Source organism: Micromonospora lupini str. Lupac 08 (assembly GCF_000297395.2).
In the GTDB taxonomy this organism is placed as follows: domain Bacteria; phylum Actinomycetota; class Actinomycetes; order Mycobacteriales; family Micromonosporaceae; genus Micromonospora; species Micromonospora lupini.
On record NZ_HF570108.1, the window covers coordinates 2008484 to 2066154 of the forward strand.

Here is a 57671-nt window from a genome sequence, read left to right on the forward strand (position 1 = left end):
CCAGCGCGGCGCGTCCCGGGTGATCGCGATCGACGGGCACGCCGACCGGCTGGAACACGCCCGTCGGCGCGGGGCAGAGGTGATCAACTTCAACGAGGTCGACCCCGTCGTCGCGATCATGGAGTTGACGGACGGTATCGGGGCCGACTGCGCCATCGACGCCGTCGGAGTGGACGGTGAGAGCCCGAAGTCGGGGCCCGCCGCCGGTCGGGACGACGAGCGCAACGCCGAGGACCAGCGCACGATCTCCCCGAATCTCGACAGCCGGGGCCAGGATGGACACTGGAAGCCGGGTGACGCGCCGAGCCAGGCACAGACCTGGGCGGCCGAGAGCCTCGCGAAGGTGGGCACGCTCGGGATCGTCGGGGTCTATCCGCCCACCGACCGATTTTTCCCGATCGGCACCACCATGGCCCGCAACCTGACCGTCCGCGCCGGCAACGGCAACCACCCCAGGTACATCCCGAAGCTGCTGGACATGGTCGCGTCCGGTCAGGTCCGTCCGGAGGACGTCGTGACCGAGCACGAGCCGCTCACGGACGCGATCGGGGCGTACCGCGAATTCGATCTGCGCAGCCCCGGCTGGCTGAAGGTCGCTCTGCAGGCCACCTGAGCCCACGTGTGACGACGGCGGCGACACCGGGCCTGAACCGATCGCGGACCCGCTCCGTGTGAGTGGCGAACGGCTTCCGGACCTCCTGGAAGCCGGGTGATCGCTGGAGAAACCCGATGATGCGCAACCACGTGACTCCCCTCATCGCCGTGCTGGCCGTCGGCGCGGCGACCCTCACGGCGTGCGGCTCGAGCCAGGTGCCGCCAGGTCCGGCCCGGGCCGCCGACCTGGGCGGCAGCCCGGCCGCGTCCCCGACGGGCGGGGCCGGCGTCGCCCTCCTGCCCGGCACCGCGAAGTCCAACAACGCGGCGGCCGGCACCGGCGACTGGGCGACGCCCAACGGCGGGGTCGCCACCGGAGACGCTCGCGAATCCGCAGAGCGTTGGGTCCAGGTGACGGCGGGCAAGGCGGGCAAGCTCGACCCGGTCGTGGTCAACGGCGCCGGGCTGACCCTGTACCGCTTCGACAAGGACAGCAACAAGCCGCCGGTCTCGAACTGCGACGGCGACTGCGCCGCCACCTGGCCGCCGGTCACCGTCGCTCCCGCCGGCAAGGTCTTCGTCGCCGGGGTCAAGGCGGCGGACGTCGGCACGATCCCGCGCCCGGACGGCACCCGGCAGGTCGCCATCGGCGGCTGGCCGGTCTACCGGTTCGCCAAGGACACCAAGCCTGGTGACACCAACGGTCAGGGTGTCGGCACCACCTGGTTCGGCGTGACCCCGACCGGCGGGAAGGCAGGCGTGTCCGGTGGCGAGGGGTCCGCGCCGGCCGCCTCGCCGGCGCCGCCGGCCACGAGCGCGGTCCTCTTCGACGACCCCAACTTCGGCGACGGCGCCGGCTCGCAGGGCGTCGCCGGCACCGGCTGCCGGAACCTGAGCCGGCCGGGCGTCTCCTCCTCCGTGGCGGCCCCCGGCTCGCTCAAGCTCTGGGCCGGCCCGGACTGCACCGGCCGCTCGAAGGTGATCAACGGGGACGTCGCCGATCTGGAGACGGTCGGCTTCGACAACGCGGTCGTCTCGGTCCGCCTGGGCTGACCCGGGACGACAGGCCTCGCGCCGGCTCAGCCACTGGCTGGGCCGGCGCACTGCTGTCCGCTGGCCGCCGGGCCCGACGAAGACGCTGTCCGTGCCGCGTTCGTCGGCGTTCGGCTGGCCGCTCGCCGGCCGGGCCGGGGTCGCGGGTGGCCGTCGCTAGAGCTTCGCGCTGACGTACGCCATGCCGTCGGTGGTCTCCACCCGGACACTGTCGATCTCGGCCACGTCGATCAGGGCACTGCCGTCGAGGGTGACCCCCTCGGCGGCCCCGCGCTCCGACACCAGCCAGCCGCCCGCCAGCACCGTGCTGCCGTCTCTGGCCACGACCAGGAGGCGACAGCGCTGGCCCTGCGGGATGCCGGAGACCGTGGCCCGGACGCGTACCCAGCCGGTGGCCGGCTGCACGGCCACGGCCAGACGGGCGCCGGTGACCGGGTCGGAGGCGCTTGTGGAACGGGCCGGACGGTCGGCCGCGACGCTCGGGGTCGCCGGCTCCGGCTGCGCGGTGGCGTCCTTCGCCGGGTCGTTCGCGGGGCCGAGGACGACACCGCCGAGGACGGCGGAGGCGACGACCGCCGCCGCGACACCGGTCAGTGCGTGCCGGCGGCGTCGCTGGTCGCCGGCCTCGCCGCGGATCTGTCGCAGGGTGCGCTGCCACAGGAGATCGCCGTCCTCAGGCGGGCCGTCGAGCAGCATCACGTCGGGTACGTTCCCGAGCGCGTCCGCCCACGTCCGCAGCGACTCGACCTCGGCCCGGCACCGGGCACAACCCGCCAGATGCTCCTCGGCGCGGCGGGTCGCCTCCGGGTCGAGTGCCCCCAGCAGGTAGCCGCCGATGTCGAGCTGGTCGACGTGCGGCGATGAGCTGTCGGATGTCATGAGGCAGGCCGTTCCACCCCGGCGGGACGCTCGGCGAGATCGCGGAGTGCCCGGAGTGCGTAGTAGGAGCGTGACTTCACGGTGCCCGGTGGGATGCCGAGTGCCTGGGCGGCTTCCGCGACTGTACTCCCGCGCAGGTACACCTGCTCAAGCACCTGACGGTGGTCCGGGGACAGGCGACTGAGCGCGTCCGTCACCACGATCGAGGTCACCACCTGGTCGGCGTGGTCACGTTCGACAGCCGTCTCCGTCGGACCCTCCGGCACCTCGGGTGGCCGCGCGTTCCGGGCGCGTACGGTGTCGGTCACGATGTTGCGGACGACAGTCAGCAGCCAGCCGCGCACCGAGCCCTTGCCGTTGACGAGGCTGTCGGGATGCCGCCACGCGCGCACCAGCGCCTCCTGGACGACGTCCTCCGCGGCCGCGCGGTCCCGGGTCAACTGTGTCGCGTAGGCGAGCATCGCGCGTCCGTGCTCCTCGAATATGGACCGGACCAGTGCCTCGCCTGCCACCTCGCGCCGACGAACAGGTCCCGATCCCGCCATAACTACCACCCTTTGCTGACCCTTGCGTCGCCGGCGTTGTCGCCGAGTGCCCACGGGTTCTCAGGATGCACGCGCCGTTCTCCGCGCTTGTTGATCTACAGAGGATTTGTCTGTTGACCCACGTCGAGGCCGAATCGAGACGTTGACAGCCTTCATCACGTGCTCGACGGCCGGTCACCGCTGGGCTCGGACGACACGTCCGAGCCCAGCGCGGTGCGGCGCTACCGGGTCGACGGCGACGCGTCGCCGCCCTGCGGGTCGCCGGCGACGACGACCTCGCGCAGCGCGTCGCCGCCCTGCGGGTCGCCCTCGACGACGACGTCGCGCAGCGCGTCGGCGAACAGGCGCATGGCACGGTGCCCGCCCGGGTTCAGCAGCACGTCGACGCCGTCGGGGAGCAGCGTCAGCAACTCGTCCAGGTCGACCTGCCGCCAGCCGGCCGCGTCCACCCGGGCCTGGTCCGCGGTGCCGGTCGCGACGAGCACACAGGGGACGTCGTCCGGCGCCGACGCCACGATGACGTCACCCACGCTGTCCAGCGCGACGTCCACCAGGCTGTCCCGCAGCGCCAGGAGCACCGCGTCGACACCGGCGCGACCGGTGGCGACAAGCCTCGCCGCGGCGTCCACCGGACTCGTGGGCGCCTCCGGATCCTCCGGCTGATACAGGGGGTTGGGCGTGAACCGGCCGACGACGCCGTCCGGCTCCACCAGCCAGCCACCGACGATGGCCTCCACCGGGGGCACCTGCGCCGCGCCCTCGTCGGCGGGCTCGGTCCACCCCGCGTCCGTCAACAGCATCCAGTTCCGCTGGCGTACGCCCTGGTCCTGCTCGTTCATGAACTCGCCCCCTCGGTGCTCGGAATGATGCGCTTGAACTTGCCGCCGTTCTCCACCGCCAACGTCGCGATGGGTCGACCCGCGTCGGTCAACAGCCCGTCCACGTCCACGCCCTCGGTGGTCACGACCGTCTCGTTCGCCGCGAAGATCCGCCGCTGGCTGCCGAGGTCGCGCATGGCGTTGGCGAAGTCCTTCCCCCCGGTGCCCGCGGTGTTGCCGAAGTTGCAGGAGATCAAGGCGATCGACTTCCCCGGGTCCGAGGCCGAGTTGCTGGCCTTGAAGATCTCGTTGTGATGCAGGACCTTCGCGAACTGCCCGCCCGAAACATGCAGCACCGTGCCGTCTTTCAGCCGCACCGCGGCACCGTTCGGGTTGCCGTGCGCGATGACCAGGGTCGGCTCGCTCTTGAGCCGGGCCCAGGGCGCGACGTCGAACTCGTTGCCCGCGAAGTTGGTCTCCCTCCCGGGCAGGCGCCGGATCGCCTTGGTCCCGGGTTCGGCGATCGTCCCGCCGATGTTCCTGCCGAAGGCGAGGTTGGCGTCGGTCCGGGCCCAGCTCGTGAAGCTGTCGTTGTCGGTGGCCCTGCTCGGGAAGAGCACACCGATCTGCCTACCGTTGTTGTCCACAAGCGGGGTGGATTCGACGTCCGAGGCGTGGAACGTCTTCAGGTGTCCCTTGCTGTTCTGACCGAGGATGATTGTCGGATCGTTCGCCTGCTTCTTCCGGGCGTTCTGGAGATCCCGGGCGAACCGCAGGTCGAACAACTTGTCGTCGATCCGGTTGAACACACCCCTGATGGTCTTGCCGATGCCGACCTCGGTGACCTTCGCGTCGATGCCGCGACCCGGTGCGGCGGCGGCGCCTCCGGTGACCTCCCTGGTGCTGTCCTTGATGCCGTCGGCAATCCTGCCGGGGCGTACCTTGCCGAGCTTGCTGGCGAGCTTGATGACCCGGCTGACGATCCGTCCACCCGGAATCAGTCCGAGTGCCAGCCCACCGGCGGCGAGGGCGATCTCGGCCGGGTCGCCGCCGAGGGCGGCCGCGGCGAGTTCGATGCCGCCGGAGAGGAAGCCGATCGCCGAACCGAGGGGCGGGAAGATGAACGACGCGACCACCGAGAGCACGTCCAGGATCGTGGTGATCCATTCGATAACCGTGCTCTGGAGGAAGTCGACGAACGCGTGGAACGCCTCGACGATCTTGTCCCAGAGGGAGCGTTGCGGTGCGTCCTTCGCCAGCTGGTTCAGTGTCTCCGCGGCGGTCCGGGCCGCCTGGTCGCGCAGGGCGGTCGCCTGGCCGAGCAGTGCCTTCGCCCCGTCCAACGCCTGTTGGGCGTCGGCCGCCCGGCTCCGGGCGGCGCTCGCGTCGTCGGTGACCTGCTCCTTCGCGTCCGGGGCGGTTGCGGTGTCGGCGTTCATCGTGACAAGCGCCGCCACCGCCGAGGCGACCGACGCCTGCGCCGCGCTCCGGTCTCCGGCCGCCTGCCGCGCCTGGTCGAGAGCACGCAGCGACATCGTCTGCGCCTCCTCCAGCGACGGCAGATAGCGCAGGTAGGCGTCCGCCGCCGCGGCGTACGAGTTCGCCATCCCGTCCAGGCGCCCGGGCAGCTTGCCGATCAGATCCCGGAAGGCATCCATCGCCTTGCCCTGGCCGACGTCGACCTGGCTTCCGGACGCGAGCAGGTCGTGGGCCTCCTGGGTGGTTCTGGCGAGTTCCTGGTATGCCCGGGTGATCTCCGCAAAGGACTCGGAGTCACCCGGCACGGGATCTGAATCGAGCTGCAACACGGACCACTCGGCGTCGCCCGGACGCGTCATGACGAACCTCCCCATCGCATCGTCAGGCCGGCGCCCGAACCGTCCGCCGGGAGCCGAGTCGCACACGTAGCTCGACGGAGATCGGTTCACCCGCTGAACCGCACCGGCCGCCGATCCGTGTACGGCGCAGTTGCCGTGACGGTCTGGAGGGTGCGGAGATGAGCGAACGGGATGGCAGGCCGGCGGGGGAGTGGGCGCGATGAGCGTGATCCACGTACCCGGCGCGGAGCTGGAGCGGGTCCACGAACTGCTGCGGCGCACGAAGGAGCTGATGGACAGCGCGTCGATCAGGTCGATGGGCGCGGTCGTCGACACGCTCGGGCAGCGCAGTCTGGAGGATGCCGCCCACCACTTCGAGAAGCGGTGGGGCGACGGCCGGCACGTCGTGGCCAAGGACCTCGAAGGGGTACGCGACGCCGCCAAGGCCGTCGCCGACGCCTTCCGGGAGGCCGACACGCAGACGGTCAACGCGTTGACGGCTCCGGCTGAGGGGGCGGCGCCGTGAGCGCGACGGACACCCATGCTCCCGCTCCGACCCCTACCGGTTTCGAGCTGCGTACGCCGCAGGCGTGGGTCGACTTCTCGACGGCCGACGAGGCGAGCGAGAACCGGCTGCGCGAGGAGGCACGAGGGCACGCCCTGGCCGCCGAGTTCACCGCGGACCAGGCGGAACGGTTCGCCGAGCAGGTGCGCCGGTCGGTACGCCAGGCGCGACGCTCCGGCGCGGTCCACGCGGCCGGTGTCTTCCAGCTGTACGAGGACGGCCCGCTGACCGCGACGGTGCTGGTTACGGTGGCTACCCCGCCGGCCAGCGGTGACATCCTCGGCGCGCTGACCGCGGTGGGGCAGCCCGCCCGGGCCGACGGGACCTGGCGGCGGGTGACCACTGCGGTGATTCCCGGGATCGGCACCGTGGGCCGGGTGTACGGCATCCAGAACGTCACCCAGGACGGCGCGACTATGCGGTGCGCGGTGATGCACACGGTCGTGCCGATGCCCGGCTCGGCGGACGTCGTGGTGGTCACCGGTTCGAGCCCGAACCTCGCGGAGGCCGAGGAGATCTTCGAACTCTTCGGCACGATCACCGAGACGCTGACGTTCACCTGGGACGACGACCGTCCGGCGCTGACCGCCCGGACGGAATCCACGGGGGAGACCGCAGCGGACGCGTGATCCGGCCAGACAGATCAGGGGGACACCGCGATCCGGTGTCCCCCTGACCGTTTCCGCCACGGCCCGCCTACCTCACTCCTCCGCCGCCGTGGCCTGGGGCTCGGCCCTGTCGGGCGTCACCGACGCCCGCAGCGCCGCCGGATCGGTCCGGGGCACCTGCACCAGGCGGACGGTGCCGTCGCCCAGGTGCAGCAACGCCCGGCCCAGGCGTCCCACGCCGAGCTGGCCACGGGTCAGCTTGGCGCCGATGAGCTCTCCGTCGCCGAGGCCCTGGGGACTGAGCAGCGCACCCTGCCGGTTGCGCCGGGCGTCGACGTGCCAGCCGCCGAAGCCGCCGGACAGGCCGTCGATGGTGCCGGCCATGATCAGTCCGAGGCCCTTTTCCGTGCCGGCCCGCGCGATCTCCCCGAGGTCGCTTCCCGCATCGCACTTGAGCAGCAACTCGGCATCGTCAAGCACGACCACTGCCGGCCCGTTCCTGGCCTCGAGCGCCGCCGTCAGTCCGGCGGAGGTGAGGTTCTCGCTCGTGACGAGGTCGAGCACCCCCGGCAGACCTGCCAGTTCGCGCAGTGGCGATCTGCGGGGCGCCGCCACGACCACAGGCGTTCCCCTGCGCAGCAGGCCCGCCACCATCGTCAGCAGCGCGGTGCTCCGACCCGAGCGCGGCGGCCCGGCCAGCACCAGACTCGGAATGACCGTCAGGTCCGGCCCGAGCGCGGCGAGTTCGTCACCGCCGACCCCCAGCATCGTCCACAGTGGCTCGGCGGGCCGGGCGAGCGCCTCGGTGTCCGCCAGGGTCAGCTCGTCCGGCAGCACGTCGATCCGGAACGGGCGACTGGAGGCCCCGAGGTCCGCGTCCCGCTGGCGGGCCGCCTCGGCGATCTCGACGAGTACGCGCGCCTGGCCCTGACCGGACACGTCGTCGCCGAGCAGCGCGATCTGCGCCTCGGCGCCGTCGGACGCCCGGATCGCGCGGCCCGCCTCGATCTCGTCCGGCAGTTGCCGGTGGTTGATGCCGACCATGCTGTAGTCGCCGCGTTCGGTAAGCCGCAGCACCAGCTTGTCGTCAGTCGTGGACGAGATCCGGCTGGAGAACATCGCCCGGTCACCCGCGAGCACCACGTGGATGCCCGCCCCGGCGCCCTCGCGCAGCAGCGTCAGCAGGCCGGCCATGATCGTGCCGTTGTCGTAGTCGGCGAAGGTCTTGTCGAAGACCTCGAACCGGTCCAGCAGCAGCAGGAGGTGGGGCGGCCGCTCAGCCGCGGCCACACCGGCCCGGTACTCCACCATGCTCGCCGAGCCACTGGCGGCGAGCAGTTGCTGCCGCCGGCCCAGCTCCGCGACGAGGCGGGCGAACAGCCGGCCGAGCCGTTCGGCCTCGGTGCGCTGCACCACCGCCCCGCAGTGCGGCAGGCCACCGAGGGCGAGCAACGCCCCGTTGCCGCAGTCCACCCCGTAGAGGTGGACGTCCGCCGCCGAGTGGACGCGGGCGAGTGCCCCGCCGATGGTCCGCAGCGTCTGCGATCGGCCGCTGCGCGAGGAGCCGATGATGTGCAGGTGCCCGAGCGTCCCGAGGTCCAGCGCCAACGGCACCTGGTCCTGCTGGGCGGGAAGGTCCACCAGCCCGTACGCCACCGCCGGAAGGTGGTAGCCGCTGCCGCGGGCCGGCGGCAGCGCGTCCACGGACAGCTTCGCCGGCAGCGCGGGCAGCCAGGGGCTGTGCTGCGCCGGGATGGCGAGCCGCTCACTGGCGTCCCGGATCGCCCCCACGAGCACCGCGAGGTCGGTCAGTTCGGCGGACGGCTCCGCCTCGCCGCTGCGCCGGCGGGGCGCCGGGCGGCCGAGATCCGGCCAGGAGAGCGGCGCCAGCCACGGCGCCGGCCGGGCGGTGGTGCGCGCGCCGGGACGGAACCCGCCTACCCGTCCCGCCTGGAACGGCACCAGCGACGACTGGGCGAGACGGACGAAGGCGCGACCCGGCGTCGACTTCGAGATCGAGGCCGCGTCCGGGGCGTTCAACACGTCCTGGCTCTCGCTGCTGTCGGTGACCCGCAGGGCGATGCGCAGGTTGGTGTTGGCCCGGATCTCCGGCGAGACCACGCCGCCCGGGCGCTGGGTCGCGAGCACCAGGTGGATGCCGAGCGACCGGCCCCGCTGCGCGATGTTGACCAGACCGGTCACGAAGTCGGGCAGGTCACGCACCATCGACGCGAACTCGTCGATCACGATGAGCAGCCGCGGCATCGGGACGCGGGACGGCTCGCGGCGCAGCAGCTCGACGTAGTCGTCGATGTCCTTCGCCCCGGCCTCGGCGAGGATGTGCTCGCGTCGCCGCAGCTCCGCCGAGAGAGACGTCAGCGCCCGGCTCACCAGGTGGGTGTCCAGGTCGGTCACCATGCCGACCGTGTGCGGCAGGAGGACACAGTCCTTGAAGGCGCTGCCGCCCTTGTAGTCGACGAGCACGAACGTCATCGCGTCCGGCCGGTTGGCCACCGCGAGCGAGGCGACGAGGGTCTGCAGCAGCTCGGACTTGCCGGAGCCGGTGGTGCCGGCGACCAGGCCGTGCGGTCCGTCCCGCTTCAGATCCAGGGCGAACGGCCCGTCCAGCGACACCCCCAGCACGGCCTCGGTGGTCCGGCCCCCGGACGTCCACCGGGCGGTCACCGCGTCCGGCTCCGGCGGCTCCATACCGAGTACGTCGAGCAGCCGGCTCGCGCCCGGCAGGGCGCTCTCCTCGTCGGCGCCACCGATGTCCCGCAACGGAGCGAGCGCCCGCGCCACCCGGCTCAGCCACTCGGGCGAGACGACGTCCGGGTGGATGTCGTCGATCGGGGCCGCGAGGGTCTGGGTCACCAGCAGCGATCCGTCGGGCTGCTGGGCGATGACGGCCTGGCACTCCTCGGGCAGCAGCCGCTCCTCGGCGTCCACGCAGATGGCGTACACGCCGACCGACGGCCCCTCCCGCAGGATCTGCGTGACACCGGGCAGGGACCGCAGCTTCCGTGCACCGTCGAGCACCACGAGGATGTCGCGAAACGCCCCGTCGGCCCGCTCGCCGGACCGGGCCGAGATGATCGTCACCAGTTCGCCGACCCGGCGGGCAAGTGTCTGGGTGTCGGTGCCGACGGTGGCGAGGGTGTCCTGGCCGTCGCGGGGGCGCAGGTGGGGCAGCCACCCGGCCCAGGCCCAGCCCCGCTCGTCGTCGGCGCCGCAGAGCAGGTAGATCTGCAGGTCCTCCGGGCTGTGCAGGGCGCTGGCCTGGGTCATCATCCAACGGGCCGTCGTCCGTGCGATGGCGCCACCGGCCACCCCCACGACGCCGTGCTTGCGTACCGGCACGGTCGCCGGCACGTCGAGGGCGCTCCACCGGACCTCGCGCCGGCTCTCGTCCTGGCTCAGGTCCCGCAGCACCACCTCGGACGGCAGGTCCGCGCTGCCGACCCGCAGTTCGAGGAAGTCGGGGTCGGTGCGGCGTCGCTCCCAGAGCCGGCGCTGCGGCCCGACGGCGATCAGCGCCATCGCCGCCGGGTCGGGGAAGTTGTCCCGGCGGGCCAACCGTTCGGTGGTCAGCGCCTCCTGCGCCTCGCCGCTGATGCGCGCCTTCTTCTTCTCGTACTCGGCGAGCCGGGAGCGGTACGTGGCCCGCCCCTGGCGGCGGGCGCCGATCTGGCCGGCGATCAGCACCAGCGGCGACAGGATGGCGAAGAGCAGCGTGAGCGGGTTGCGGGTGACGACGAACGCGGCGCCGGAGAGCAGGACCGGCGCCAGCACGGTGATCAGCGTGAGCGGCCGCCGCTCGGGCGGGGCCGGCGGCCCGGGGAGGGTGAACTGGGTGGTCCGCGCCGCGGGCAGCAGCCGTGGCGGACGGTTGTAGTCGAGGCCGGTGCGGTCCTCCGAGATCTGGAGCGCGGCTTCCTCCCGGACCGGGCGACGTAGCTCCAGCAGGGACGAGCCCGCCGCGAGTTGCGCGCCGGGCGCCCAGACCCGCTCGTCGTCGATCTCCACACGGTCGAGCAGCAACCCGGGCCCGGTCGGGTGCAGCAGGCACTCGCCGTCCTCGTCGACCCGGACCCGCGCGAGCGCGGGAGCGAGCGGGTCGTCGTTGAGGCGTACGTGGTCGTCGTCCGCGACGCCGATGGCGTGCTCACCGACGTCGAGCGGGAACAGGCTGCCGGCGCCCAGGCCGCTGACGACCCGGATCTCCAGCGGACCCGGCGGCCGTGGGGGCGACACGGGTGCCGGGCGGTCCAGTTCGAGCACGCTGCCCTGCCACAGCGGCGCGTCGGCGAGGGTGAGCCCGGGATCCAGCGGAGCACCGGCGACGAAGAGCGTCGGCGGTCGGCCACCGGGTTCCGGACGGCGCTGGGCCAGCACCTCGGCGAGCTCCGCGACTGTGGAGTCGAGAGCCGCCTCGACCTGGTAGTCGGTGGCAGGGGTGGACTGGTCCGTCACGGTGAGCAACAGGCGCACGGGTATCTCCTGGTCGGATGATCCGTCGGGAACACGGCTGGGGCCGCGTGGTGAGTGCGCACCACGCGGCCCCGACCGTTCGTTCGTCAGCGGCTGAGGCTGGCGGCGGTCTGCGTGTCGGTCTCGGAGAAGGCGTCGCTGACCTGCGTGAGGTACTGGCTGATGCCCTCCATGCCGTGCAGGGTCTGGTCGACGCTGCCCTTGTACTCCTCGAAGTACGGCCCGAACTGCTGCTGCGCGCCCGGGGTGTTGTAACCACCCTGGATCAGAGTGTCGATCTTGCTCTTGGCCTGGGTCATCCCGTCCAGCAGCGTCTGCATGTTCTGCTGCAGCCAGCTCGCCGACTCCTGGATGTCCTCGCTGACGATGTGGTACGTGGCCATGTCGCCCTTCCTTGCCCTGGTCGGTGGCCCGGCGAGCCGTTCCCTCGTGGACCGTCTTGCGCCGATGCCGCCACCCACACGGATGCGCGCGCCATCCGGTTCAGGGCGCTGTGGATTCCGTCGCGGGCCCGGTCGGGTGGCCGCGCTGAACCGTTTCGTGGGGCCGTCCGTGTGGGTGCCGGACCTGTGCAGCAGCCCGGTCCGTACCGAGCACGAGGGGGAGCGAACATGGTGGAGAGAGCGCGGGTCGCGATCGCGGCGATCGGTCTGGCGGCCTTGGCGGCGTGCGGGGACACCACGGGCGCGGGCGCCACCGCGACAGCACCGCCCCCGGGGCCCGCGCCGGCGGCATCGGCCACCGCGAGCAGCGACCCCACCCCACAGGTCATCGAGGTCAGCCCCGTGCCGGCGCCGACCGTGGCGAAGACCCAACGGCGGGTCCAGATCTTCAGTGGGCCGTCCGACGTTCCCGTTCCGAGTGCTCCGGACCGCGGCCGGGGTGTCTCCGTGGTGCAGTTGCGGGCCACGAACCAGGCCGACATCGGCACCTACGTCGCGGACGGCCGGGGCATGACGCTCTACCGGTTCGACAAGGACTCGGCGAAACCGTCGAAGGCGACCTGCGCGGGCGACTGCGCCAAGACCTGGCCCCCACTGCTCATCTCGTCGCCCGGCCAGATCTACCCGGACGGCGTCGACCCGCAACTCGTCGGGTACGTCGAGCGGCCCGACGGCACCTGTCAGGTGACCATCGGCGGCTGGCCGGTCTACCGGTTCGCCAGGGACACCGCGCCCGGCGACATCCGGGGCCAGGGAGTCGGTGGCACCTGGTTCGCGGTCGCCCCGACCGGTGAGCGCACCAAGCCGCTACCCGAGGTGGTCACCGTGCCGACCCCCACCGCCCGCTGAGCCCGAGGAGTCGACGATGAACCCAGACGGCGCGTCCGACAGTTCCGCGGTAGTCGGCGCCAGCGGGACGGTCCTGCTGGTGCCCCGCTGGAAGCCGGCGCCCCCGCCGCAGTGGGGGCCGGCGACGGCCGGGCCGACGGCGAGCCGGTGGCGGCGTCCCTCCCGGAAACTCGTGGTCGCCATCGCGGTCCCGGTCGTTCTTCTGATCGCCGCGGGGACGGTCCTGGCCGTGACCCGGCCCGACCTCCCGCAACGGAAGGTTCTCGACACCGCAGTCCTGCAACGGCAGGTGCTCACCGTGCTTCGCGACGACTACCAGTTCGACGCGGACACCGTCGCCTGCCCCGTCGACCAGCCCGTCATCGACGGACACCGGTTCACCTGCACGGCCGAGGTCGACGGGACGACGATCACGACCTGGGTGACGGTCAGGGCGAGCGGCCAACTCGACATCGCACGCCCGAGGTAGTCCGCCGGGGACTTCGCGGACGCCCGGGGCCTGGCGCGTGCCGGTAAGAGTTCGTCACGAGGCTGGTAAGTGGCGGACCGTAGCGTCAGGGCTCGGGCCGATCGCCAGTGCCGAACCCGAACGGTGTCGGTGGCGGGGCCGCTCGCCCACCCCCTCTCGCGGAGGACCAGGCACCAGCAATGACAACCCACACCTGTGCGGCCACCGGTCGGCGTCCCGCACTGGACCAGTTGATGTCCGAGCACGCCGGACCGCTGCTCACCTTCGTTCGGACGCTGGTGGCGGATCACCACCTCGCCGAGGACATCGTGCAGGAGACCTTCATCCAGGCGTGGCAGCACGGCAACCGCCTCCCCTTCAGCGAGGTCCCGATTCGTGACTGGTTGATGGCGGTGGCGCGGGGCCTGGCCGTCACGTCGCTGCGGGAGGTCGCCGTCGGGCGGGAGACGACCGAACCGGAGGTCGACGTCGCCCAACCGGATCACGCGGACGCCGCCGTCGCCACGGCCGAGGCGATCATGCTGCTGCGGCGGCTGCCGAACGAGCATCGGGCGGTGCTCCTGCACACCTACCTGGCGGGACGGACGACGTACCAGACGGCTCGGGTGCTCGGGGTTCCGGTCCGCACGGTCCGGTCCCGGCACCACGACGCGCTGTCCACCCTGCGGACGAGCAGCGCGAGACCCTGACGCAGGGCGTCTCTCGTGGCTCAGGCGGAGGCGCGCAGGCGCGAGCCGGAGGCTTCGACGATCCGCCGCGTGCCGTGCACGGTGACGCCGGTCAGCCGGATGCTCCCCAACGCCTCGGGAATGCGCGGATCGGTGCCGAGACGGCCGTCGCTGACGTCGAGCCCGAGCATCGTCCGCAGGAGCAACAGCGGGGCGCCACTGGCCCAGGCCTGGGGATTGCAGGCGGTGGGGTACGGCACGGGCCGGCGTCCGAGCGAGCGGTCGTACCCGGAGAACGCCTCGGGCAGGCGGTAGTCGAAGTGGGCCGCCGCCTCGAGCATCGCCATGGCGATGCGGTTGGCCGCGTCCCGGTGGCCGTACCGGGCGAGCCCGGCGGCGATGATCGAATTGTCGTGCGGCCACACGGTGCCGAGGTGGTAGCCGATGGGGTTGTACCCCACGTCCTCGGTGGACAGTGTCCGGACACCCCAGCCGGAGAACATCGCGTCGGACATCAACTGCCGCGCCACCACCGCGGCACGCTCCGGCGGGACGATCCCGCTCCACAACAGGTGGCCCATGTTCGAGGTCATCGAGTCGATGGGCCGCTTGTGGGCGTCGAGGCCGATCGCGTAGTAACCGCCGCGCGTCGGCAGCCAGTAGTCACGGTTGAACCGGTCGCGCAGATCGGCGGCTTCGGCACGCAGGCGTCGCGCCAACGGGGCGTCGGCCCACGGGCCGTCGGCGAGTTCCGCGGCGCGGAGCTTGGCGTCGTAGGTGTAGCCCTGGATCTCGCAGGTGGCGACCGGCAGGTCGGGGAGCGTGCTGTCGGCGAACTGCACACCGTCCGGTGAGTCGCGCCAACACTGGCTGCGCATCCCGCCCGGCGAGCGCGTGGCGTACTCGACGTAACCGTCGCCGTCGCGGTCGCCGAATTCGTCGATCCACCGGAGAGCGGCGTCGACGTTGGGCCGCAACTGCCGCACCAACGCGTCGTCGCCCGTCCACCGCCAGTACTCCGAGAGCAGGATGAGCCACAGTTGGGTGGTGTCGGCCGAGCCGAAGCAGGGGCCGTACGGTACGACGCCGAGTTGCGTCAGCTCACCGGAGCGGAACTCGTGCAGGATCTTTCCGGGCTCCTCGTCGCTGAAGTCGTCCACGGCGTCGCCCTGGTGCGCCGCGAGCGTCACCAGCGCACCCCGCGCGACGTCCGGTCCACAGCTGATGCTCTGGTAGGCGGTGACGAGCGTGTCCCGCCCGAACACGGTCAGGAACCAGGGCATGCCGGCGGCCAGCAGGACGACCTTCTGGCCGTTGATCTCCTTGACGATGTGCATCGACATCAGGTCGGTGGCGGACTTGTGATAGACGTTGCGCAGCAGTTCCGAATCCGCGCTGAGGTCCGGCTTGTTCGCCGCCCACCGCGCCGTCACGTCGTCGCCGCCAGTGTCGTGCGCCTCGCCGAAGGTGCGGCTGGCCGGTTGGTAGTCCGCACCCTGACAGTTCAGCAGCACGCGCAGCTCGCAGTCCCAGGTGTCACCTCGCCCCAGGTGCACGTCCCAGATGAGCGCGTCGCCCTCGACCTGGTCGGCAGGCGGGTCGGCCTCGACTGTCGTGCCGGCCGACCAGTGCGAGTTCTGATAGGAGAAGCGCAGGGCCGAGCCGTCCGACAGGTGGGTTCGCCTGATGTCGGCGATCCTGCTCCGCCCCGCCTTCTTGATCTCGAAGAGGTCGGCGAAGTCCACGCCGACGTCCAACCGCAGGCGTACGCGGACGGGTTCGGTGCCGAAGTACTGCACGGCGATCCGCTCGTACATGCCGTCTCCGACGAACCGTTCCCGGCGTACGCCGATCCTGTTCGCCCGCAGGCCCGGCAGCTCCGAATTGGCGAGGAAGAACGCCGCCGAATAGGCATCGACAGTGCTGGCGCTGAGCACGAGCGGGGCAAGCCCGTCGAGGGTCATCTGCCAACGGCTGAGATAGCGGGTGTCGTCGTGCACCAGGCCGGCGATGGAGTCGCCCGGCACGTCACCGACCGAATTGGACAACATGAAGGTCCGGCCCTCGAATATGCCGATGGAGTCCGAACCCAGTTCCGGGGGCATGTCGCGGTTGGCGCCGCCGTGAGCCTGATTCTGCTGTTGCGTCGGCCGTGAATTCATGGCACCCGCACCTCCCCGTTTGGCAGGGGGCGGCCCCGCCGTGCACGATCGCAGTCTAGGACGCGAAAAGATGGCCTCGCTGCGATATCGAAGGGCTGTGCCGGCGGCGGCGAGGGCACTTGTCATGCCGGTGGGCGTGCGGGCGTGGCTCCTGTCTTTTCCCGGCCCACGGTGGTGAGGAAGAGAATCAGGCCCGCGGTGGTGAGGACGAATCCCGCCCACACCGTGGAGAGGGTTCCCCATCCGGCGCCGAGGGTGACGGCCCCGCCGATCGCGCCGAGCGAATTGGCGAGGTTGAGGGCGGCCAGGTTGAGGGCGCCCATGAGGGTGGGCGCCTCGGGCGCGAATTCGGTCAGCCTTACCTGAATGGTGGGAATGGCGAACATCATTGTCGCTCCGACGCCGAACAGCGCGGGCAGGAGGATCAGGATGTCAGCGCCGAAGAGGCCGATGGCCACGAGCACCACCAGGACGTAGCCGAAGCCGTAGATCAGCGGGCGGCTGCCGTGCCGATCGGCCGCCCGGCCGCCGAAGTGGTTGCCGAACGCCATGCCGAGCCCGAAGACGGCGAGGGCGACGGGGATGAGCGACGGGCTCTCTCGCGCCGCGTCGGTGACGAAGGGCCCGATGAAGGTGTAGACGGCGAAGATGCTGGAGATGCCGAGCGCCGCGACCGCGACCATGAGCCAGACGTCGAGTCGTCGAAGCGCGCCGAGTTCGTGCGCGACGGAGCCGCCGTGCAGGTCGTCGGTGCGGGGCAGCCACGCCAGCAGCGCCGCGCCGGCCAGCAGGCCCAGGCCGATCACCGTCCAGTAGGTGGCACGCCATCCGGCGTGCTGGCCGACGAGGGTGCCGAGCGGTGACCCGAGGATGGTGGCCACGGTCAGGCCGCCCATCACCGTCGCGAAGGCCCGCCCACCCTTGCCGGGGCCGTAGACGTAGGCGGCGACGACCGCTCCGGCGCCGAAATAGGCGCCCTGCACGCTTCCGGTGATGAAGCGGAAGACGACGAGGGTCGCGATGTTCGGGGCCAGGGCCGAGAGGACGTTGCCGACCAGGAAGAGCGCGATCAGGCCCAGCAGGAGGGTACGGCGGTTGGCCCGGGCCGCGAGAAGCGTGATCGCCGGTGAACCGATCATGACACCGAACGCGTAGGCGCTGATCGCGTAGGTGGCGACCGGGACGGACGTCCCCAGGTCCGCGGCGAAGAGTTGAATGATCCCGTTGCTGCCGAACTCGCCGGTGCCGATGGCGAACGTGCCCAGGGCCAGTGCGAACAGGGTCGGCCCTTTCCGAGGACCCGGCGCTGCGGCGGCCGGACGGGGTCCGTACGACGTGGTGGGGTGAGCCGGGCCGGGCCGGGTGGTGCGTTCTGACGCGGTCATGGTGCCTGTCCTCGTTGCGGGAAACCTTCCGCGTACATCCTGACGACAGGCAGTTGACAACTTCTGAGTTCTGGATGCCGGAGCGAAGGGGATGGCGGGCGCCGGAACGGACAACGGGCACCGGTTTTCGCCGCTGAAGCGGCGCCGTTTCCTCTCGTGTCCGTTTCACTCTGACCGTCGGCCTGTTATCTCGGGCCGGTCGTAGACTTGTCAGCTCGTCGAGATGTTCACGATCCGTCAAGTGGAACAGGAGATCGCATTGTCGAAATCGGCCGGTGCCCGTCGCGCCGACGACGGAGCGCGGCCGGTCAGCGGCAGTCTGCGCTTCCAGATCCTGGGCCCCCTGCGGTTCTGGCGTGACGGTGTGGAGGTGAATGCCGGCCCCCGACAGCAGTGCTGCCTGCTGGCCCTGCTCCTGGCGCGGGCGGGACGACCCATCAGCGTGAGCAACTTGACCGGGCTCCTCTGGGGCGAGGAGGCGCCCGCCAGCGCCACGAACGTCATCCACAAGTACGTCGGCACCCTGCGACGGCTGATGGAACCCTCTCTCCCACTGCGGGCGAGCGGCTCGTACCTGCGGCGGCACGGTGACGGCTACCTGTTCGCGCCGGGCCCGGGCACGCTGGACCTGGTCACCTTCCGTGAGCTCACCGGCGCCGCCCGGGCGAGTCTCGCCGTCCGGGACCGGGACGAGGCGCTCGACCGTTACGTCGAGGCGCTGGAGTTGTGGCGCGGGCCGGCGGGTGACTCGTACGCCTCCGGAACGGCGGCAACGCCGATCTTCGCCGCACTCGACCGGGAGTTCCTCGCCGCGTGCGTCTCCGCAGCCGAACTCGCGGTGTCGCTGAGCCGTCCCGCGATGGTTCTCCACCACCTGCGACTGGCCGCCTCAATCGCGCCGTTGAACGAACCCGTGCAGGCGAGTCTCATCGCCGCCCTGGGCGCGGCCGGCCATCAGGCCGAGGCGCTGGAGACGTTCCGGACGGTGCGCTCCCGCCTCGCCGACGATCTCGGCATCGATCCCGGCAGCGCGCTGGAGGCCGCGCACCGCCAGGTGCTGACCCAGACGCCGCCGACGGTGACCGGTAAGGGCGGGGGCGGCGGACCGCGGCCGAGCGTGCGTTCGTCGCCAGTGCCGCTGGTGCGACCGGCGCAGCTGCCACCCGACCTGCCCGCGTTCGTCGGACGCACCGCGGAGCTGGCGACTCTCGCCGGGCTGCGGGGCGCCCTGGCCGACGCGGAACGGACCGGCCCGCTGATCGTCGCGCTGGACGGAATGGGCGGGGTGGGGAAGTCCACCCTGGCGGCGCACTTCGCCCACCTGGTCGCGCGGGAGTTCACCGACGGCCAGCTGTACCTCGACCTGCGGGGAGACCAGGCCGAGACCGACAGCGTGTCCGCCCCCGACGCGCTGGGTTCCCTGCTGTCGTCGCAGGGCTTCCACATGTCAAGCGTTCCGGAGACGCTCGCCGCGCGCGTCGGCATCTACCGGAGCCTCACCGCCGGCAGGAGCATCCTGGTGCTCCTCGACAACGCGCGGGATTCGGCGCAGGTGCGTGCGTTGCTGCCGAACTCCCCGGCGTGCCTGGTTCTCGTGACGAGCCGTAAGCCGCTCGTCGAGCTCGCCGCGCTCGACGGCGCCCATCTGCTGCATCTCGACCCGCCGGACATGCCGAGCGCCCGTGAGCTGGTCCTGCGCCGTCTCCAGCACGCGCCGAACCGGTCCGTGGGGGCCAGTGCGTCGTCGGACGGCGTTCTCGACGAGATCATCGAGTTGTGTGGCCGCCTACCGCTGGCGTTGGCGATCCTGGCGGGACGGCTGAGCGCTCGTCCGCGACTCGCCCTGGCGGACGTCGCCGCCGAACTTCGTGACGGCACACGACGGCTCGCCGCCTTCGCCAGCAGCCAGGGCGGAAGCGATCCCCGCGCCGCGTTCGCCTGGTCGTACCGTCAGCTCAGCCCGAAGGCCGCCCGCATCTTCCGGCTCTCCTCCGCCGCCATGGCGCCCGGCATCTCGGCCGAGGCCCTCGCCAGCATGTCCGGGACTTCGCCGCGGTCCGCGCGGGAGATGCTGCGGGAACTCGCGGACGCGGCCATGCTCGACGAGGACGACAAAGGTCGGTTCACGTCGCACGTCCTGATCAAGGCGTACGCGCAGGAGCTGTTCCTGGCCGAGGAGCCGGACCGGGACGCGGCGGTCTGCCGGCTGTTGCAGCACTATCTGCACAGCAGCCACCACGCGGCGAGCGTGGTGGCGTCGATGAGCCCGACGGTCGTGCCGGCCCCGCCGCCCGACGGCGTGGTCGCGGAGCGGCCCCGTGCGTACGACGAGGCGATGCGTTGGTTCGATGACCACCGGGAGGTTCTGCCGGAGGCGGTGCGGCGCGCGGCCGAGGGCGCGTTCGGTGTCGCGCCGTGGCAACTGGCCCTCACCGTCGAGCCGTGGTTGCAGCTCACCGGGCGGTTCCACGACTGGCAGGACATGATGCGCGTGGCGCTGAGGTCCGCCCGGGACAGGGAGGACGAGGTCGGCGCGGCACACGCCATGCGGGGCCTCGCGGACTGCTGCTACCACTTCGCCACCTACGACGAGGCGATCGATCTGCTCTCGCGCGCGCAGCGGACCTTCGCGGAGCACGGCATGATCCCCGAGCTGGGCACTGTCCACGCAGCCCTGCAACGGGTCCACAGCCAACTCGGCCGGCACGAGCGTGCGCTTGCGGAGAATGAGAGAGCGCTGTCGCTGTACCGTGCCGCCGGCATGGAGCACGGCGAGATCCGGACGACCGCGATCCGGGGGTTGTCACTCGTCCGCCTCGGCGCCCTCGACGAGGCCATGTCGTGCCTCACGGAGGCGCTCGCCCGTAGCGAGAAGTCCGAACGGAGAACGGACGAGCCGGCCATCCGCATCGCGATCGCCGAGTGCCTCGGTGCGCGGGGCCGCCGGCGCCAGGCGCGGGATCAGCTTGAGCGGGCGGTCGACGCGGCCGTCGAGTCGCAGAGCCGGATCGGCGTCTTCGAGGCGTCGGCCCTGCTCTGCGCGGCACTCCTGGACCTCGATGACGTGCCGGGCGCATGCCGGGCGTGGCGGCACGCCTGCGACGCCATGCACGCCATGCAGAACGGGGGGACCCGGACCATGCGGGACGAGGTCTGCGACCTGGGGGACAGGCTGACCCAGGTCACCGAGTTCGTCCCGCGGTCGCGGGACACGCAGAGGTGAGCCTCGTTCTCGATTGCGGCCGCCCTGGTCGCCTGCCGCGAGGCCAGCGGTCTCCGGTCGGCGGGCCTGCGGCCTGACCGGCCTGACCGGCGCGCTCGGCGCCGGGTCGGTCCGTCCGCTGTGGCCCGTTCCGCGGCACTCGGCCGGTTGAGCGTGATATCGATAACATGCTATCTTTCGGCGCGGGAGCGAAGGGCACGCTCCCCGTCACCTCAGTCAACCGTCGCAGGCATGCCGAGGGCTCACCCCTCCCGCCGCCTCGCCGGTCGGTGATCGGTCCGGGCCGCTCCGCCACTGCCAGGCGACCGCAGGCGGTCGTCGGACGACCCTGGTCCGGCTGCATGCCCCGCTCTCCCTGCCCGTCCCGGACAACCCGGCAGTGACGGTACGGCCCGTACGCCACCCGCGTGCGCCGCACCGGCCCCCATGCCGGCGCGAAGCGACTCGTTGACGGTGCATGTCGTACGGACGATCAACGGCAAGGAGTCGAGCAATGGTCCAACGGAGACAACTCCTCTCGTACATCGCGGCGGCGGCGGTTCTCGTCGCGGCGACCGGCGGTGCGCTGCGCGGCGGGTTCGGCAGCGAGGCGGCGGCCGCCACGAACGGCACCCTCGCGGCGACCGCGGGCTGCGGTAAGGCACCCACCCTCACCAGCGGCACGCGCACGATTTCCAGCAGCGGCCAGAATCGCACCTACATCCTCCAGATCCCGGGCGGTTACGACAGGAACCGTCCGTACCGACTGGTCTTCGGCTTCCACTGGCTGAACGGCTCGGCCAACAACGTCGCCTCGGCCGGCTACTACGGGCTGGCGCCGCTGTCGAACAACAGCACGATCTTCGTCGCGCCTCAGGGCATCAACGCCGGTTGGGCCAACACGAACGGCCGGGACCTGACCCTGTTCGACGACATCTCCCGGCAGGTCGAGAACGACCTCTGCGTCGACACCACCCAGCGTTTCGCCCTGGGCTGGAGCTACGGCGGGGCCATGAGCTACGCGGTGGCCTGCGCCCGACCCACAGTCATCCGCGCGGTCACCGTGCTCTCCGGCGCCAACCTCAGCGGCTGTAACGGCGGCACCCAGCCCGTCGCGTACTTCGGCATCCACGGCATCTACGACAGCGTGCTGAACATCTCCCAGGGCCGGGCGCTGCGCGACACGTTCGTCAGGAACAACGGCTGCACCGCACAGAGCCCGCGAGAGCCCAGCCGGGGCAGCCTCACCCACATCACCACCACCTACTCCGGCTGCCGCGCGGGTTATCCCGTGCAGTGGGCCGCGTTCGACGGCGACCACACCCCGAGCCCGGTCGACGGGTCGTCCAGCCCCAACGACTCCAGGACGTGGACCTCGGCGGAGATCTGGCGATTCTTCACCCAGTTCCAGTCCACCACGCCGCCGACGACCGCCCCGCCGACCACCGCCCCGCCGACGACGGCCCCGCCGACGACCGCCCCGCCGACCACCGCCCCGCCGACGACGGCCCCGCCGACGACGGCCCCGCCGACGACGGCCCCGCGACGACGGCCCCGCCGACGACGGCCCCGCCGACCACCGCCCCGCCGACCACCGCCCCGCCCACGACGCCGCCGCCGACCGGTGAGCCGGGCAGCTGCGCCGCCACCTACCGGGCGGTCAACAGCTGGCCGGGCGGCTTCCAGGGCGAGGTCACCGTCGCCAACAACACCGCCACCACGATCAGCGGTTGGACCGTACGCCTGACCCTGGGCAGCGGTCAGGCCATCAGCAGCCTCTGGGGCGGCACCAACACGGGCGCCACCGGCGACGTCACCGTCCGCAACGCCGCGTACAACGGCACGCTGGGGGCGAACGCCTCGACCACCTTCGGCTTCACCGCGACCGGCAACGGCGACACCCCGCCCGGCAACCTCACCTGCACGAGCCCCTGAACGTTCGGGCCGGGGTCCGGAGCCCCCAGCTCCGGGCCCGGCTCGGGATTGCACACCGGGGTCACCGCCAGGGCGGCGGGCAGCGTCCGCACCACAGTCCGTGTGCCGGTGGCGCGGTCTACGGAGCGCGTCCGCCCGACGTCGGGGCCCGGAGAGGCGACCACCAGGTCATGTGCGGGCGTCGATGTTAGCGCCCACCATTCTCGATCGCTCCGGTAGACCCTCCAGGGTGGATGGCCGTGCACGGCGTGTTGGCAGCGCATGACCAGCGTCGATCGGTCGCGAGGTGCTCGGCGTGACCCGACGGGCCCAGGTACCGCCAATGTTACGACTTGACGAACAGCATGTTATCGCTCACAGTCGATGGTCAAGGGCGGCGACGGCTACGGCTTACGGGGCGGGCCTGCTCCGCCGACCTTGAATCAGACGTGCGTCCACGGCATGCAGGGGATCTTGTTAGCGCGAACATCCCCGGCGCATGCACCCGGTCGCGTGTCGCGGTGCGCCCAGCTTCGGGTGACCGTTCGGCTTTTGGTGATTGAGGAGGATCATGTCTGCCTTTGGTAGGTCTCCGTCGACAGCACCGCCCGCGCGGCGGCGAGGGTGGTTGGTACGAGCGGTCTCCGCCGGCGTGGCAGCGGTGGTGGTCGCCGGCGCCGCCGCGATGGCGGTGTCGTCACCAGCGGCCGCGGCGACCGTCGACACGAGCGCCTGGTACGTGTTGGTGAACCGCAACAGTGGCAAGGCAGTGGACGTGTACAACCTCGCCACGACCGACGGTGCGCGGATCACCCAGTGGACGCGTAACAACGGTAACCAGCAGCAGTGGCAGTTCGTGGACTCCGGAGGCGGTTACTACCGGATCAAGTCGAGGTTGTCGGGCAAGGTGCTGGACGTGTCCGGCCGCTCGACGGCCAACGGCGGGGCGATCGTGCAGTGGTCCGACAACAACGGCACCAACCAGCAGTTCCGGTTGACCGACTCGGACAGCGGGTACGTGCGGTTGATCAACCGCAACAGCAACAAGGCGATGGAGGTGCAGGGCGCCTCGACCGCTGACGGTGGCAACATCGTGCAGTACGACGACTGGAACGGCACCAACCAGCAGTGGCAGCTCGTCCGCGTCGACGGCGGGACCGACCCCACGACGCCGCCGCCCACCACGCCACCCCCGGGCGGCACGTGTGATCTGCCGTCGTCGTACCGGTGGTCGTCGACCGGCGCGTTGGCGCAGCCGAAGTCCGGTTGGGTGTCACTCAAGGACTTCACCGTGGCCCCCTTCAACGGCCAGCAGTTGGTCTACGCCACCACGCACGACTTCGGCGACAGCTGGGGTTCGATGAACTTCAGCCTCTTCTCGAACTGGTCGCAGATGGCCTCGGCCACCCAGACCGGGATGAACTCGGGGACCGTCGCGCCGTCGTTGTTCTACTTCGCGCCGAAGAACATCTGGGTGCTCACCTACCAGTGGGGGGCCGGGGCGGCGTTCCACTACCGGACCTCGACCAACCCGACCAATCCGAACGGCTGGTCCGCAGCGCAGCCGATGTTCACCGGGAGCATCACCGGTTCGGGCACGGGGCCGATCGACCAGACGGTCATCGCCGACGACACGACCATGTACCTGTTCTTCGCCGGCGACAACGGCAAGATCTACCGGACCAGCATGCCGATCGGGAACTTCCCCGGTAACTTCGGCAGCAGCTACACGACCATCATGAGCGACACGCAGAACAACCTGTTCGAGGCCCCGCAGGTCTACAAGCTGCAGGGTCTGAACAAGTACCTCATGATCGTCGAGGCAATCGGTTCGACCGGCCGCTACTTCCGCTCGTTCACGGCCACCAGCCTGAACGGTACGTGGACGCCGCAGGCCGCGACGCAGAGCAACCCGTTCGCTGGCAAGGTCAACAGTGGTGCCACCTGGACCAACGACATCAGCCACGGTGAGCTGCTGCGCACCAGCGCCGACCAGACGATGACCGTCGACGCCTGCAACCTGCAACTGCTCTACCAGGGTCGTTCCCCCAGCTCCGACGGTGTCCCCTACGGCCTCCTGCCGTACCGCCCGGGCCTGCTCACCCTGCAACGCTGACCCTCCACCACCCCACGACCCGGGGCGGGCTCGGCACCACGCCGAACCCGCCCCGCGTCACGTGCCGGGGCCGCCCGTTCGTGCCAGGGTGGGTCATGCCATTGAACGCACACCACCTACGAACATCTGTCGCCGTGTCGGACATCGCGAGGGCCGTCGCCTTCTACGAGGGCAGGCTGGGTCTGGTGCCGCTGCGGTCCGCGCCCAGCGCCACCATCGCCGACGGCAGCCGCATCTACGCGTCCGGTGGCGGCCCGGCTCTCAACGTGTACCAGTCGGTCACCGCCGGGAAGACCCCGGCGACGTTGGCGACGTGGTACGTCGACGACATCGACGAGATCGTCGACGAGCTGTCCTCGGCCGGCGTCGAGTTCGCCCGCTACGACCAGATCGACCACGACCCGAAGGGGATCACCGAGCGGGCCGGCGGTGGTCGTATCGCGTGGTTCCAGGACCCGGACGGCAACACCTTCGCCATCGAGGCCGACGTCTGAGCTGCCTTCTCCCATCGTGCGGCGTTGCTCCGCCGCGCGTCCGCTCGCACCATGTTCCTCGATTGATTTCGACAGTCGTGTCGATCTCGCCCGCTCGACGTTCGTCGGAGAGGTGACAGCACCGGCGGTCGAGTAGGGAGATCGATGACCATGCGCAGCAGGCTGTGGGGACTGATATCCGCGCGTGCGAGCATCCTTCGCCTGATGCCCCGAGGGGGTTTCGGTCTCCTCGGCGCGCTCCTGGTGCTCAACCTGCTCCTCGCGGCACTGCCCATCGCGTTCGTCATCACGTCCAGCCTGGTGCTGGGCAAGGTGCCGGGGGCCGTCGACGGTGGCCTCGGTTCGACGGCGTGGCAGGAGTTGGTGCCGGTCTTCGCGGTGGCGGCAGGCATCTTCGTGTTGCAACAGGTGTTGGCCCCGGCCCAGCTCTCGCTGGGTGAGCTGCTCGCCCGGCGGATCGACGGCACCGTGGTGGACGACGTGATGCGGGCGTCGACGCGCAGCACCGGGGTCGCTCCGATGGAGGACCAGGCAGTCCTCGCCGACCTGCGCTACGCCGCCCGCGAGCTGGAGCACGGCCTGCAGATGTGGGGGCCGGGCAGCGCCTGCGCCGGCACGCTGGCGCTTGTCGCGCGGTACGGCCAACTGGTCGGCTACACGGCCATCATCGGTGTCGTCTACTCCTGGTGGGCGGCCCTGGCGGTGGCCGTGACAGTGCTGTGGTTCCGCAACGTGCAGCGCGGCGGTCTGCGTCGCTACGCCCACGCCCGGTTCAGCCTCATGCCCCAGCAGAACAAGGTGGAGTACGTCCGCAACCTGGCCGTGCAGGCGCCGGCGGGCAAGGAGATCCGGGTCTTCGGTCTGGCGAACTGGATGGACGGCGAGATGCGGTCGTCCTACCGCGCGTGGTTCACGCCGTTGTGGGCGGCGCGGCGGCGCGTCTACCTGTGGCCCGGTGTGTGGTCCACCGGGTTCAGCCTGATCGCCTGCGGGGCGATCTTCGCGACGATCGGGGCCACCGCGATCAACACGCTGACGCTCACCGAGTTCGTCCTGATCATGCAGGCGGCGCTGGGCGCCATCCGGCTGTCGGTGTTCTACCCGGAGGCCGACCTGGAGACCGCGATCGGCACCGAGACCCACCGGGCGGTACGACGGTTCGCCGAGCACATCGACAGGTACACCGTGCTGGAGCCGACCGGCTCGGGCGCCCCGGCGCCGGAGCCGGTCAGCGAGATCCACTTCGATGACGTGTCGTTCCACTACCCCGGCCAGGACCGGCCGGTGCTCGACGGCCTGGACCTGCGCATCCCGGTGGGCAGTTGCACCGCGATCGTCGGTCTCAACGGCGCGGGCAAGACGACACTGGTGAAACTTCTGGCACGGCTCTACGAGCCGGACAGCGGCGCCGTACGTCTCGACGGCGTCGACATCCGCGTGTTCGAGCTGTCGGAGTGGCGGGCCCGGCTCGCCGTGATCTTCCAGGACTACCTGCGCTACGAGTTCTCCGCAGCCGACAACGTGGCGTTCGGCGCGGTCGGCTCGGCCGACGATCGGGACGGGGTCCGCGAGGCCGTGGCCGCGATGGGCCTGACCGAGGTGCTGACCTCGCTGCCCCGCGGCCTGGACACGCCGCTGGCCGCGCACGTCACAGGAGGCGCCGAGTTGTCCGGCGGCCAGTGGCAGCGGCTGGCGCTGGCGCGGGCGCTGTTCGCGCTGCGGCACGGCGCGTCGGTCGTCGTGCTCGACGAACCGACCGCGAGCCTCGACGTACGCGCCGAGGCGCAGTTCTTCGACCAGTTCGCGGCGCTCACCCAGGGCGCGACCACGTTGCTCATCTCCCATCGTTTCTCGACGGTCCGGCACGCCGACAAGATCGTGGTGCTGCACGACGGCCGGGTCGACGAGGAGGGCTCACACGACGAGCTGCTGGCGCGCAACGGGCGCTACGCCGAGCTGTTCAGGTTGCAGGCCAACCGCTTCGCCGACAACGCCGACTCGGACCGGGACGAGGTGCTGCTGTGAGGGTCATGTTCTCCGGCGTCGGCAAGCTGCTGTCCGCGGCGTGGCGGATCGACGCGCGCAAGACGGTGGTCGCCACCTTCCTCATGCTGGCCCTGGCCGCGTCGGCGGCCCTGCTCGCCGTCGCGCTCGGCATGATGACCGACGCGGTCATCGGCGGGCGCGCGACGGACGCGGCCGTGCTGGGCGCGGTGGTGGCCCTGCTCGCCATCCTGGCGCAGTCCTCGGGCCAGTTCGCCATGGTCGCGTACTTCGAGCTGTCCGAACTGATCGAACTGGACCTGCACCGGGAGTTGCTGGCGGTCTCCAACGGATCTGCGGGAATCGGCCACCACGAGCGTCCCGAGCAGGCCGACGAGCTCACCGTCCTGGTTCAGGACAGCGGGCAGTTCCGCAGCAGCATGGAGTCGCTGTTCCAGGCGGCGACCATGGTGCTGGCGGTCGTCCTGGGCGCGGCGATCCTGGCGTGGCAGAGCCCGTTGCTGTTGTTGCTCCCGGTGGCCGCGGCCGTGCCGTTGTTCACCGGTCGGCTGGCGGAGAGCGCTCTGGAGCGGGCCAAGACGGGTGTCGCCGAGCCGACCCGCGTGGCGCTCAACCTCTTCCAGGCCACGACCACCGCCCGCTACGCCGGCGAGCTGCGGGTGTTCGGCGTGGAGAAGGAACTACGCCAGCGGTACGCGAGCCTGTGGCGGACCGCCACCCGTGGTCTCTACGGTGCGCACCTCAGGGCGATGGCGCTCCGTGCGGCGGGTCAGGTCGTCTTCGGCCTCGCGTACGTCGGAGCGGTGTTGCTCGTCGTGCGCAACGCGATAGCCGGGCAGCAGAGCGTCGGCGAGGTGGTCCTGGTCATCGTGCTGGCCACCCAGGTCAACCAGCAGGTGACCGGCGCCGTCACGCAGTTGCAGCAACTGCAACGCCTCGCCAACACCTATCTACGGCTGGGGCGGCTGCGCGACGCGGTCGCCGGCGCCGGGTCCACCGCCGACCAGCCCGTCCCGGACCGGCTGGTCACCGGGATCGCCTTCGAGAACGTGAGCTTCAGCTACCCGAGCACCGATCGGCCGACGCTGCGCGATGTCGACCTGACCCTGGCCGCCGGCAGCACGGTGGCGATCGTCGGTGAGAACGGCGCCGGCAAGACGACCCTGGTGAAGCTGCTGTGCGGCTTCTACCAGCCCACGGCCGGCCGGATCCTCGTCGACGGTGTCGACCTGCGACGGCTGCCCGTCGAGCGGTGGCGCGAGCGGATGGCGGCCGGCTTCCAGGACTTCGTGCGGTACGAGATCCGGGCGCTCGAAGCGGTAGGTGTCGGTGACGTGACGCGGGTGTCGGACGAGGTCGCGGTCCACGACGCGTTGGTGAAGGCGCACTCCACCGACGTTCTGCGTGCCCTGCCGGACGGCTTGTCCACCCAGCTCGGCACGTCGTACGCCGATGGCGCCGAGCTGTCCGGCGGGCAGTGGCAGAAGCTCGCCCTGGGTCGGGCGCTCATGCGCGACAACCCGATGCTGCTGCTGCTCGACGAACCCACGTCGGCCCTCGATCCGCAGGCCGAACACGAGCTGTTCGAGCGCTACGCCGAACACGCGAGGCGCGCCAGTGCGCAGACCGGGGCGGTCACGGTGTTGATCTCGCACCGCTTCTCCACGGCGCGCATGGCAGACAAGATCATCGTGGTCGGCGACGGGCAACTGCTCGAGGTCGGCGACCACGACACCCTGATGCGCGCCGGCGGCCCCTACGCCGAGATGTTCGCCATCCAGGCCAAGGCGTACAGCTGACCGACCACACGAGGAGTAAGACATGGGCCACCGGATCCGGGTATCCGTCATCATCGCCACCTACAACCAGGCCGACCTGCTGGCCGAGACACTGCGCTACCTCGTCCGGCAGACGATTCCCACCGACGAGTTCGAGGTGATCGTCGGCGATGACGGGTCGACCGATCACACCGCCGAGGTGGCGCGGTCCTTCGCCGACACCCTGCAGGTCAAGTACGTCTTCCAGGAGGACCGGGGATTCCGCGCCGCCGCCGCCCGCAACGCGGCGGCCCGGCTCGCCGCAGGCGCGCTGCTGATCACTCTCGACACCGGCTCGATGGTCGGGCCGGACTTCCTCGCCGCGCACCTGGCCGCCCACGAGGGCGGCGAGTCGCGGCGGGCGGTGATCGGCCTCAGCTACGGCTACAACCCGGAGGTGCCGACGGCGCGGGTGGACGACCTTCTCGCGCAGATGCTCCCGGAGACGGCGGTGGAGCGGTTCCGCGATCTGCCCGAATTCCAGGACGTCCGCCAGTCCTACTTCGCCGACTGCGACATGGACCTGAGCAGGCGGCTGGTGGCCTGGCAGGCATTCTGGACGCTGAACGCGTCGATGCGGACCGACGACTTCCGCCGGGTCGGCGGCTTCGAGGAGAAGTTCGAGGGCTGGGGCGGCGAGGACATGGAGCTGGCGCTCCGGCTGCAGCGCGCCGGCCTGACGATCGAGGTCGCGCCGGACGCCTGGGTCGTGGTGGCGCCGCACGAGCGCGACCACAAGGCCAACTTCGACGCGCTCTTCGTGAACATGCGGATGTTCCTGAGCAAGTTCCCGGAGCCGGTGGTGGAGCTGGGCCTGGGCGTGATGCTCGACAAGGGGGAGTTCTGGGCCTGGGAGCGGTCGTACCGCGAGCTTCTCGACTGGCGGGAGCAGACCGGCGGCCTGAGCGTCTCCGACGAGATCGCCAAGGCCCTGGCGGACGTGCCGGCCGACGAGTCGGTCGCCATCATCGGGTGCGGCGCCGAGCTGCCCGAGTCGGTGACCGGCGCGATCCTCGTCGACTTCGACGACCAGCTCCTCGACCGTGCCGTGCGTTCGGGGGACCACAGCGGCTACCACGCCGTCGGGGTGCACACGCTGCTGGCCGACGACAGCGTCGACACGGTCGTCATCACCTCCCGGATGGCCGGCCTGTGGGGCACCTGGAGCGCGGAGATCCTGGCCGAGGCCGACCGGATCGGCCGGCGGACCATCGCGTACGCCGACCCGGCCACCCCGTGAACCCGTAGGCCAGTTCGAAGGGCTGAACCGACCATGCGAAGGAGAACCATGCGCCACCGGCGGCGGGTATCCGTCATCATCGCGACCTACAACCAGGCCGACCTGCTGTCGGAGACCCTTCGGCAGCTCACCCGGCAGACGATTCCCACCGACGATTTCGAGGTGATCGTCGGCGACGACGGATCGTCCGATCACACCGCCGACGTCGTGCGCTCCTACGCCGACCTGTTGCACGTCACGTACTTCCATCAGGAGGACCGCGGGTTCCGGGTCGCGTCCGCGCGCAACGGCGCGGCCCGGATGGCGGTCGGCGCGCTGCTGGTCATTCTCGACACCGGGTCGATGGTGGGTCCGGATTTCCTCGCCGCGCACCTGGCCGCCCACGAGGGCGGCGAGTCGCGGCGGGCGGTGGTGGGGCCCAGCTACGGGTACAACCCGGACGTGCCGATGGCGGGGGTGGACGAGCTCCTCGCGCAGTTGCCTCCCGAGTTGGTGGTGGAGCGCTACCGCCACCTACCGGATTTCCAGGACGTGCGTCAGCCCTACTTCGTCGGCTGCGAGATGGACCTGAGGAGACGGTCGATCCCCTGGAAGGCCTTCTGGACCGGAAACTGTTCGGTCCGGATGGACGACTTCCGCCGGGTCGGCGCGTTCGAGGAGCGCTTCCAGGGCTGGGGTGGCGAGGACATGGAGCTGGGGTTCCGGCTGCACCGCGCCGGCCTGACGATCGAGCTCGCGGCCGAGGCGTGGGCGGTCGTCGCGCCCCACGACCGCGACCACAAGGCCAATTTCGACGAGCTGTTCGCGAACATGCGGGTCTTCCTGAGCAAGTTCCCCGAGCCCGCGGTCGAGATGGGTCTGGCCGTGATGGTGGAGAAGGGGGAGTTCTGGCAGTGGGAGCCGATGTACGTGGAGCTTCTCGACTGGCAGCAGCGGGCGCGTGGCCTGAGCGTCGCGGACGAGATCGCCCGCGCCCTGGCGGATGTGCCCGACGACGAGGCGGTCACCATCATCGGGTGCGGCGGTGAACTGCCCGCATCGGCGACCGGCGCGACAGTCGTCGACTTCGATCAGGAACTCCTCGACCGCGCCGTGCGTTCGGGGGACCACAGCGGCTACCACGCCCTCGGGCTGTACACGCCGCTGAGCGACGACAGTGCCGGCACGGTCGTCATCACCTCCCGGATGGCCGGCGTCTGGGACACCTGGGGGATGCAGATCCTCGCGGAGGCCGGCCGGATCGGCCTCCGGACGATCTCGTTCGTCGATTCGGTGGTGCCGGCCGCACATGCACAGGAAACCCAATTCGAAGGGAGAGCCGCATGACAACGCTTGTGGTGTCGCCGCATCTCGATGACGCGGTGCTGTCCTACGGCGGCCACCTCGTCCAGTTGGTCGACGCCGGCGAACACGTCGTCGTGTACACGGTGTTCGCCGGGAGTCCCGAGCCGCCGTACTCGCCGATCGCGACCGCCTTCCACGACCAGTGGGCGATCGTCGGTGATCCCGTGGCGGCGCGACGCGACGAGAACGCCGCGGCCCTCGCCACGCTCGGCGTCGATTCGCCGTACCTGTGCGGTCCGTTCCTCGACGCGATCTACCGCAGGTACGCGCACGGCGGCTGGGTGATCGACGACGAGAACCCGATGGATCACCACGCCGACGACGAGGACGACCTGGTCGCCGACATAGCCTCCGACATCGAGCGGGTGATCGGTGAGTTCTCGGCCGACCGGGTCGTCACGTGCGCGGCGGTCGGCAATCACGTCGACCACCGGCGCACCCGCGACGCCGTCCTCGCCGCGGTAGCCAGGACCGACTCGCCGCTGTCACTCTGGGACGACTTCCCCTACCTCGCGTGGCCGGGAGTCAACGTCATGCCGGCGCTACCGCCGGGCGTGCGTGTGTCGGAGCCGGTGGCCGTCGCCATGAGTGAGAGCGAGTGGGCCCGCAAGCTCCGCGCGGTCGGCGCCTACGCGAGTCAGATCGCGATGCTGGAGAGTGGTGGCCAGACCATGAGCGAGCAGTACGCCGACGACTGCGCGAACCGTCGCGGCCACCACGGCGTCGACGGTTTCTACGAGACCGTCCGTGCGGTGCTGACGCTCACAGATTCCGCTCCACTTCGGTCAAGCGCTCACTGAGGAACGCGCGCTCGACGTCGTTGTCGGTCAGGGTCAGCGCCTCCTCGTAGGCCGTCCGGGCCTGCGACCACTGCCCCAACTGGCGCAGGAAGTCGGCCCGGGCGGCACTGAGGTATCCGTACGTGGCCAGGGCCGGATCGGCGAGCAGGGGATTCAGCGCGTCGAGGCCGGCGCGGGGGCCGTCGCGGAGCCCGATCGCGACGGCCCGGTTGAGATGGACCACGGGCGAGGGCCAGAGCCGGAACAGGGCGTCGTAGAGGGCGACGATCTGTGCCCAGTCGGTGTCCCGCCAGCTCGGCGCCTCGGCGTGCAGGGCGGCTATCGCGGCCTCCAGGGCGTACCGCGTCGGTGGCCGCCGGCGCAGCGCGTCGGTCACCAACGACCGGCCCTCGGCGATGAGCTGTCGGTCCCAGCGCGAGCGATCCTGCTCGGACAGCAGCACCAGCCGCCCGTCGGCGGACATGCGGGTGTCCTGGCGCGAGGCGTTGAGCAGCAGCAGCGCGAGAAGCGCGCTGATCTCGGCGTTTGTCGGCATGAGCAGATGCAGCATCCGGGCCAGGCTGATCGCGCTGTCCACCAGATCCTGGCGTACCAACTGCGCGCCGAGTGGCGCCGTGTGGCCGGTGGTGAAGATCAGGTGGACGACCTCCAGGACGGCGCTCACCCGCTCCTCGAGCTGGTCCGGGCCCGGCACGCGATACGGGATGCGGGCCGCGGCGATCTTCTTCTTGGCCCGGGTGATCCGGGCTGCCATGGTGGCCGGCTGCACCAGGAACGCGCGGGCGACCTCGGGCGTGGACAGCCCGCAGACCAGGCGCAGCGTCAGGGCGACCTGCGCCTCCCGGGCCAGTGCGGGGTGCGAGCAGGTGAAGATGAGGCGCAGCCGGTCGTCGACCAGGCCGTCCTCGGGGCCTGGCGTGGTCTCGTCGGCGACGAGCAGCGGCATCTTGCGACGGAACACCGACTCGCGGCGCAGGACGTCGCGGGCCCGGTTGCGCGCGATGGTGGTCAACCAGGCACCCGGTCGGTCGGGGACGCCGGTCTCCGTCCAGGTCTCCAGGGCCTGTGCGAACGCGTCCTGCGTGCACTCCTCGGCGAGGTCGAGGTCCCGGGTCAGATGGGCCGTGGTGCTGAACACCTGGGCCCAGTCGCGGCGGTGCGCCTGGGCGACCGCCGCGACCACCTCGTCCTTCATCCGTGGGTCGGCCACGTCAGCCGTGGTCGACCACCGGGCGGATCTCCACACCGCTGTGCGAAGCGTGCACCTCGGGAAGCAGCGTCGCCATCGACAGGACCTCGTCCAGGTCGGTCGCCTCGATCAGGTAGTACCCGCCGAGTGCCTCCTTGGTCTCCAGGAACGGGCCGTCGGTCGTCTGGATCTGGCCCGTCGAGTCCGAGCGCAGCGTGGTGGCCGTGGGCGCCATCTCCAGCTGCTGGCCGTCGATGATCTGCGTGCCGGCCTTGGCGACGAACGCCTCGTGCGCCGCGTCGTGCGCCTTCCACTGCTTGTCGGTCATCGCGTCCCACTGCTGGGCGTCGCCGTAGATGAGGATCATGTACTTGGCCATGTCTCATGTCCTGTCGTGTGCCGGCCCCCTGGGTGGTGGCCTCTACATTACGACGGGTCGCGCGGGCGGTAGATCGACAGCAGCGACGAAAATCTGGGCCCGGGCGGTCCGGCACGTGTCCCGCCGGCTGACCCGGTTCAGTCGCTGGCGTGTGCGAGCAGGCGGTCCAGGGGTTCCAGGTCGAACGGGGTGTCCAGGCCCAGGATGACGTGGGTGGCGCCGGCCTTGAGGTAGGCGTCGACCTCGTCCACCTCCGCCGTCTCGATCATCGTGGTGCGTTCGATCTCGGCGGGATCGCGGCCCTGCTCGGCGCACCAGCGGTCGAGGACGGCGCTCTTGTGGGCGAAGCGCTCCGCCGAACCGAAGTCGTTCCACATGTCCGCGTACTGGGCCACGATGCGCAGGGTCACCTTCTCGCCGCCACCGCCGATCAGCAGTGGCACCCGCGACGCCGACGGGACCAGCGCGGCCAGGCGGGAGCGTACGGTCCGCACGCCGTCCTCCAGCGCCCGCAGTCGTTCCGGGGCGCTGTCGAACCGGTAGCCGAACTCGGTGTAGTCCCGCTCGAACCAACCGGCGCCCAGGCCCAGGATCAGCCGACCGTCGCTGATCTGGTCGACAGTGCCCGCCATGGCCGCGAGCAGGTTGGGGTTGCGGTAGCTGTTGCACGTCACGAGCGAGCCGAACCGGGCGCGCCGGGTGTCGGCGGCGAGCGCGGCGAGGGTGGTCCAGCACTCGTAGTGGGCGCCGTCCGGGTCGCCGTACAGCGGATAGAAGTGGTCCCAGGTCCAGACGGTGTCCACACCGAGCTCGTCCGCGGCACGCCAGCTCTCGCGTAGCTGGGCCATCTCGCAGTGCTGCGGCTTGAAGAGCACCCCGACCTTGAATCGAGCCATGACCGTCTCCTCTGGGTTTACGCGCTATCGAGTCGAGGATGCCCGGGACAGCTCGGCAAAACCTCTCTTGAATTGCTGTTCCGATGCCATGAGGGCACGGGCGGAGTGGATTTCCGCGCTCGGCAATCGAGAAGAAAAATGGAACCCGAGAGGTCATTAGGTTCAGCGGCAGATACCGCTCTTTCGCACCACCGGATCCCTGCCCGGTGCCGTGCACCGAACCATGGAGGCCCGCGATGGGTAAATGCCCGATCATGCTCGACCCTGAGGGACGTGACATTCATGCCGAAGCCGCCCGGATCCGCGCCGAGGGTCCGGTCACCCTCGTCGAGGTTCCCGGTGGCTACCGCGCCTGGTGCGTCACGACGTACGACATTGGCAAGAAGCTCCTGTCCGGCGACCAGCTCTCCAAGAACGCCAAGGAGGACTGGCCCCCGTTCGTGCGTGGCGAGGTGCCGCACGACTGGGAGCTGATCACCTGGGTGGCGATGGACAACCTGACCGTCCGCGACGGCGCCGACCACGACCGCCTGCGCAGGCTCGTGTCGCACGCCTTCACGCCGCGCGAGGTCGAGCAGGCCCGCCCGCGCGTCGCGTCGATCGTGCAGCGGCTGCTGGACGACATGGAGGCCAACACCCGGCCGGGCGAGACGGTCGACATCAAGGGCCAGTTCACGTACGCGCTCACCGCCACCCTCATCTGCGACCTCTTCGGTGTGCCGGAGGAGGTGCGGGAGGAGGCCCTCAAGGGCACCAAGCAGAACAGCCTGACCAACCACACCGGCGAGATGGCGGCGGCGAACCTCGATCAGTGGCACGACGCCATGTCCAAGCTCGCGGCCCGCCGTCGTCAGGACCCGGGAGACGACCTCACCAGCGTCCTGATCGCCGCGAACGAGGACGGCGAGACGCTCTCCAACGAGGAGCTGATCGGCAGCCTGCACGTCCTGCTCGGCGCGGGCTCGGAGACGTTGAGCAACGTGTTGGCCCACTGCATCATCGACCTGAGCACCCACCGGGACCAGTTGGAGCTGATCCGCTCCGGTCAGTACACCTGGATGGACGCCTTCGACGAGGCGGTCCGCAAGGACGCCGCCGTCGCCCAGCTGCCCTTCCGCTACGCCAAGGAGGACATCGACATTGCCGGCGTCCACATCGCCAAGGGCGACCTGGTCCTGATCGCGTACGCCGGGATCGGCCGGGACCCGGCGCTGCACGGCGACACCGCAAACGACTTCGACATCACCCGTCCGGACAAGACGAACCTGTCGTTCGGCCACGGCGAGCACTACTGCCTCGGCCGTCCGCTGGCCACGATGCAGTCGATGGTGGCCCTGCCGGCCCTCTTCGAGCGCTTCCCCGACCTGACCCTGGCCGTGCCGCGCGAGGAGCTGCCCCCGCAGGGCTCGTTCATCATGAACGGCTACGACCGGGTGCCGATGTACCTCACCGCCGCGGTCCCCGCGGTCGCCTGAGCCCCGTGCCCACAGTCATGGCGGTGGCCACCACGACGGTGGTCACCGCCATGCGTACGTCCGGGGTTCCTTGGAAACGGTCCTGCGCGGGTTTCAGGGCAGCCGCGTCAGGCCGGCGCCGGACAGCAGGTGCGCGGCGCCGGACGGATGCGGGTCGCCGCCGAGCCGCAGGAAGGCAGCGCCCGCCGCCTCCGGCGTCAGCACCGGGCGCATGGGCTCGACGAACGTCTCGGGCGTGACGCCGGCGCGCTCGGCGTACGCGTCGACAGCCGCCCGGCCGAGGCCGGTTTCCGGCGTGAGCTGCGGCAGCACCGTGTGGAACGTGATGTCCAGCCCGGCACGCGCGGCCTCCTGGGCCGCGTAGTCGGCGAGGAAGCGGACGGTCGCCTTGCCTCCGGCGTAGCCGCCGCTGAGCACGGACCCCTTCAACGCGGCGCCGCTGCTGGTCACGATGACCCGGCTGCCGGGCCCCAGGGGCTGCCGCAGCACCTCGCGCAGCCAGAGGAACGCGATGCGCACGTCGGTGTTCCAGGGGGTGGAGAAGGTCTCCCAGGTCTGCTCGGTCAGCGGACGCAGCTCGGGTGACGCGCCGGCCACCAGGGCGAGGACGTCCGGCGGGTTCCGGCGGAGCACGTCGAGACTGGCCGGGTCGGTGGCGTCCGCGTCGACGAGGCTCAGGTTGGCGTGCCCCTCGGCGAGGGTGGCCAGCGGTGCGGTGTCGCGCGACAGCGCCGTCACCGTCGCGCCGGCGGTCAGGAACGCCTCGGTCACCCCTCGGCCGAGGCCACGGCTCGCGCCGACGACGAGCACCTTCCGATCGGACCAGTAACTCATGTCGTCCACCATTCATGATGTCGTCGGTAAATTGTTCACCGTAAAGCTACGATCCCGGTCGAGCCCGATCTTCTTTCAGAGTGCGCGGTTCTCGGCGGCACCCCGGAATGCCTTTTCCGGCGGACGCCCAGGGGTTAACGTGACTTCCTGAATTCCCGGCAACGACCTTCAGCGCTTCACGCAGCCGCCCGTTTGCGCCATCCGCTTCCCGGCGGGGGCACGATGGGGCCGTACCAGGAGGAGACCCCGTGCAGACAACCGAGACGTCACACCGAACCGATCTGACGAAGAGGGCGGCCGACATCGTCCCGGTGCTCCGGAAGAATTCGTTGTGGCAGGAGGAGAACCGTCGGCTCGCCGACGAGAGTGTCGAGGCGATGACGGCTGCCGGAATCTTCCGCATGCGTACCGCGGCGCGCTTCGGCGGCTACGAGGCGGACGCCCACACGCTGCTGGACGTCGGCATCGAGCTGGGGCGCGGCGACGGCGCCGCGGCGTTCGACGTCGCCGCCTGGTGGATCACCTCGTGGAACGTCGGCCTGTTCCCGGACGAGGTGCAGGACGAGATCTTCGCCGACCCGGACGCCCGGATCAGCGGGACGTTGGCGCTCAACGGCACCGGCGTCCCCAAGGACGGCGGCATCGTCGTCAACGGTCGGTGGGCGTTCAACAGCGGTGCCGCGCACAGCGGGTGGAAGCTCCTCTCCACCCTGCTCATTCCGTCCGACGGTGAGCCCGAGCCGGTGATGGCAGTGGTGCCGATGAGCGCGCTGCGCATCGTGGACGACTGGCACGTGTCCGCGCTCTCCGGCACCGGCAGCGTCACGGCCGTCGCGGAGGACGTCTTCGTGCCCGGCTCCAACGTCATGCGGATCGCCGCGTTCACCGCCGGCGAGTACGCGTCCGAGCGCAACCGGGACCTGCCGATGTTCCAGTCGCCACTGGTCGCGGCCGTCGCGGCGTCGACCTCCGGCAAGATGATCGGCATGGCGCGTGCCGCCGAGGAGCAGTTCTACGCGCGGATCAACGAACGGCCCATCTCGAACACCAACTACGAGCGGCAGGCGGACGCGCCGATCACGCACCTGCAGGCGGCCGACGCCGCCCTCAAGATCGACGAGGCCGAGGGCCACGCGCGCAGGCTCGCCACGCTCGTGGACGAGCGCGGTCTGACGCGGGAGCCGTGGACGATCCGCGATCGGGCGTACGCCAGGGCTGTTGCCGGGCGCGTGCCGCAGCTGACCGCCGAGGCGGTCGACATCCTGGCCGGCGCCTGTGGGGCGTCGTCGATCTACACGCGGGAGCCGATCCAGCGGATCCGGCGCGACGTCCGCGCGGTCACCCTGCACGCTCTGCACCTGCCGACGACCACGATGGAGCTCTACGGCCGGGTGCTGTGCGGCCTGGAGCCCAACACGTTCTTCATCTGAGCTGTCCACCAACGCGCGGACGTCCACCGACACGTCGGTGGGCGTCCGTGCGCGCGCGTACACGAAAGCCTCCGGCGACCAGGTCCGAGGCCGCCGGCGGAGATCCGTTGCCGGCACTTCTCGGACGTTGCGCCCTACCGACCCGGCGCACGCTGGAAGACGCCAGGACAGCGCGTATCCGGCCACGATGGTCATCAGTTGCCATCAATGGACGGCTGACGGAAGTGGGTAGCAGATGACCACCAACACGGAAGCTCCGGTCCTGGACGGATCGGACCAGGCGGCGATCGGCGCGGTGTCGGCCCGGATGGTGAAGGCCTGGGCGGCACACGACGCCGACGCCTTCGCCGACCTGTTCGCCGAGGACGGCACACTCATCCTGCCGGGCGTGTACGTGAAGGGCCGCACGGCCATTCGCGACTACATGGCGGACGCCTACCAGGGCGTGTACGCCGGAACGTCCGTCACCGGGAAGCCGATCGACGTCAAGCCCCTCGGACCCGGTGCGGTCGCGTTGTTGACCGTCGGCGGGGTGATCGCGGCCGGGAGCACCGAGCTGGCCGCCGCGGACGCCATCCGGGCCTCCTGGATCCTCGTCAAGCGAAACGACGCCTGGGTGCTCGCGGTCTACCAGAACTGCCCGCGTGACCCAGCCTGAGTGGTAGCCAGTTTCGAGGGCCGGCCAGGTGGCCGGCCCTCACGCGTCGGCGCCGCCGGGGCCACGGTCACCGGGCTCTGCCGCGGCCGGATCGCGCCGAGCCTTCGTGCCCGCTCCCATGCTCACGGTGACCGGCTCAGAGCAGGCGTTTGCGGTTCGTGTGTGCGGCCGATGTCGGGCGCGCCCGGGTCCTGCGGCTCGTGCCTCGCGGCCCGTGTCTTGCGACTCGTGTCTTGCGGCCCGTGTCTTGCGGCCCGTGTCTTGCGGCCCGCGGGTCCCGGCGGCCGGCTCAGGGCCTGTGGCTCGCGGCGCCTTCCGGGCTCATGGCTCGATGTCCACCGTGACGGCTGCGGCCACCGCGCGTGGTGTCCGGCCAGGGCTCAGCGCTCGTGGCTCGTGGCGACCGGCTCAGGGCTCATCGGTCGTGGCGACCGGCTCAGGGCTCATCGGTCGTGGCGACCGGCTCAGGGCTCAGCGGTCGTGGCTCGTGGCGACCGGCTCAGGGCTCAGCGGTCGTGGCTCGTGGCGACCGGCTCAGGGCTCAGCGGTCGTGGCTCGTGGCGACCGGCTCAGGGCTCAGCGGTCGTGGCTCGTGGCGACCGCCTTAGGGCTCAGCGGTCGTGGCTCGTGGCGACCGGCTTAGGGCTCAGCGCTCGTGGCGACTGGCTCAGGGGCTGATGCTGGCGGCTCGGAGTGACCGGCTCGCGGTTCGCGGTTCGCAGCCAGCGGGCGAGCGGGCTAGCGGGCGAGCGGCGAGCGGGCGGCGGTTCGGGGTTCGTGGCGAGGGGTGTCTCGGGCAGTCGGCGCGGCCTCGCCGGGCCGAACGTTCCGGGCCGGTCGAGCCGTGCGCCTCGGCGCGTCGGCTCCGGCGGTGTCAGGAGCGGTCGCCGTCGTCGGCGGTTCCCTGGTTGGCCGGCACGAGGCCGAATCGGCGGGACAGGTGATGCTGCTGCCCGAGCTGGCGCATCGCCGCGAATGCCTGGTGGAGCAGGACGTTGCGCGCGAGCGCCTCGATGCGCGCGGTGCGGTCGTTCGCGATCCGACCGACCTCGTGCCGGGCGAGCCGGTCGGCTGCCTCCCGGTAGACGTCGAGGAAGTCCGGATCGCAGTCGCAGCCCAGGCGCCGCATCGCGGCGAGTGCGAGGGTCAGGTGTGACCGGGCGGCGGCGTCCGGGTTGACCTCCCAGCCGGACGCATCGATGATGCGGTTCGCGTCGGCACGGGCGAGCTCGAGGCTCTCGTCCTCCTCGGCGGCGGTGTCCTTGCCCGCCATCGACACCTCGTTGAGCACCTCGAACAGCTCGATCGACGACAGGTGTTCCTCCTCGGCGGCGATCAGGAGCCGCCGTACCGACGTGAGATCGAGTTCGCCGATGGAGGTGAATATCTTGATCAGCCGAAGACGTCGCAGGTGATTCTTATTGTAAAGTGCCTGGTTACGTCCGGTGGGTTCGCCGGGTGGGAGTAGTCGTTCGCGCAGGTAGAACTTGATCGTTCCGACCGGCACCCCGGACTGCCGGCTCAAGTCAGATATTCGCATCGTGGCTCCCCGTGATCAACGTTTCAGGCCCATGGATCGCGACCACTCGTACTAGCTGTGGCTGCGCCGCGGAAATGACGCGGTGGTTGCGGCGTCGCTGCCGGCGGAGGTCGTCGTGGCTGCCCTGGGCTGGTGTGGATCGAGAAGCACGGGTGATCGGCTCCTTCCGAGCGTGGTGCCGGATGCGCAATCAAGAGGGCTGATGGTTGCGCCGTCCGATAGGAGACTAGGAGACTCGGACATACTTCGGCAACCCTCGATTACCACACAAACACTGTTAGTAACCAGAGCTGGCCCTCCAATGAGGTCCGTCAGTGGCCGGTGAACGGATCAGGGTGACCGCGTCCGCGAGCCGCGACCGTTGTCGCGGTTGATCGCACAAATAGAACTGCCCACCGCGAAAGCCCTGGCTGCGACACGTATCGGGGACCGTGACGGCGTGCTGATCACGTATCTGGCCGGTGTCGTCGACGGGTATCGCCGGGTCGGAGGCCGGCGGCGCCAGAGGGTCCGACAGGGCCTGCTGGCGCGTCGCCGACGTTCCTCGCCGTCACCCTCGTACGACCGATTCCGTGCTCTCCGAACAGCGGGAATGACGATCAACTCTGGCCGGGTACCGACGGGTGGAGGTCACCCCTGCGGCCCTCGGCCACCTCGACCACAAGGTGTGCATATACCGGTGATACACGCTATCCGTATCCAGTAGCGCCAATATCCGCTGCTTCTTCACGATTGCGTCGCGCGCTCACACAGGGTTGATTGCCGACGGACCGTCCGATAGTGTTGCCATAAGTCGGGAGATCATCCGACGTAAATAACCGCACTGTTCCGGCTTTTATATTCAATTGTCAGGTAGGCGCGCGCATATCTGACTGCCACGAGTTGGATAATTCAGCGGAACAGCACCTGGGGGAGTGTCATGAAAGACGTTTCCGAGCAAGCGGTGCTGCGCGCAGTCGCAGCGATGCATGACCGCATGGGCGAACAGTTGACTGTCGACGACATGGCCCGTGCCGCAATGTTCAGCAAATTCCACTTCACTCGGATCTTTCGACGGGTGACAGGTGTGTCGCCCGCCCGGTTCCTCTCGGCGCTGCGTCTGCAGCGGGCGAAGGACCTGCTCATCACCACCTCGATGAACGTCGCGGACATCAGCGTCCGCGTGGGATACAACAGCGTCGGTACGTTCAGTTGGCGGTTCAGCCGTAGCGTCGGCATGTCGCCGACTGCGTTCCGTCGACATGCCGGCTACACACAGTCTATCCATCCGCACTTCGAGTGGCGCTCCGGGCGATCGCCGAGCGGTCGGGTGTCCTGCCAGGTCCGCCTCGCGGAAGACGACGACCAAGCGCTCATTTTCGTCGGTCTGTTCAGCGGCCGTATCCCGGAAGGACGCCCGGCGCGCTGCGCCGTTCTCCAGCAACCGGGCTGGGTCCATTTCGACGCGGTTCCCCTGGGCTCCTGGTACGTGTTGGCCCAGTCGGTGTCGGCCGAGTCGGACGGCGCCGATCCGAACGCCGACGTGGCCGATCGTGCCGTGTCGGTGGCGACGTACGGCCCACTCACGGTCCGCGCCGATTCGAAGGTCACCGCGGACCTGGTGCTGCGGCGCAGCAGCGCCCTGGATCCGCCGGTGCTGCTCGCCCTGCTCGACGCCCGCAAGTACGCGCTGAGCCAGGCACAGCACGGCGGCACCGCGATGCGGGATCGGGTGGGCGCGGCCGCCTGAGTGGGTGGCCCACCTGGACGCCGTCGGCGTGGCGCACTCCGGCATCACCACCTCGAAGCACGAGGCGAGCCTGCAGACAGCGAGAGCAGTCGGCGAATCTGACGCGGGAGGTTCTGATGGTCGCAAGGCGTGTTGCTTCCTCGGTCGCTCAGAAGCACGTCAACTTTCTGACCGTGGTGCCTGCCGCGACGGCGCGTGGACTCGTCGCGGCGGTGTACCGCCAGGTCGCCGAGGAATATCAGATCGTGGTGCCTCCGGCGTTGTTGCACTCGCCGTCCGAGGACGTCCTGGCCGCGTACTGGGCACTCACCCGGGAGCCGCTGTTGCCGGCCGGCGCGGTGGACCGCGCGGTGAAGGAAGCGGTCGCGGCATCGGTGTCGGTGGCCAACACCTGTCCCTACTGCGCCGATCTGCACGTGGCGGGCCTCTTCGAGCTCTCCGGTGAGCACGACGCGGAGGCGATCGCCGCGGACCGGCCCGACGAGATCGCCGACATCCGCACGCGCCGCTTCGTGAAGTGGGCCCGTGCCGCACACCGTGCCGACGGCCCGCCGCTGCCACCGGAAGTGTCCGACGTGGAACGGGCCGAGCTGGTCGGGGTCGTGGTGGGCTTCCATTACCTGAGCCGCGTGGTCAACGTCTTCCTCGCCAACTCGCTGCTGCCGCAGGGCCTCGGCCCACGCGCACGGCGCCGACTCAATCAGGGGCTCGGCCGGGTGCTCCGGCCCACCCTCCGGGGACAGCACGTCGCCGGCCGAGCCACCCGCCTGCTCGATGTCGCGGCACCGACCTCGGACGTCGGCTGGGCCTCGGCCAGCCCGCGGATCGCCGACGCCGTGGCACGCTCCTACCGCGTCTTCGAGGCCGCCGGGCAGCGTTCGCTCGACCCCGCCGTCCGCCGCCTCGTGCTGACCCGGCTCGACGGGTGGGCCGGGGAGGACGCCGGTCTCAGCAACCGCTGGTGCGACGAGCTGATCGAGCCGCTGGCCGCACCGCAGCGGGTGGCGGCACGCCTCGCGCTGCTCACCGCGTTCGCTTCCTACCGGGTCGGCCCCGAAGTCGTCGAGGATTTCCGCCGCCACCACCCGGCGGACGCCACGCTTGTCGACGTGGCCGCCTGGGCCAGCTTCGCCGCGGCCCGCCGGATTGGTGTCCGGCACAGCGCACACGAAGAGAAGAACGACGGACGTCTCTGGCGTGACAATGGCGCTGTCGTGCCTCGCGAGTCCTGAAAGGCGCGCGGGAAGCGCCAACGTCGGTGGGAACCAGTGTCGTTTCCCGTCGGCCCGTGCTGCGGCGATGTGGCGCGTGAATCGAACACCCCGGAATAGGAGAACCGAATGGTGGTCGCACCCGTTCGCACCCTCAACCACGCCTACCATCGGGCAGCGCTCGGTGGCTTCCTGGCAATCACGCTCGCGCACTGGGCCGAACACCTGGTCCAGGCCTACCAGATCTGGGTGCTCGGCTGGGCCCGCCCGCAGGCGCGCGGCGTGCTCGGTCAGTTCCTTCCGTGGCTGGTGACCTCGGAATGGATGCACTACGGGTACGCGCTTGTCATGTTGGTAGGTCTGTTCCTGCTCCGTCCCGGCTTCGTCGGCCGGGCCCGGACGTGGTGGACGGTCGCCCTGGTGATCCAGTTCTGGCACCACATCGAGCACTTCCTGCTGCTGTTGCAGGCGCAACTGCACACCAACTTCTTCGGCGCGGCGGTGCCGACAAGCGTCCTGCAACTGATCTATCCGCGGGTCGAACTGCACCTGTTCTACAACTCGGTCGTGTTCCTGCCGATGATCATCGGGATGTATCTGCACCTGCGTCCGAACGATCGGGAACTGGAGCAGACGCACTGCAACTGCGTGCAGACGCAGTCGCATCCCAGCGTCGTAGCGGCCTGACCGTGTCCCGTCGGACCCGCCTGCTCATCGCCGCCGTGCTGGTCCTGCTGCCACTGGGCTGGCTCGTCGCGGTCACCGTCCGCGCGCCGGCGGTACGCCTCATGGGCAGCTCGCCCGCCGACGCGCAGAGCCTGACGACCGCACCGGGCGAGGCACGACTGAACCTGTCGGCGGCCGCCGACCCCGCGCTGTCGCACCTCTCGGTCGTCGACAGCGCGGGGCGGCGGGTCGACTCCGGTGCCGTGACCGCCGGGCCGGGCGACATCCTGCGTGTGCCCGTGCGCATCGATGCCAACGGCACGTACACGGTCGTCTACCACGTCATCGGCGTCGCCGGCGGACAGACCAGCGGCGTCATTCGCTTCGCCGTCGGCACACAGGCGTCCGGCGCCGCGAACGTGGGCGCCGGGCACGAGCACGAGCACGGCGTCGACGGGCTCAGCGCGGTACTGCTCCTGGTCAATCTCGTCACGGTCGTCGTCCTGGCGATCCTGCTCGTCCGTCGACCGGCGCCCCGCCGCGTACCTCCGCGGTAGCGCCTTTGGACGTGCCGCGCGTCTAGGGCCTGTTTCATCAGGGCGGTCGAGCCGGGCCCGCCGCAGGCCGGCCAGGTCTTATGAAACAGGCCCGAGGGCCCCGGATGCCGAGACATCCGGGGCCCTCGCCGTACGGTTCAGCTCCGCAGGGTCGCGACGAACGAGCGCAGGTCACCGACCAGCAGGTCCGGCTGCTCCATGGCGGCGAAGTGGCCACCCCGTTCGAACTCGGTCCACTGCACGATGTTCGGGAAGCCGCGCTCGGCGAAGCGCCGGACCGGCTGCCCGGGGTCGCGGGGGAAGATCGCCACGCCCAGGGGAACCGGCAGGGGCGGCGGAGGCGGCGGGGGAGTCTTGGCGATGGGCAGCAGCTCGGCGTTGTCGTAGTAGAAGTGGGCCGACGACGCGCCGGCGCCGGTCAGCCAGTACAGCATCACGTTGGTGAGGATCCGGTCACGGTCGATCGCCTCCTCGGGGACCTTGGTCGAGTCGCTCCACTCGTGCAGCTTCTCGACGATCCAGGCGAGCTGACCCACCGGCGAGTCGTTCAGGGCGTACGCCAGGGTCTGCGGCCGGGTGGCCTGGATCTTCATGTACCCGGACTGGTCGTCGACGTAGTTCATCAACAGGCCCAGCCGGCCGCCCTCGACCTCGGTCAGGCCGGCCAGGTCGGCGGGGTCGCCGGAGGGCGGCGTCGGCAGGAAGTTCACGTGCGCGCCGATGACGTGCTCGTGGTCGAGGCCCGCCAGCACCAGGCTGATCCAGGCGCCGAAGTCGCCCCCCTGGACGACGTACCGCTCGTAGCCCAGGGCGGCCATCAACTCGGCCCAGGCGGCGGCGACCCGCGGCATGGTCCAGCCCGGACCGCTGGGCGCCCCGGAGAACCCGAAGCCGGGAATGGTGGGAATGACCAGGTGACAGGCCGTCGCCGGGTCGCCGCCGTGTGCGCGCGGGTCGGTGAGCGGCCCGATGATGTCGGTGAACTCGGCGAAGGAACCGGGCCAGCCGTGCGTGATGATCATGGGGGTGGCGTCCGGCTCGGGGGAGCGGACGTGCAGGAAGTGCACGTTGGTGCCGCCGACCTCGGTGGTGAACTGCGGGAAGGAGTTGAGCCGGGTCTCGGCGGCACGCCAGTCGTAACCGGTTCGCCAGTACTCCACCAGTTCGCGCAGGTAGCTGGCCGGCACGCCCCGGCTCCAGTCCTCCGTGGGCGAGTCGGCAGGCCAGCGCGTGTCGGCGAGACGGCGGCGCAGGTCGTCCACGTCGGCCTGCGGAATGTCGATCCGGAACGGTTTCATGCGGCAATCCTCACTCGATGAGGGAACGGAACGCTATTCCTCGCGACAGGGGGACTTCGCGGCGGCGTCCGCGGACCATGTTAGCGATGCGGAGATGGGTCGGAAAGGCCTGCTGATTCCCTTTTCGGACAGAGCATTCTGGAAGAAGAAATGACGCTTACGCTCGATACCATAACTGACAACAATTGATTTCTTATCCCAATCCAGGAGGCTGACGGTAATGGGCATTCCGCTGATTGCGCATGCGGTGGTCCTCGGCGGCAGCGTCGCCGGATCACTGGCGGCCCGGGTCTTGTCGCCGGCCTGCGAGAGGGTCACCGTCGTCGACCGCGACGACCTCTTCGGGCCGGTGGAGCCCCGCCAGGCGGCGCCGCAGGGCCACCACATCCACGCTCTGCTCGCCCGTGGCCAGCAGATCCTGGAGGAGCTGTTCCCGGGCTTCACCGACGAGCTGGTGGCCGGTGGGGTGCCGATCGGCGACTTCGGCACCAGCCTCAGCTGGTACTTCAACGGTCAGATGATCCGTAAGGCCGAGACCGGACTGGTCTGTGTCGCGAGTGGACGGCCACTGCTCGAGTCGCGTGTGCGCGCCCGCGTCCGGGCTCTCGGCAACGTCACCTACCGGGAGCGTACCGACATCGCGGGTCTGGTCGCGTCGCCGGACCGGCAGCGGATAACCGGCGTCCGGGTGCAGGGGCGGGCGCCGGGCGCACCCGAGGAGGTCCTCGACGCGGATCTGGTCGTCGACACCACCGGGCGTGGCTCGCGGACGCCGCTCTGGCTGGAGGAGCTGGGCTACCAGCGGGTGCCGGAGGAACGGGTCAAGATGGACCTCACCTACACCACTATGGACTTTCACGGCCCGCTGTCGTTCGACCCGATCGGCGAGGACATCGCGCTGCTCCCGGTCGCCACCCCGGCGCAGCCGCGCGGTGCCATCTTCGCCCGGATGCCCGACCGGTACGCCGTTTCGCTTACCGGCATCCTGGGCGACCGGCCGCCGACCGACCACGAGGGCTTCCTGGCCTACGTACAGTCCCTGCCCGTACCGGAGATCTACAAGGCGGTCCGCGACGCCGAGCCGATGGGACCGGCGGCCTCTTTCCGGTTCCCGGCGAGCATCCGTCGGCGCTACGATCGGCTGGCGCGTACGCCGGATGGGCTGATCGTCCTCGGTGATGCCGCGTGTGTCTTCAATCCCGTCTACGGCCAGGGCATGACGGTGGCGGCGATGTCCGCCCGATTGCTTGGCGAGCACGTGCGTTCCGGTCCGCCGACGCCGCGGGCCTTCTTCCGCGACCTGTCCCGGCTCATCGACGCGCCGTGGGACATGTCAGCCGGAGCCGACCTCGGCTTCCCCGGTGTGGTGGGCCGACGGACGGCAAAGGTGTGGATGGGCAATGCCTACATCCCCCGCCTGCAGGCGGCAGCGGCTCACGACGGCGTGCTGACGACTGCCTTCCTGCGCTCCGCGGGCCTGGTCGATCCGCCGCAGGCGCTCATGCGCCCCGCAATCATCTCCCGCGTGCTGCGCTCGCGGCGCTGACCCCTCCAGCTATCGAGACGAAGGACAGCGACATGGACACAGCTCAGCTCGCCGGCACCGCAGCGCCGCCGGACTCGCGCCGATGGTGGGCGCTCGTCCTGCTGTGCACCGCGAACTTCATGGTCATCCTCGACACGCAGATCGTCATCCTGGCGCTGCCGACGATCAGCACCGAGCTCCAGCTGGCACCCAGCGCGGCCCAGTGGGTGCTCAGCGCCAACCTCGTCACCTTCGGTGGCCTGCTGCTGCTCGGTGGCCGGGCCGCCGACCTGCTCGGGCGTCGCCGGATGTTCTTCGTCGGCACGCTGCTGTTCCTGCTGGTCTCGCTGGCCTCGGGCTTCGCGTGGAACGGTGAGGTGCTCATCGCCGCGCGGGCCGTGCACGGCCTCTCGGCGGCCCTGATGGCGCCGACCGCGCTCTCGATCATCACCAGCATGTTCCCCGAGGGCCGCGAGCGGCACCTCGCCCTGGCCGGCTGGGCCGGCATCGCCGGTGTCGGCGCGACAGTGGGTCTGCTCATCGGCGGCTGGCTCACCAGCAGCTTCGGCTGGCCCGCCGTCTTCTTCGTCAACGTGCCGGTGGCACTTCTGATGCTGGTCCTCATCCCGGTCCTGCTGCGCGAGAGCCGGGACCTGAACGCCAGGCGGACGTACGACGTCGCGGGCGCCGTGACGAGCACCGCGGCGCTGGTGCTCGTGATCTATGCCCTCGTGACCGCGCCGGCGGAGGGCTGGCTCAGCGTCCAGACCCTCGGCACCGCCGCCGCCGCGATCGTGCTGGCCGGAGTGTTCGTCGCCATCGAGGCGCGGTCCAGCGAGCCCCTGCTGCCGCTGCGGCTGCTGCGCTCGCCGACACTTGTCGGCGGCAACCTGGTCATGGTCACCATGATCATGTGTGCCTTCGGGATGTCGGTGACGATCGCCCAGTACACCCAGGGCCCGCTCGGGGACACCGCGCTGGAATCCGGCATCCGGCAGTCGATCATGCCACTGATGGCGTTGGTCGGTTCGTACGCCGGGCAGTCGTTCATCACGCGGTACGGCTTCCGGCCGGTGGCGGCGATCTGCCTCGTCCTGCTCGGGGCCGGCAGCCTGCTGCTGGCGCAGGCCGTGGCGTCCGGTGGGTCGTCCGTCGGGCTGTTCATCGGGCTGTTCGTCTTCGGCACCGGCCTGGGGCTCGGCACGGTCGCGGCCTCGGCGGCCGCTCTCGCCGGTGTCGCCGAGACCGATCTCGGCCTCGCGTCGGGGATGAACACCGCCTCCCAGCAGATCGGCGGCGGTCTGGGGATCGCCATCGTGTCGACAGTGCTCGTCTCCTTCTCGACAAGCGCCGAGCCGGCGGCGGGCTTCCGCCCCGCCCTCATCACCTGCGCGATCTTCACCGTCCTCGGGCTCGTCATCGCCGTTGCCCTGCTGGGCGGACGCCGGCAGGTGATCCCCGCCGATCTCGCGACCGTCCCTCGGCACTGACCGAGCCATCCGGACGCCATCGAACTGAGAGGCAGAACCGTGACCGAACAGCAGCAACCCAGGGTGATCGCCGATCTGGCCGCTGACGGCGACGACCTCGACCGTCTGGTCAGCGACCTCGACGCGGCCGCGTGGGCGTTGCCGACCCCCGCGCCCGGCTGGACCGTCGCCCACCAGATCGCCCACCTGGCGGCCACCTTCCGCATGGCCGGGCTGGCGGCAGCCGACCCCGACCAGTTCGTCGCCATGACGGGGCGGCTGGGCGCCGACTTCAACGCCAACGTCACCGCGGCACTGTCCGGCTACCTCGCCGAGGAGCCCACCGAGTTGTTGCGGCGCTGGCGTGACGAGCGGGCGTGGGCCGAGAAGTCGCTGGGCGCCCTGCCGATGAACCAGCTCGTCCCCTGGTTGGTACGCCCGCTGCCGGCGGCGGTGCTGGCCATGGCCGGGATGATGGAACTCTTCGCCCATGGCCAGGACATCGCCGACGCCCTCGGGGTCCGGCGCACGTTCACCGACCGGATCGGCCAGATCGTCGGGTTCGCGGTCCGGACCTGGGACTTCGGTTACCAGGCCCGCGGCCTCGAAACCCCGGACGTCGAGTTCCGCTTCGAGATCACCGCGCCGTCCGGCGCGCTGTGGGAGTTCGGCCCCGCGGAGTCTCCGGAGCGCGTCACCGGGCCCGCGGAGGACTTCTGCCTCCTGGTCACCCGCCGCCGGCACCGCGACGATCTCGCGGTGCGTGCACAGGGGGAGATCGCCACGCACTGGTTGGAGATCGCCCAGGCATATCGGGGCCCCGCCGGCCCCGGCCGTGAGCCGGGTCAGTTCGCGGATCGGGCCAACTGACCCGAGCGTCAGCGCACCGAGCGTCGTCGCCGGGTGGACCCCACCCGGCGGCGACGCTCGGTCGCATCCCAGCGGCCAACGACCACGTCGAAAGCCCAGCGCAGGGCCGGGATCCGACCGGGCACGCTCGGAGACGCGCGGCTCCCCGAACCCGGCGAGGATGAAATCGCCGCGGTGACAGCCGCCGTGGCACCGAACGAAGGGTGGCCGGTATGTCGAGAGTGTTCGGGTCGATGCGCCGCATGGTTCTCGCGCCTTCGCTGGAGCAGGTCTCCTTCGCCGCGCTCGGATTCCCGGTCACGGCCTCCGCCACCACTGTGCACCTGGAGGCGATCCCGCAGGCGGTGGTCTGCGGCTTCGAGTGGGGGATCGAGGGCCCGAGCGTCGCCGAGCTGGAACGCCGGCTCGCTCTCGTGGACCCGGAACGCCGTGGCTTCGCCTACGAGGGCGCGACGATGGCCTACACCGTGCTCGATGCCACGGCAGGCGGTTCCCGTACCCGTGAGTTGCTGGAAGGGCCGGGGCGCCCGCACTACTTCCTCGCCTGCATAGGCATCGGCTTCGCGATGGCCCGGCTGCCGCGCGCGTTGTGGCGCAAGGTGCTGCCGGACCTCAGCGGGATTCCGTACCACCCGACGATGAGCTGGCTGGCCGTCGACGGTTACGGCTTCGACAAGGCGTACTTCGACCAGGCCACCTGGATCACCGGGCAGCGACGGCCCCGGCCGTACCCCTGGCAGGGGGACGCCGACTACTTCCCGCGCGCGTTCGACCAGGGAGTCGGCCGGGCGCTGTGGTTCCGGCACGCGGCCGACCCGGCGGCGGTGGCGGCGACCGTCGACGGCTTCGCGGCCCCGCGCCGCGCGGACCTGTTCAGCGGTGTGGGACTGGCCGCGACGTTCGCCGGCGGGTGCGACGCCGCCGGCTTCGAGTCGTTGCGGTCGCTGGCCGGGGAGTACGGCCCGCACCTCGCCCAGGGAGCGGTCTTCGCGGCCAAGGCGCGGACGTGGGCGGGCTACTGCCCGGAGCACACCGAGACGGCGGTGCGGGCGCTGACCGGCCTGTCGTCCGAGGCCGCCGCCGAGCTGGCCGACGCCGCGGCGGTCGACGGGCACGGCGACGGCCCGGCCTACGAGCAGTGGCGGCGGGTGATCCGCGAGCGGATCGCCCAGCCCGCCGGCATCAGCGACAGCTAGGGCCCGTTTCGACGACGACCAAAGGAGCCTGGAGATGACCACCAACAACGCCGATCCGGCGGCGCTGGCGCCTCGTGACCTCGCCATCTTCGTCAAGAGCACCCCGCTGCCGGACGTCCGCGCCCTGATGAGTGGGGACCGCCGGGACGCCCTGCTGCGGGAGGTCTTCCGGCGGATGCCGGACGTGTTCCGGGCCGACCGGGCCGTCGGTCTCGACGCCGTCATCCACTGGGTGATCGGTGACCGGCCCGACGGCGGTGTCGACCGCTACCAACTGGAGATCGCGGACGGGGTGTGCCGGGTGTCGCCCGTCGCCGATCGCGAGCCGAAGCTGACGCTGACGATCGGCGGCGCCGACTTCCTGCTGGTGGTGACCGGCAACGCGCACCCGGTCGTGCTCACCATGAAGGGCCGGCTGCGCACCCGGGGCGACCTCGCGCTGATCGCGAAGTTCCCCTCCCTGTTCGACGTGCCGAAGGTCTGACCGCACAGCGAGGCCGGCCCCGACCGTTTCCGGTCGGGGCCGGCCGACGTTCGCCGGTCAACCGGCCGCTTCGTACGCCCTGGCGAGCGCGTCACCGTGCCGGCGTGCGGCAGTCAGGGCGGCCCAGGCGGCCAGGCCGAGCAACGCCCCGTCGTCGTGGCCCTCGGCACGGACCGCGGCCACCGCCGAGTCGGGCACCCGGTACGAGGCGAAGGCGACAAGCATCGCCAGCCGCCCGGTCGCCCGGTCCGCCGAGGACAGACCCGCCAGCCGCGTGTCGAGCCACTGCGTGGCGCCCGCGAGGTCGCCCGGGACGGCGGCGTCGACGAGGGACTCGCGTACCAGTTGCCGTACGGCGGGCGGCACCGACCGCTGCCCGGCGTCCTCGACCACCGCCGCCGCTCCCGTCATGGCGGCCGCGACGTGTGGCAGCCCCGCCGCCCACCGGAGGTCGTCCGGCAGCCGCCGTACCGTGCCGGCCGTGCCGGGCAGCAGCGGCAGGGACTGCCCGGCCACCGCCTCCCGGCCGGCCAGCCGACCCATCACCCGTGCCGCCGCGCTCCGGACGCCACCGAGCAGGGGAGCGGGAACCGCCGCCAGCGGCGAGTCCCGCAGGAAGACGTTCACCATGCGGTTGAGGTAGTGGAAGTCGACGGCCACGCCGATCAGCTCCGGCGACAGGACCGCCGGTAGCGGCGGCGGCGAGGTGCGCCGGCCCCCGAGCCCGCGTACGGCTGCCTGGTGCACGTCCACGCAGTAGGGACAGGTGTTGGCAGCCGATACCGCTGCCGCCACCTCCTCGCGCTCCCGACGGCTCGTCGTGCCCGAGACGAGCAGGGTCTCGCGCAGGATGCACCAGGCCGCCGCGAGCAGTCCCGGCGCGGCGGAGTGCAGGGCGATGGGTGGTGCGAGCAGGCCGAAGTCGCGTTCGACCTGCTCGTACACCTGGCGGACCCGCACCGGCGCGGTCTCCGGAGGTACTCCGGAGACGTGTCGCAGGTGCGCGAAGGTGCTCCGTCGGGTGAGCCCGGCGACAGTGAAACTCATGACCGCAGGTGGGCGACCGCACGCCGTCCCGCGGTCTCGCCGTCCGGCGACGGCGCGCCGTAGGTCACCGCGACGCCCCGGTCCTGCGCGGCCCGCACGATGCCCGGCATGGCCCGTTCGGCGAGGGCCGCGATCGTCGAGGCCGGGTTGACAGTCAACGCGCCGGGCACCGCGGATCCGTCGGTCACGAAGATGCCCGGGTGCCCGCGCAGCTCGTGGCGGTCGTCCAGGGCCGAGGTCGCCGGGTCGTCGCCGATGCGGCACGAGGCGAGAGGATGCACGGTGTAGGCGCCCACCAGGTCATTCGTCCACGGCATCACGCGGGACAGCCCGTCGCGCTCGAGGATGTCCTTGACGTCGGCGTCGGCAAGCGACCATCCGCGCCGGGTGTTCGCCGTCGGCCGGTACCGCAGCGGGCCGTGACCCAGCATCTGCTGCGAGAAGCGGTGGGCGTTGCCGGTCTCCGGCGGCGGGCCGAAGACGCCCTCGTTGTCGTCCTCCGACATCGTGAAGATCGTCAGCCATGACTGCCAGCGGCGCAGCATCTCCTTCTTGCCCCGGCCGAACCAGCTGGGGCTCGCGTCCGGCACCTGCGCCAGGATCGTGCCCAGCGCGGGCGGGAAGTAGAGCTGTTCGAGTGAGTAGCGCTCGAACTCGGGCAGGGCGCCGTCGAGCCGGTCCCAGCTGGCGACCGTGGGGCCCCGCCCGATCTGGTACGCCTCGTAGGCCCGCCCGTCCGGCCGCGACAGCTTCAGCACCTCGCGGACCCGGTCCTCGTCGAACACGGCCGTGTTGAGGCGCTCGCCGTTGCCCGAGAAGTATCGCCCGACGGCGTGCGGCATCCGGCCCAGATGGGGCTCCGACCGTTGCAGGATCACCGGTGTGGCGCCCGCGCCCGCGGCGATGACGACGATCTTCGCGTCGATCGTCCCCTCGCCGTGCAGGATCCGGTAGTCCTCCTCGTCGACCACTCGATAGTGGACCCGGTAGCTGCCGTCGTCGTTACGGGCCAGGTGCTGCACCTCGTGCAGCGGCCGGATCTCCGCGCCGTGCGCCAGGGCGGCCGGCAGGTAGTTGAGCAGCAGCGACCGCTTGGCGTCGAAGCGGCAGCCGGCCATCATCCAGTTGCAGTTCGTGCACATGTCCACGTCGATCGCCGACGGCGCCGGGTTGGCGGTACGACCGGCGTGGTGACAGGCGGCGGCGAACAGGCCACCGGCGTACGGGACCCGGTCCCAGGTCTGCTGGGTCACCGGCAGCGCCTCGGCCACCCGGTCGTACCAGGGCTCCAGGGCGTCCCGGCTGATCGCGGCGGGCCACATGCGTCGCCCGATGCTGCCGTGGCGCTCGAAGACGAACCGCGGCGCCCGCGGCATCGTGGCGAAGTAGACCACGCTGCCACCGCCCACGCAGTTGCCGCCCAGCACGCTCATGCCGTCACCGATGACGAAGTCGAAGACCCGGGTGTACGACGCGCCCAGCTTGAAGTCGTGCTCGAAGTCGTCGGCCTTCAGCCACGGGCCGCGCTCGAAGACCTTGACCCGGGCCCCGCCGGCGGCGAGGTGGTACGCGGCGATGGCGCCGCCGAAGCCGCTGCCGATGACCAGGACGTCGGTGGACTCGGTGGCCGTCATGCCGGGCTCCCCGTGGAGGTGGTGGACGGGTGCGGGTCGGCGAGCTGCCGGCCGTACGAGAACGTGGGGAACCGCCAGAGCCCGTCCGGCTCGGGCGACTCGTACCCCATCGCCAGCAGGCCCGGATGCCCGGAGGCCAACGCGTCCACCGTGTGCATGTGTGGCGCGCTGTCGAAGGCCATGTTGCAGAAGAGCGCCAGCCCGACCCACATCTGCTTGTCCGGGTGATCGGGGCTGGTCAGCTTCTCGATCAGCGCGGTCCGGGCCTCGAACGGCAGGCCCACGAAGGGCGGCAGGTCCGGGTCCAGGTCGAGGCCCGTGGCGGCGGCGTGCTCCCGGGCGTACTCGTCGAGTTCCACACAGATCGTCTCGAGCGCCGGCGCGATCCCCCCGGCGGGGTCTTCGAGCAGGTCGATCGCGCCGCCCGCGACGGCGCCGCCGCCGACGTCGACGCCGGCGATCGCCGCGTCGTCAGGACCGCGTTTCTCGCCCGGAATGATGGTGTCGGCGAATGCCTCCAGAACCATCGTACGCATCCGGTGTTCGGCCGCTTCGTCGGATTCCACGGCACGCTCCTTCGAGGAAGTCCGGATGTCAATTCCGGAGGTGTCGTTCGGATGCCAGTCATCGTGGTATCGGCCCACCCCTCGCGTCCATCTCCTGTGTTGCGCTAACCGGACCGTAATGGTCATTCCCGCTGTCCACTTTCCATTCGACCGTTGTCAACTGCCGCTGAACTGCGGAAACCCGCTGTCGACCAGGTGCCTCCAGCAACCGCCGCAATGCAGGAGAAGTTCCGCTCCGCATAGTCGCGTAACAATGAGGTCTCAGCGGGAGGGCCGGAGCATACGATGAGTTCATTGACCAGACTTCGACGCCGTATTCTGACCCCGGACGTGGGGCAGACCAAAATCAGCACGCGGGGATTCCACCTCAAGGACGAGCAGGCCCGCGAGCGCCTCGAAACGGTTGGCAGCTCGTTCCTGCACGGATACGGGGCAGCCGCGGAGGCGAGCGGCCCGGCAGAAGCGGCGCCCTCGGTCGAGGCCACGCCGGCCGCGTACCGGGGCTTCGCCTACGAGGGCGCGGCGATGGCATTCGCCATCCGCGACGCCCTGCCCGGGCGTCCGCGGCACGTCGCGCGGTTCCTCGCCGACCACGACGAGCACGTCTACATGGCGTACGTCGGGGTGGGCTGGGCGATGGCCCGCCTGCCGCGTCTGCTGTGGCACCGCCTGTACGCCCCGGACCCGCTGCTGCGCTGGCTCGTCCTCGACGGGTACGGGTTCCACGAGGCGTACTTCAAGACCGACAGGTACGTGCGCCAGCGGCGCCGGCCGTCCACCTTCGCGTGGCCGGCCGACGGCCCCCGGGACTACTCGGTGCGCGCCATCGACCAGGGCATCGGCCGGGCCTGCTGGTTCGTGGCCGGAACGGACCCGGAGCAGCTCGTCCGCCTCCTCGACGCGTTCCCCGTCGACCGCCGCCGCGACCTGTACGCCGGTGCCGGCCTCGCCGTCTGCTACGCGGGCGGCGCGAGTGAGCGGGAACTGAACTGGCTCGCCGAGTGCGCGGGGACGTACCGGCCGGACCTCGCGCAGGGCGCGTCGTTCGGCGCCGCGGCCCGGCTGCGGGCCGGTCTGGTGCTGCCGCACAACGAACTGGCGACCCGTGTCCTCTGCGGCATGTCGGTGAGCGACGCGACACGGGTGACCGACGAGGCGCGGGTCGGGCTGCCCCAGGACGACGTCCTGCCCGCCTACGAGGTGTGGCGCCAGCGCATCAGGAATGCCTTCGACCCGTCGCCAGCGACACGAAAGCTGAGTGAGCAATGACAAGTATCGCCGTGGTCGGGATGGCGTGCCGCTACCCCGACGCCCGTTCACCGCAGGAGCTGTGGGAGAACGCGATCGCAGGTCGCCGGGCGTTCCGGCGGCTCCCCGACGTCCGCATGAACGCCGACGACTACTTCGACGCCGACCCGGCCGCCCCGGACCGCTTCTACGCGCGCAACGCCGCCGTCATCGAGGGCTACGAGTTCGACCGGGTCGGCTACAAGGTCGCCGGGAGCACGTACCGGTCGACCGACCTGGCCCACTGGCTGGCCCTGGAGACCGCCGCGACGGCACTTGCCGACGCGGGTTTCCCGGCCGGGGAGGGGCTGCCCCAGGAGCGCACGGGCGTCATCGTGGGCAACACGCTCACCGGTGAGTTCTCCCGCGCCAACCAGATGCGGCTGCGCTGGCCGTACGTGCGGCGAACCGTGGCGGCGGCTCTGCGGGCGGAGGGCTGGGACGACGAGAAGCTGTCCGCCTTCCTCGCCACCTACGAGGAGGCGTACAAGAGCCCGTTCCCGCCGGTGAACGAGGACACGCTCGCCGGCGCCCTCTCGAACACGATCGCCGGACGCATCTGCAACCACTTCGACCTCAAGGGTGGCGGCTACACCGTCGACGGCGCCTGTTCGTCGTCGCTGCTGTCGGTGGTGACCGCGTGCCGGGCGCTGCTCGACGGGGAGTTGGACGTCGCGATCGCCGGCGGCGTCGACCTGTCCATCGACCCGTTCGAGGTCATCGGCTTCGCGAAGACCGGCGCTCTGGCCACCGGCGAGATGCGGGTCTACGACCGTGCCTCCAACGGGTTCTGGCCCGGTGAGGGCTGCGGCATGTTGGTCCTGATGCGCGCCGACCAGGCCGCCGAGGCAGGTCACCGGATCTACGCCTCGGTGGCCGGGTGGGGCGTCTCCTCCGACGGCCGCGGTGGCATCACCCGACCCGAGGTCGACGGCTACCGGCTCGCCCTGCACCGCGCGTACGACCGGGCCGGTTTCGGCATCGACACCGTCGGGCTGTTCGAGGGGCACGGCACCGGCACGAAGGTCGGGGACACCACCGAGCTCACCGCGCTGTCCAGCGCGCGCGAGACGGCGAATCCCGACGCGCCGCCGGCCGTCATCGGCTCGGTCAAGGGAATGATCGGTCACACCAAGGCCGCTGCCGGGGTGGCGGGTTTCATCCGCGCCGCCATGGCCGTGCACCACGAGGTGCTTCCCCCGAGCGTCGGCTCCGTCGACCCCCACGAGCTTCTCGCCGCCGACGGCGCACGGCTGCGTACCCTGCGCAAGGCCGAGGCGTGGCCGAGCGCGGTCCCGGTGCGGGCCGGTATCACCGCCATGGGCTTCGGCGGCATCAACACGCACGTCGTGCTGGAACGCCACGGCACGCGCCGGCCCGTGCCGGACCGTCGCGTCCGTACCCTGGCCGCCTCCGCCCAGGACGCGGAGCTGCTGCTGGTGGACGCTGCCTCC

At 70.7% G+C, this 57671-nt stretch carries 47 protein-coding genes and 1 pseudogene (2 of these 48 running past the window's edge); 31 read left to right on the forward strand and 17 right to left on the reverse strand.

Translation table 11 applies throughout. The features are described from left to right. Together MILUP08_RS10545 and MILUP08_RS10550 are read left to right on the forward strand one after the other, a co-directional pair. Positions 1-613, forward strand: the 3' portion of a protein-coding gene (locus MILUP08_RS10545; RefSeq protein ID WP_007457389.1) for an alcohol dehydrogenase catalytic domain-containing protein. 596 nt of this gene lie to the left of the window's left edge; 613 of the gene's 1209 nt are visible here — the last part of the coding sequence; its start codon lies off the left edge, out of view; its stop codon occupies positions 611-613. Positions 614-729: 116 nt separating this feature from the next. Further along, positions 730-1647: a hypothetical protein gene (locus tag MILUP08_RS10550; protein ID WP_007457390.1), complete on the forward strand. Its 918-nt coding sequence runs from the start codon at positions 730-732 to the stop codon at positions 1645-1647. A gap of 156 nt (positions 1648-1803) precedes the next feature. Here the strand turns inward: MILUP08_RS10550 and MILUP08_RS10555 are convergent, their stop codons facing one another. From MILUP08_RS10555 to MILUP08_RS10570, 4 genes are all read right to left on the reverse strand, one after another. Then, complete coding sequence (locus MILUP08_RS10555) at positions 1804-2526, reverse strand: zf-HC2 domain-containing protein (protein ID WP_007457392.1); 723 nt, start codon at positions 2524-2526, stop codon at positions 1804-1806. Continuing rightward, positions 2523-3071 carry a sigma-70 family RNA polymerase sigma factor gene (locus MILUP08_RS10560; RefSeq protein ID WP_039905774.1) on the reverse strand — a complete coding sequence of 183 codons (549 nt, stop codon included), beginning with the start codon at positions 3069-3071 and terminating at the stop codon, positions 2523-2525. The genes MILUP08_RS10555 and MILUP08_RS10560 overlap by 4 nt, the downstream gene beginning before the upstream one ends. Positions 3072-3292: 221 nt before the next feature. After that, positions 3293-3910, reverse strand: a complete 618-nt coding sequence (locus MILUP08_RS10565) for a type VII secretion system-associated protein (RefSeq protein ID WP_007457396.1) — start codon at positions 3908-3910, stop codon at positions 3293-3295. After that, entirely contained in the window at positions 3907-5727 is a 1821-nt protein-coding gene (locus MILUP08_RS10570) for a hypothetical protein (protein ID WP_007457398.1), read from the reverse strand. The genes MILUP08_RS10565 and MILUP08_RS10570 overlap by 4 nt, the downstream gene beginning before the upstream one ends. A gap of 199 nt (positions 5728-5926) precedes the next feature. Here MILUP08_RS10570 and MILUP08_RS10575 point away from each other — a divergent pair, with 199 nt between their 5' ends. Next, positions 5927-6232, forward strand: a complete 306-nt coding sequence (locus tag MILUP08_RS10575) for a hypothetical protein (protein ID WP_007457401.1) — start codon at positions 5927-5929, stop codon at positions 6230-6232. Continuing rightward, positions 6229-6900 carry a hypothetical protein gene (locus MILUP08_RS33710; protein WP_007457403.1) on the forward strand — a complete coding sequence of 224 codons (672 nt, stop codon included), beginning with the start codon at positions 6229-6231 and terminating at the stop codon, positions 6898-6900. Before MILUP08_RS10575 ends, MILUP08_RS33710 begins: the two co-directional genes overlap by 4 nt. Positions 6901-6972: 72 nt before the next feature. Here the strand turns inward: MILUP08_RS33710 and MILUP08_RS10585 are convergent, their stop codons facing one another. After that, the gene (locus MILUP08_RS10585) at positions 6973-11370 is read right to left on the reverse strand and encodes an FtsK/SpoIIIE domain-containing protein (protein WP_007457405.1); all 4398 of its coding nucleotides are present in this window, start codon (positions 11368-11370) and stop codon (positions 6973-6975) included. 86 nt (positions 11371-11456) lie between these two features. Then, a complete protein-coding gene (locus MILUP08_RS10590; RefSeq protein ID WP_007457407.1) occupies positions 11457-11753 on the reverse strand; it encodes a WXG100 family type VII secretion target in 297 nt (98 codons plus the stop codon). Between the two features lie 228 nt (positions 11754-11981). Here MILUP08_RS10590 and MILUP08_RS10595 point away from each other — a divergent pair, with 228 nt between their 5' ends. From MILUP08_RS10595 to MILUP08_RS34445, 3 genes are all read left to right on the forward strand, one after another. Then, a complete protein-coding gene (locus tag MILUP08_RS10595) occupies positions 11982-12662 on the forward strand; it encodes a Lipoprotein (fragment) (RefSeq protein WP_007457409.1) in 681 nt (226 codons plus the stop codon). A 16-nt stretch (positions 12663-12678) separates the two neighbouring features. Next, on the forward strand, positions 12679-13131 hold the full coding sequence (locus tag MILUP08_RS10605; RefSeq protein ID WP_007457412.1) for a DUF4333 domain-containing protein: 453 nt from the start codon (positions 12679-12681) through the stop codon (positions 13129-13131). A 179-nt stretch (positions 13132-13310) separates the two neighbouring features. Beyond that, positions 13311-13820 (forward strand): sigma-70 family RNA polymerase sigma factor, encoded by a 510-nt coding sequence (locus tag MILUP08_RS34445; protein WP_007457414.1) that lies wholly within the window; start codon positions 13311-13313, stop codon positions 13818-13820. 20 nt (positions 13821-13840) lie between these two features. On the opposite strand, the gene MILUP08_RS10615 is transcribed toward MILUP08_RS34445, so the two are convergent. Continuing rightward, entirely contained in the window at positions 13841-15961 is a 2121-nt protein-coding gene (locus MILUP08_RS10615) for an amylo-alpha-1,6-glucosidase (protein ID WP_007457416.1), read from the reverse strand. A gap of 122 nt (positions 15962-16083) precedes the next feature. Continuing rightward, positions 16084-17346, reverse strand: a complete 1263-nt coding sequence (locus MILUP08_RS10620; RefSeq protein WP_007457418.1) for an MFS transporter — start codon at positions 17344-17346, stop codon at positions 16084-16086. 241 nt (positions 17347-17587) lie between these two features. On the opposite strand from MILUP08_RS10620, the gene MILUP08_RS10625 reads away from it, so the two are divergent. The 10 genes and pseudogenes from MILUP08_RS10625 (at position 17588) to MILUP08_RS33715 (ending at position 32277) form a co-directional block, all read left to right on the forward strand. Next, a complete protein-coding gene (locus MILUP08_RS10625) occupies positions 17588-20569 on the forward strand; it encodes an AfsR/SARP family transcriptional regulator (RefSeq protein WP_237747052.1) in 2982 nt (993 codons plus the stop codon). A gap of 493 nt (positions 20570-21062) precedes the next feature. Further along, positions 21063-22295, forward strand: coding sequence for a CE1 family esterase (locus MILUP08_RS10630; RefSeq protein ID WP_007457422.1), 1233 nt, complete (start codon positions 21063-21065; stop codon positions 22293-22295). Beyond that, positions 22247-22483, forward strand: a pseudogene (locus tag MILUP08_RS35225) (cellulose binding domain-containing protein); the annotation flags it as partial. The gene MILUP08_RS10630 and the pseudogene MILUP08_RS35225, both read left to right, overlap by 49 nt. Positions 22484-23033: 550 nt before the next feature. After that, positions 23034-24578 (forward strand): non-reducing end alpha-L-arabinofuranosidase family hydrolase, encoded by a 1545-nt coding sequence (locus tag MILUP08_RS10640; RefSeq protein ID WP_007457426.1) that lies wholly within the window; start codon positions 23034-23036, stop codon positions 24576-24578. Positions 24579-24712: 134 nt separating this feature from the next. Continuing rightward, positions 24713-25072, forward strand: coding sequence for a VOC family protein (locus MILUP08_RS10645; protein WP_202805209.1), 360 nt, complete (start codon positions 24713-24715; stop codon positions 25070-25072). A gap of 204 nt (positions 25073-25276) precedes the next feature. After that, positions 25277-27097, forward strand: coding sequence for an ABC transporter ATP-binding protein (locus MILUP08_RS10650; protein WP_237747053.1), 1821 nt, complete (start codon positions 25277-25279; stop codon positions 27095-27097). 5 nt (positions 27098-27102) lie between these two features. After that, on the forward strand, positions 27103-28875 hold the full coding sequence (locus MILUP08_RS10655) for an ABC transporter ATP-binding protein (RefSeq protein ID WP_202805256.1): 1773 nt from the start codon (positions 27103-27105) through the stop codon (positions 28873-28875). Between the two features lie 22 nt (positions 28876-28897). Beyond that, the gene (locus MILUP08_RS10660; protein ID WP_007457434.1) at positions 28898-30133 is read left to right on the forward strand and encodes a glycosyltransferase; all 1236 of its coding nucleotides are present in this window, start codon (positions 28898-28900) and stop codon (positions 30131-30133) included. 48 nt (positions 30134-30181) lie between these two features. Next, complete coding sequence (locus MILUP08_RS10665; protein WP_007457436.1) at positions 30182-31459, forward strand: glycosyltransferase; 1278 nt, start codon at positions 30182-30184, stop codon at positions 31457-31459. Further along, the gene (locus MILUP08_RS33715) at positions 31456-32277 is read left to right on the forward strand and encodes a PIG-L deacetylase family protein (protein ID WP_007457438.1); all 822 of its coding nucleotides are present in this window, start codon (positions 31456-31458) and stop codon (positions 32275-32277) included. The genes MILUP08_RS10665 and MILUP08_RS33715 overlap by 4 nt, the downstream gene beginning before the upstream one ends. Here MILUP08_RS33715 and MILUP08_RS10675 read toward each other — a convergent pair. From MILUP08_RS10675 to MILUP08_RS10685, 3 genes are all read right to left on the reverse strand, one after another. Continuing rightward, entirely contained in the window at positions 32240-33415 is a 1176-nt protein-coding gene (locus MILUP08_RS10675) for an RNA polymerase sigma factor (RefSeq protein ID WP_420329269.1), read from the reverse strand. The genes MILUP08_RS33715 and MILUP08_RS10675 overlap by 38 nt on opposite strands. A 73-nt stretch (positions 33416-33488) precedes the next feature. After that, a complete protein-coding gene (locus MILUP08_RS10680; protein WP_007457440.1) occupies positions 33489-33845 on the reverse strand; it encodes a YciI family protein in 357 nt (118 codons plus the stop codon). Positions 33846-33982: 137 nt separating this feature from the next. Then, positions 33983-34741 carry an LLM class F420-dependent oxidoreductase gene (locus tag MILUP08_RS10685; protein WP_007457441.1) on the reverse strand — a complete coding sequence of 253 codons (759 nt, stop codon included), beginning with the start codon at positions 34739-34741 and terminating at the stop codon, positions 33983-33985. 236 nt (positions 34742-34977) lie between these two features. On the opposite strand from MILUP08_RS10685, the gene MILUP08_RS10690 reads away from it, so the two are divergent. Beyond that, positions 34978-36216, forward strand: a complete 1239-nt coding sequence (locus MILUP08_RS10690; RefSeq protein WP_007457442.1) for a cytochrome P450 family protein — start codon at positions 34978-34980, stop codon at positions 36214-36216. Positions 36217-36309: 93 nt separating this feature from the next. Here MILUP08_RS10690 and MILUP08_RS10695 read toward each other — a convergent pair whose 3' ends face one another. Further along, complete coding sequence (locus MILUP08_RS10695; RefSeq protein WP_007457443.1) at positions 36310-37050, reverse strand: SDR family oxidoreductase; 741 nt, start codon at positions 37048-37050, stop codon at positions 36310-36312. A gap of 248 nt (positions 37051-37298) precedes the next feature. On the opposite strand from MILUP08_RS10695, the gene MILUP08_RS10700 reads away from it, so the two are divergent. Beyond that, entirely contained in the window at positions 37299-38480 is a 1182-nt protein-coding gene (locus MILUP08_RS10700; protein WP_007457444.1) for an acyl-CoA dehydrogenase family protein, read from the forward strand. Between the two features lie 235 nt (positions 38481-38715). Further along, a complete protein-coding gene (locus tag MILUP08_RS10705) occupies positions 38716-39138 on the forward strand; it encodes an SgcJ/EcaC family oxidoreductase (protein WP_007457446.1) in 423 nt (140 codons plus the stop codon). 874 nt (positions 39139-40012) lie between these two features. Here MILUP08_RS10705 and MILUP08_RS10710 read toward each other — a convergent pair. After that, positions 40013-40678, reverse strand: coding sequence for a MerR family transcriptional regulator (locus tag MILUP08_RS10710; RefSeq protein ID WP_007457448.1), 666 nt, complete (start codon positions 40676-40678; stop codon positions 40013-40015). 919 nt (positions 40679-41597) lie between these two features. Between MILUP08_RS10710 and MILUP08_RS10715 the strand changes: the two genes are divergently transcribed. The 4 genes from MILUP08_RS10715 (at position 41598) to MILUP08_RS34155 (ending at position 44841) form a co-directional block, all read left to right on the forward strand. After that, positions 41598-42407, forward strand: coding sequence for a helix-turn-helix domain-containing protein (locus MILUP08_RS10715; RefSeq protein WP_007457452.1), 810 nt, complete (start codon positions 41598-41600; stop codon positions 42405-42407). Between the two features lie 116 nt (positions 42408-42523). Continuing rightward, positions 42524-43639 carry a carboxymuconolactone decarboxylase family protein gene (locus MILUP08_RS10720; protein ID WP_007457454.1) on the forward strand — a complete coding sequence of 372 codons (1116 nt, stop codon included), beginning with the start codon at positions 42524-42526 and terminating at the stop codon, positions 43637-43639. Between the two features lie 108 nt (positions 43640-43747). After that, positions 43748-44305, forward strand: a complete 558-nt coding sequence (locus MILUP08_RS10725; RefSeq protein WP_007457456.1) for a hypothetical protein — start codon at positions 43748-43750, stop codon at positions 44303-44305. Positions 44306-44307: 2 nt separating this feature from the next. Further along, a complete protein-coding gene (locus MILUP08_RS34155) occupies positions 44308-44841 on the forward strand; it encodes a copper resistance CopC family protein (RefSeq protein WP_007457458.1) in 534 nt (177 codons plus the stop codon). Between the two features lie 137 nt (positions 44842-44978). On the opposite strand, the gene MILUP08_RS10735 is transcribed toward MILUP08_RS34155, so the two are convergent. Continuing rightward, a complete protein-coding gene (locus MILUP08_RS10735; protein WP_007457460.1) occupies positions 44979-46139 on the reverse strand; it encodes an epoxide hydrolase family protein in 1161 nt (386 codons plus the stop codon). A gap of 220 nt (positions 46140-46359) precedes the next feature. Here MILUP08_RS10735 and MILUP08_RS10740 point away from each other — a divergent pair, with 220 nt between their 5' ends. From MILUP08_RS10740 to MILUP08_RS10760, 5 genes are all read left to right on the forward strand, one after another. Next, a complete protein-coding gene (locus MILUP08_RS10740) occupies positions 46360-47685 on the forward strand; it encodes an FAD-dependent oxidoreductase (RefSeq protein ID WP_007457464.1) in 1326 nt (441 codons plus the stop codon). 32 nt (positions 47686-47717) lie between these two features. Then, positions 47718-49154 (forward strand): MFS transporter, encoded by a 1437-nt coding sequence (locus MILUP08_RS10745; RefSeq protein ID WP_007457466.1) that lies wholly within the window; start codon positions 47718-47720, stop codon positions 49152-49154. Positions 49155-49193: 39 nt separating this feature from the next. Beyond that, positions 49194-50003: a TIGR03084 family metal-binding protein gene (locus MILUP08_RS10750; RefSeq protein ID WP_007457468.1), complete on the forward strand. Its 810-nt coding sequence runs from the start codon at positions 49194-49196 to the stop codon at positions 50001-50003. A 212-nt stretch (positions 50004-50215) separates the two neighbouring features. Beyond that, positions 50216-51199: a DUF1702 family protein gene (locus MILUP08_RS10755; RefSeq protein WP_007457470.1), complete on the forward strand. Its 984-nt coding sequence runs from the start codon at positions 50216-50218 to the stop codon at positions 51197-51199. Between the two features lie 34 nt (positions 51200-51233). After that, a complete protein-coding gene (locus MILUP08_RS10760) occupies positions 51234-51683 on the forward strand; it encodes an SCP2 sterol-binding domain-containing protein (RefSeq protein WP_007457471.1) in 450 nt (149 codons plus the stop codon). Between the two features lie 57 nt (positions 51684-51740). Here the strand turns inward: MILUP08_RS10760 and MILUP08_RS10765 are convergent, their stop codons facing one another. The 3 genes from MILUP08_RS10765 to MILUP08_RS10775 are packed head-to-tail and all read right to left on the reverse strand — an operon-like array spanning position 51741 to position 54930. Beyond that, complete coding sequence (locus MILUP08_RS10765) at positions 51741-52730, reverse strand: carboxymuconolactone decarboxylase family protein (protein WP_007457472.1); 990 nt, start codon at positions 52728-52730, stop codon at positions 51741-51743. Continuing rightward, on the reverse strand, positions 52727-54364 hold the full coding sequence (locus tag MILUP08_RS10770; RefSeq protein ID WP_007457473.1) for a GMC family oxidoreductase N-terminal domain-containing protein: 1638 nt from the start codon (positions 54362-54364) through the stop codon (positions 52727-52729). The genes MILUP08_RS10765 and MILUP08_RS10770 overlap by 4 nt, the downstream gene beginning before the upstream one ends. Continuing rightward, entirely contained in the window at positions 54361-54930 is a 570-nt protein-coding gene (locus MILUP08_RS10775) for a DUF5987 family protein (RefSeq protein ID WP_007457474.1), read from the reverse strand. The genes MILUP08_RS10770 and MILUP08_RS10775 overlap by 4 nt, the downstream gene beginning before the upstream one ends. Positions 54931-55215: 285 nt before the next feature. Between MILUP08_RS10775 and MILUP08_RS10780 the strand changes: the two genes are divergently transcribed. Beyond that, complete coding sequence (locus MILUP08_RS10780) at positions 55216-56199, forward strand: DUF1702 family protein (RefSeq protein ID WP_007457475.1); 984 nt, start codon at positions 55216-55218, stop codon at positions 56197-56199. Continuing rightward, positions 56196-57671 carry the 5' portion of a type I polyketide synthase gene (locus MILUP08_RS10785; protein WP_007457476.1) on the forward strand. The gene runs 4308 nt beyond the window's last position, so 1476 of the gene's 5784 nt are visible here — the first part of the coding sequence; its start codon is at positions 56196-56198; its stop codon lies off the right edge, out of view. Before MILUP08_RS10780 ends, MILUP08_RS10785 begins: the two co-directional genes overlap by 4 nt.

What these genes read in the sequence shown, in the direction of transcription:
- MILUP08_RS10550 (WP_007457390.1), top strand. Translation starts at nt 730, where the DNA reads ATGATGCGCAACCACGTGACTCCCCTCATCGCCGTGCTGGCCGTCGGC.
- MILUP08_RS10555 (WP_007457392.1), bottom strand. Translation starts at nt 2,526, where the DNA reads ATGACATCCGACAGCTCATCGCCGCACGTCGACCAGCTCGACATCGGC.
- MILUP08_RS10560 (WP_039905774.1), bottom strand. Translation starts at nt 3,071, where the DNA reads ATGGCGGGATCGGGACCTGTTCGTCGGCGCGAGGTGGCAGGCGAGGCA.
- MILUP08_RS10565 (WP_007457396.1), bottom strand. Translation starts at nt 3,910, where the DNA reads ATGAACGAGCAGGACCAGGGCGTACGCCAGCGGAACTGGATGCTGTTG.
- MILUP08_RS10570 (WP_007457398.1), bottom strand. Translation starts at nt 5,727, where the DNA reads ATGACGCGTCCGGGCGACGCCGAGTGGTCCGTGTTGCAGCTCGATTCA.
- MILUP08_RS10575 (WP_007457401.1), top strand. Translation starts at nt 5,927, where the DNA reads ATGAGCGTGATCCACGTACCCGGCGCGGAGCTGGAGCGGGTCCACGAA.
- MILUP08_RS10590 (WP_007457407.1), bottom strand. Translation starts at nt 11,753, where the DNA reads ATGGCCACGTACCACATCGTCAGCGAGGACATCCAGGAGTCGGCGAGC.
- MILUP08_RS10595 (WP_007457409.1), top strand. Translation starts at nt 11,982, where the DNA reads ATGGTGGAGAGAGCGCGGGTCGCGATCGCGGCGATCGGTCTGGCGGCC.
- MILUP08_RS10605 (WP_007457412.1), top strand. Translation starts at nt 12,679, where the DNA reads ATGAACCCAGACGGCGCGTCCGACAGTTCCGCGGTAGTCGGCGCCAGC.
- MILUP08_RS34445 (WP_007457414.1), top strand. Translation starts at nt 13,311, where the DNA reads ATGACAACCCACACCTGTGCGGCCACCGGTCGGCGTCCCGCACTGGAC.
- MILUP08_RS10615 (WP_007457416.1), bottom strand. Translation starts at nt 15,961, where the DNA reads ATGAATTCACGGCCGACGCAACAGCAGAATCAGGCTCACGGCGGCGCC.
- MILUP08_RS10620 (WP_007457418.1), bottom strand. Translation starts at nt 17,346, where the DNA reads ATGACCGCGTCAGAACGCACCACCCGGCCCGGCCCGGCTCACCCCACC.
- MILUP08_RS10630 (WP_007457422.1), top strand. Translation starts at nt 21,063, where the DNA reads ATGGTCCAACGGAGACAACTCCTCTCGTACATCGCGGCGGCGGCGGTT.
- MILUP08_RS10640 (WP_007457426.1), top strand. Translation starts at nt 23,034, where the DNA reads ATGTCTGCCTTTGGTAGGTCTCCGTCGACAGCACCGCCCGCGCGGCGG.
- MILUP08_RS10650 (WP_237747053.1), top strand. Translation starts at nt 25,277, where the DNA reads ATGCCCCGAGGGGGTTTCGGTCTCCTCGGCGCGCTCCTGGTGCTCAAC.
- MILUP08_RS10655 (WP_202805256.1), top strand. Translation starts at nt 27,103, where the DNA reads ATGTTCTCCGGCGTCGGCAAGCTGCTGTCCGCGGCGTGGCGGATCGAC.
- MILUP08_RS10660 (WP_007457434.1), top strand. Translation starts at nt 28,898, where the DNA reads ATGGGCCACCGGATCCGGGTATCCGTCATCATCGCCACCTACAACCAG.
- MILUP08_RS10665 (WP_007457436.1), top strand. Translation starts at nt 30,182, where the DNA reads ATGCGCCACCGGCGGCGGGTATCCGTCATCATCGCGACCTACAACCAG.
- MILUP08_RS33715 (WP_007457438.1), top strand. Translation starts at nt 31,456, where the DNA reads ATGACAACGCTTGTGGTGTCGCCGCATCTCGATGACGCGGTGCTGTCC.
- MILUP08_RS10680 (WP_007457440.1), bottom strand. Translation starts at nt 33,845, where the DNA reads ATGGCCAAGTACATGATCCTCATCTACGGCGACGCCCAGCAGTGGGAC.
- MILUP08_RS10685 (WP_007457441.1), bottom strand. Translation starts at nt 34,741, where the DNA reads ATGGCTCGATTCAAGGTCGGGGTGCTCTTCAAGCCGCAGCACTGCGAG.
- MILUP08_RS10690 (WP_007457442.1), top strand. Translation starts at nt 34,978, where the DNA reads ATGGGTAAATGCCCGATCATGCTCGACCCTGAGGGACGTGACATTCAT.
- MILUP08_RS10695 (WP_007457443.1), bottom strand. Translation starts at nt 37,050, where the DNA reads ATGAGTTACTGGTCCGATCGGAAGGTGCTCGTCGTCGGCGCGAGCCGT.
- MILUP08_RS10705 (WP_007457446.1), top strand. Translation starts at nt 38,716, where the DNA reads ATGACCACCAACACGGAAGCTCCGGTCCTGGACGGATCGGACCAGGCG.
- MILUP08_RS10710 (WP_007457448.1), bottom strand. Translation starts at nt 40,678, where the DNA reads ATGCGAATATCTGACTTGAGCCGGCAGTCCGGGGTGCCGGTCGGAACG.
- MILUP08_RS10715 (WP_007457452.1), top strand. Translation starts at nt 41,598, where the DNA reads ATGAAAGACGTTTCCGAGCAAGCGGTGCTGCGCGCAGTCGCAGCGATG.
- MILUP08_RS10720 (WP_007457454.1), top strand. Translation starts at nt 42,524, where the DNA reads ATGGTCGCAAGGCGTGTTGCTTCCTCGGTCGCTCAGAAGCACGTCAAC.
- MILUP08_RS10725 (WP_007457456.1), top strand. Translation starts at nt 43,748, where the DNA reads ATGGTGGTCGCACCCGTTCGCACCCTCAACCACGCCTACCATCGGGCA.
- MILUP08_RS10735 (WP_007457460.1), bottom strand. Translation starts at nt 46,139, where the DNA reads ATGAAACCGTTCCGGATCGACATTCCGCAGGCCGACGTGGACGACCTG.
- MILUP08_RS10740 (WP_007457464.1), top strand. Translation starts at nt 46,360, where the DNA reads ATGGGCATTCCGCTGATTGCGCATGCGGTGGTCCTCGGCGGCAGCGTC.
- MILUP08_RS10745 (WP_007457466.1), top strand. Translation starts at nt 47,718, where the DNA reads ATGGACACAGCTCAGCTCGCCGGCACCGCAGCGCCGCCGGACTCGCGC.
- MILUP08_RS10755 (WP_007457470.1), top strand. Translation starts at nt 50,216, where the DNA reads ATGTCGAGAGTGTTCGGGTCGATGCGCCGCATGGTTCTCGCGCCTTCG.
- MILUP08_RS10760 (WP_007457471.1), top strand. Translation starts at nt 51,234, where the DNA reads ATGACCACCAACAACGCCGATCCGGCGGCGCTGGCGCCTCGTGACCTC.
- MILUP08_RS10765 (WP_007457472.1), bottom strand. Translation starts at nt 52,730, where the DNA reads ATGAGTTTCACTGTCGCCGGGCTCACCCGACGGAGCACCTTCGCGCAC.
- MILUP08_RS10770 (WP_007457473.1), bottom strand. Translation starts at nt 54,364, where the DNA reads ATGACGGCCACCGAGTCCACCGACGTCCTGGTCATCGGCAGCGGCTTC.
- MILUP08_RS10780 (WP_007457475.1), top strand. Translation starts at nt 55,216, where the DNA reads ATGAGTTCATTGACCAGACTTCGACGCCGTATTCTGACCCCGGACGTG.